Origin of the sequence: Pantoea vagans (genome assembly GCF_001506165.1) — a bacterium.
GTDB lineage: Bacteria > Pseudomonadota > Gammaproteobacteria > Enterobacterales > Enterobacteriaceae > Pantoea > Pantoea vagans_C.
Map to the genome: position 1 here is coordinate 4,025,125 of NZ_CP011427.1, position 57,271 is coordinate 4,082,395.

General features: G+C 54.6%; 56 protein-coding genes and 1 tRNA gene (1 of these 57 cut by a window edge). 35 read left to right on the forward strand and 22 right to left on the reverse strand.

What is annotated here, in order from left to right:
• The 8 genes from LK04_RS18585 to LK04_RS18620 all read left to right on the forward strand — a co-directional run.
• On the forward strand, positions 1-39 hold the final stretch of the coding sequence (locus LK04_RS18585) for a transporter substrate-binding domain-containing protein (protein ID WP_039328467.1). 858 nt of this gene lie to the left of the window's left edge; 39 of the gene's 897 nt are visible here — the last part of the coding sequence; its start codon lies off the left edge, out of view; it ends in the stop codon at positions 37-39.
• 76 nt (positions 40-115) lie between these two features.
• Complete coding sequence (locus LK04_RS18590) at positions 116-1,642, forward strand: amino acid ABC transporter permease/ATP-binding protein (protein ID WP_039328466.1); 1,527 nt, start codon at positions 116-118, stop codon at positions 1,640-1,642.
• Positions 1,629-2,669, forward strand: a complete 1,041-nt coding sequence (locus tag LK04_RS18595) for an alpha-hydroxy acid oxidase (RefSeq protein ID WP_039328465.1) — start codon at positions 1,629-1,631, stop codon at positions 2,667-2,669. Before LK04_RS18590 ends, LK04_RS18595 begins: the two co-directional genes overlap by 14 nt.
• Positions 2,669-3,592, forward strand: a complete 924-nt coding sequence (locus LK04_RS18600) for an ABC transporter substrate-binding protein (RefSeq protein ID WP_039328464.1) — start codon at positions 2,669-2,671, stop codon at positions 3,590-3,592. The genes LK04_RS18595 and LK04_RS18600 overlap by 1 nt, the downstream gene beginning before the upstream one ends.
• Positions 3,592-4,980 carry a dihydroorotase gene (locus LK04_RS18605; RefSeq protein WP_039328463.1) on the forward strand — a complete coding sequence of 463 codons (1,389 nt, stop codon included), beginning with the start codon at positions 3,592-3,594 and terminating at the stop codon, positions 4,978-4,980. The genes LK04_RS18600 and LK04_RS18605 overlap by 1 nt, the downstream gene beginning before the upstream one ends.
• Before the next feature lie 2 nt (positions 4,981-4,982).
• Positions 4,983-5,744, forward strand: coding sequence for a GntR family transcriptional regulator (locus LK04_RS18610; RefSeq protein WP_039328462.1), 762 nt, complete (start codon positions 4,983-4,985; stop codon positions 5,742-5,744).
• Positions 5,745-5,780: 36 nt separating this feature from the next.
• Positions 5,781-6,896, forward strand: coding sequence for a mandelate racemase/muconate lactonizing enzyme family protein (locus LK04_RS18615; protein WP_039328461.1), 1,116 nt, complete (start codon positions 5,781-5,783; stop codon positions 6,894-6,896).
• A 156-nt stretch (positions 6,897-7,052) separates the two neighbouring features.
• Positions 7,053-8,048 (forward strand): acyltransferase, encoded by a 996-nt coding sequence (locus LK04_RS18620; RefSeq protein WP_039328460.1) that lies wholly within the window; start codon positions 7,053-7,055, stop codon positions 8,046-8,048.
• Here the strand turns inward: LK04_RS18620 and LK04_RS18625 are convergent.
• From LK04_RS18625 to xylA, 3 genes are all read right to left on the reverse strand, one after another.
• Positions 8,033-8,965, reverse strand: a complete 933-nt coding sequence (locus LK04_RS18625; protein ID WP_039328459.1) for a GlxA family transcriptional regulator — start codon at positions 8,963-8,965, stop codon at positions 8,033-8,035. The two genes, LK04_RS18620 and LK04_RS18625, sit on opposite strands and share 16 nt — an antisense overlap.
• Before the next feature lie 212 nt (positions 8,966-9,177).
• Complete coding sequence (xylB, locus tag LK04_RS18630; RefSeq protein WP_039328458.1) at positions 9,178-10,620, reverse strand: xylulokinase; 1,443 nt, start codon at positions 10,618-10,620, stop codon at positions 9,178-9,180.
• A gap of 18 nt (positions 10,621-10,638) precedes the next feature.
• Entirely contained in the window at positions 10,639-11,961 is a 1,323-nt protein-coding gene (gene xylA / locus LK04_RS18635; RefSeq protein ID WP_039328457.1) for a xylose isomerase, read from the reverse strand.
• A 296-nt stretch (positions 11,962-12,257) separates the two neighbouring features.
• On the opposite strand from xylA, the gene xylF reads away from it, so the two are divergent.
• The 6 genes from xylF to LK04_RS18665 all read left to right on the forward strand — a co-directional run bounded on the left by xylF (position 12,258) and on the right by LK04_RS18665 (position 18,400).
• A complete protein-coding gene (xylF, locus tag LK04_RS18640; protein WP_039328456.1) occupies positions 12,258-13,250 on the forward strand; it encodes a D-xylose ABC transporter substrate-binding protein in 993 nt (330 codons plus the stop codon).
• Between the two features lie 24 nt (positions 13,251-13,274).
• On the forward strand, positions 13,275-14,795 hold the full coding sequence (locus LK04_RS18645) for a xylose ABC transporter ATP-binding protein (RefSeq protein ID WP_039328455.1): 1,521 nt from the start codon (positions 13,275-13,277) through the stop codon (positions 14,793-14,795).
• A complete protein-coding gene (gene xylH / locus LK04_RS18650; protein WP_039328454.1) occupies positions 14,788-15,960 on the forward strand; it encodes a xylose ABC transporter permease XylH in 1,173 nt (390 codons plus the stop codon). The genes LK04_RS18645 and xylH overlap by 8 nt, the downstream gene beginning before the upstream one ends.
• Before the next feature lie 93 nt (positions 15,961-16,053).
• On the forward strand, positions 16,054-17,232 hold the full coding sequence (gene xylR, locus LK04_RS18655) for a D-xylose utilization transcriptional activator XylR (protein ID WP_039328453.1): 1,179 nt from the start codon (positions 16,054-16,056) through the stop codon (positions 17,230-17,232).
• A gap of 61 nt (positions 17,233-17,293) precedes the next feature.
• A tRNA-Sec gene (locus tag LK04_RS18660) sits at positions 17,294-17,388 on the forward strand.
• Between the two features lie 160 nt (positions 17,389-17,548).
• Positions 17,549-18,400 carry an AraC family transcriptional regulator gene (locus LK04_RS18665; RefSeq protein WP_052205911.1) on the forward strand — a complete coding sequence of 284 codons (852 nt, stop codon included), beginning with the start codon at positions 17,549-17,551 and terminating at the stop codon, positions 18,398-18,400.
• Here LK04_RS18665 and LK04_RS18670 read toward each other — a convergent pair.
• A complete protein-coding gene (locus LK04_RS18670; protein ID WP_039328451.1) occupies positions 18,354-18,752 on the reverse strand; it encodes a helix-turn-helix domain-containing protein in 399 nt (132 codons plus the stop codon). The genes LK04_RS18665 and LK04_RS18670 overlap by 47 nt on opposite strands.
• A 192-nt stretch (positions 18,753-18,944) precedes the next feature.
• On the opposite strand from LK04_RS18670, the gene LK04_RS18675 reads away from it, so the two are divergent.
• On the forward strand, positions 18,945-19,322 hold the full coding sequence (locus tag LK04_RS18675) for a hypothetical protein (RefSeq protein ID WP_039328450.1): 378 nt from the start codon (positions 18,945-18,947) through the stop codon (positions 19,320-19,322).
• Here the strand turns inward: LK04_RS18675 and LK04_RS18680 are convergent.
• Positions 19,319-19,789 carry an Rrf2 family transcriptional regulator gene (locus LK04_RS18680; RefSeq protein ID WP_039328449.1) on the reverse strand — a complete coding sequence of 157 codons (471 nt, stop codon included), beginning with the start codon at positions 19,787-19,789 and terminating at the stop codon, positions 19,319-19,321. The two genes, LK04_RS18675 and LK04_RS18680, sit on opposite strands and share 4 nt — an antisense overlap.
• Before the next feature lie 55 nt (positions 19,790-19,844).
• A complete protein-coding gene (locus LK04_RS18685) occupies positions 19,845-20,768 on the reverse strand; it encodes an alpha/beta hydrolase (protein ID WP_052205909.1) in 924 nt (307 codons plus the stop codon).
• 249 nt (positions 20,769-21,017) lie between these two features.
• On the opposite strand from LK04_RS18685, the gene LK04_RS18690 reads away from it, so the two are divergent.
• Both LK04_RS18690 and LK04_RS18695 read left to right on the forward strand, forming a co-directional pair.
• Positions 21,018-22,145: an EpsG family protein gene (locus LK04_RS18690; RefSeq protein ID WP_039328448.1), complete on the forward strand. Its 1,128-nt coding sequence runs from the start codon at positions 21,018-21,020 to the stop codon at positions 22,143-22,145.
• Positions 22,146-22,439: 294 nt separating this feature from the next.
• The gene (locus LK04_RS18695) at positions 22,440-23,426 is read left to right on the forward strand and encodes an acyltransferase family protein (RefSeq protein ID WP_231568830.1); all 987 of its coding nucleotides are present in this window, start codon (positions 22,440-22,442) and stop codon (positions 23,424-23,426) included.
• A gap of 196 nt (positions 23,427-23,622) precedes the next feature.
• Here LK04_RS18695 and LK04_RS18700 read toward each other — a convergent pair whose 3' ends face one another.
• Together LK04_RS18700 and yieH are read right to left on the reverse strand one after the other, a co-directional pair.
• Positions 23,623-24,774 (reverse strand): DDE-type integrase/transposase/recombinase, encoded by a 1,152-nt coding sequence (locus tag LK04_RS18700; RefSeq protein WP_059109794.1) that lies wholly within the window; start codon positions 24,772-24,774, stop codon positions 23,623-23,625.
• A 117-nt stretch (positions 24,775-24,891) separates the two neighbouring features.
• Entirely contained in the window at positions 24,892-25,551 is a 660-nt protein-coding gene (gene yieH, locus LK04_RS18705; RefSeq protein WP_039331990.1) for a 6-phosphogluconate phosphatase, read from the reverse strand.
• Positions 25,552-25,702: 151 nt separating this feature from the next.
• Here yieH and LK04_RS18710 point away from each other — a divergent pair, with 151 nt between their 5' ends.
• Positions 25,703-27,016, forward strand: a complete 1,314-nt coding sequence (locus LK04_RS18710) for an NCS2 family permease (protein ID WP_039331991.1) — start codon at positions 25,703-25,705, stop codon at positions 27,014-27,016.
• Between the two features lie 31 nt (positions 27,017-27,047).
• On the opposite strand, the gene LK04_RS18715 is transcribed toward LK04_RS18710, so the two are convergent.
• Positions 27,048-27,797: a 4'-phosphopantetheinyl transferase family protein gene (locus LK04_RS18715; protein ID WP_039331992.1), complete on the reverse strand. Its 750-nt coding sequence runs from the start codon at positions 27,795-27,797 to the stop codon at positions 27,048-27,050.
• Between the two features lie 291 nt (positions 27,798-28,088).
• Between LK04_RS18715 and LK04_RS18720 the strand changes: the two genes are divergently transcribed.
• Positions 28,089-28,601 (forward strand): flavin reductase family protein, encoded by a 513-nt coding sequence (locus LK04_RS18720; RefSeq protein ID WP_039331993.1) that lies wholly within the window; start codon positions 28,089-28,091, stop codon positions 28,599-28,601.
• Here LK04_RS18720 and LK04_RS18725 read toward each other — a convergent pair.
• The 10 genes from LK04_RS18725 to LK04_RS20810 all read right to left on the reverse strand — a co-directional run bounded on the left by LK04_RS18725 (position 28,583) and on the right by LK04_RS20810 (position 36,713).
• Positions 28,583-29,632 carry a methyl-accepting chemotaxis protein gene (locus tag LK04_RS18725; protein ID WP_039331994.1) on the reverse strand — a complete coding sequence of 350 codons (1,050 nt, stop codon included), beginning with the start codon at positions 29,630-29,632 and terminating at the stop codon, positions 28,583-28,585. The two genes, LK04_RS18720 and LK04_RS18725, sit on opposite strands and share 19 nt — an antisense overlap.
• A gap of 413 nt (positions 29,633-30,045) precedes the next feature.
• Positions 30,046-30,636, reverse strand: a complete 591-nt coding sequence (locus LK04_RS18730) for a malonic semialdehyde reductase (RefSeq protein ID WP_039331995.1) — start codon at positions 30,634-30,636, stop codon at positions 30,046-30,048.
• Positions 30,637-30,786: 150 nt separating this feature from the next.
• On the reverse strand, positions 30,787-32,097 hold the full coding sequence (locus tag LK04_RS18735; RefSeq protein ID WP_039331996.1) for a type II toxin-antitoxin system HipA family toxin: 1,311 nt from the start codon (positions 32,095-32,097) through the stop codon (positions 30,787-30,789).
• Complete coding sequence (locus LK04_RS18740) at positions 32,097-32,345, reverse strand: helix-turn-helix domain-containing protein (protein ID WP_039331998.1); 249 nt, start codon at positions 32,343-32,345, stop codon at positions 32,097-32,099. The genes LK04_RS18735 and LK04_RS18740 overlap by 1 nt, the downstream gene beginning before the upstream one ends.
• 160 nt (positions 32,346-32,505) lie before the next feature.
• On the reverse strand, positions 32,506-33,876 hold the full coding sequence (gene mnmE / locus LK04_RS18745; RefSeq protein ID WP_039332000.1) for a tRNA uridine-5-carboxymethylaminomethyl(34) synthesis GTPase MnmE: 1,371 nt from the start codon (positions 33,874-33,876) through the stop codon (positions 32,506-32,508).
• Positions 33,877-33,959: 83 nt separating this feature from the next.
• Entirely contained in the window at positions 33,960-35,606 is a 1,647-nt protein-coding gene (yidC, locus tag LK04_RS18750; RefSeq protein ID WP_039332001.1) for a membrane protein insertase YidC, read from the reverse strand.
• 2 nt (positions 35,607-35,608) lie between these two features.
• The gene (yidD, locus tag LK04_RS20225) at positions 35,609-35,866 is read right to left on the reverse strand and encodes a membrane protein insertion efficiency factor YidD (protein ID WP_007893564.1); all 258 of its coding nucleotides are present in this window, start codon (positions 35,864-35,866) and stop codon (positions 35,609-35,611) included.
• Positions 35,830-36,189 (reverse strand): ribonuclease P protein component, encoded by a 360-nt coding sequence (rnpA, locus tag LK04_RS18755; protein WP_034830013.1) that lies wholly within the window; start codon positions 36,187-36,189, stop codon positions 35,830-35,832. Before rnpA ends, yidD begins: the two co-directional genes overlap by 37 nt.
• A gap of 14 nt (positions 36,190-36,203) precedes the next feature.
• Positions 36,204-36,344 carry a 50S ribosomal protein L34 gene (gene rpmH, locus LK04_RS20230; protein WP_000831330.1) on the reverse strand — a complete coding sequence of 47 codons (141 nt, stop codon included), beginning with the start codon at positions 36,342-36,344 and terminating at the stop codon, positions 36,204-36,206.
• A gap of 192 nt (positions 36,345-36,536) precedes the next feature.
• Positions 36,537-36,713, reverse strand: a complete 177-nt coding sequence (locus tag LK04_RS20810) for a hypothetical protein (protein ID WP_167347684.1) — start codon at positions 36,711-36,713, stop codon at positions 36,537-36,539.
• 233 nt (positions 36,714-36,946) lie between these two features.
• Here LK04_RS20810 and dnaA point away from each other — a divergent pair, with 233 nt between their 5' ends.
• The 15 genes from dnaA to LK04_RS18830 all read left to right on the forward strand — a co-directional run bounded on the left by dnaA (position 36,947) and on the right by LK04_RS18830 (position 54,776).
• A complete protein-coding gene (gene dnaA / locus LK04_RS18760) occupies positions 36,947-38,347 on the forward strand; it encodes a chromosomal replication initiator protein DnaA (RefSeq protein ID WP_039332004.1) in 1,401 nt (466 codons plus the stop codon).
• Between the two features lie 5 nt (positions 38,348-38,352).
• Positions 38,353-39,453, forward strand: coding sequence for a DNA polymerase III subunit beta (gene dnaN, locus LK04_RS18765; RefSeq protein ID WP_039332006.1), 1,101 nt, complete (start codon positions 38,353-38,355; stop codon positions 39,451-39,453).
• 180 nt (positions 39,454-39,633) lie between these two features.
• Positions 39,634-40,719, forward strand: coding sequence for a DNA replication/repair protein RecF (recF, locus tag LK04_RS18770; RefSeq protein ID WP_039332085.1), 1,086 nt, complete (start codon positions 39,634-39,636; stop codon positions 40,717-40,719).
• A gap of 17 nt (positions 40,720-40,736) precedes the next feature.
• Positions 40,737-43,145, forward strand: coding sequence for a DNA topoisomerase (ATP-hydrolyzing) subunit B (gene gyrB, locus LK04_RS18775; RefSeq protein ID WP_039332008.1), 2,409 nt, complete (start codon positions 40,737-40,739; stop codon positions 43,143-43,145).
• A 197-nt stretch (positions 43,146-43,342) separates the two neighbouring features.
• Complete coding sequence (locus LK04_RS18780) at positions 43,343-44,539, forward strand: PfkB family carbohydrate kinase (RefSeq protein WP_039332010.1); 1,197 nt, start codon at positions 43,343-43,345, stop codon at positions 44,537-44,539.
• 44 nt (positions 44,540-44,583) lie between these two features.
• Positions 44,584-45,507: a dihydrodipicolinate synthase family protein gene (locus LK04_RS18785; protein WP_081998095.1), complete on the forward strand. Its 924-nt coding sequence runs from the start codon at positions 44,584-44,586 to the stop codon at positions 45,505-45,507.
• A 73-nt stretch (positions 45,508-45,580) separates the two neighbouring features.
• A complete protein-coding gene (locus tag LK04_RS18790) occupies positions 45,581-46,075 on the forward strand; it encodes a YhcH/YjgK/YiaL family protein (RefSeq protein WP_039332015.1) in 495 nt (164 codons plus the stop codon).
• Positions 46,072-47,361: an MFS transporter gene (locus LK04_RS18795; protein ID WP_039332017.1), complete on the forward strand. Its 1,290-nt coding sequence runs from the start codon at positions 46,072-46,074 to the stop codon at positions 47,359-47,361. Before LK04_RS18790 ends, LK04_RS18795 begins: the two co-directional genes overlap by 4 nt.
• Positions 47,362-47,449: 88 nt before the next feature.
• On the forward strand, positions 47,450-48,259 hold the full coding sequence (gene yidA, locus LK04_RS18800) for a sugar-phosphatase (RefSeq protein ID WP_039332018.1): 810 nt from the start codon (positions 47,450-47,452) through the stop codon (positions 48,257-48,259).
• 259 nt (positions 48,260-48,518) lie between these two features.
• On the forward strand, positions 48,519-49,217 hold the full coding sequence (locus tag LK04_RS18805) for a FadR/GntR family transcriptional regulator (protein WP_039332021.1): 699 nt from the start codon (positions 48,519-48,521) through the stop codon (positions 49,215-49,217).
• Positions 49,214-50,089, forward strand: a complete 876-nt coding sequence (locus LK04_RS18810) for a 2-dehydro-3-deoxygalactonokinase (protein ID WP_039332026.1) — start codon at positions 49,214-49,216, stop codon at positions 50,087-50,089. Before LK04_RS18805 ends, LK04_RS18810 begins: the two co-directional genes overlap by 4 nt.
• Positions 50,073-50,690: a 2-dehydro-3-deoxy-6-phosphogalactonate aldolase gene (locus tag LK04_RS18815; protein WP_039332028.1), complete on the forward strand. Its 618-nt coding sequence runs from the start codon at positions 50,073-50,075 to the stop codon at positions 50,688-50,690. Before LK04_RS18810 ends, LK04_RS18815 begins: the two co-directional genes overlap by 17 nt.
• The gene (dgoD, locus tag LK04_RS18820; RefSeq protein WP_039332030.1) at positions 50,687-51,835 is read left to right on the forward strand and encodes a galactonate dehydratase; all 1,149 of its coding nucleotides are present in this window, start codon (positions 50,687-50,689) and stop codon (positions 51,833-51,835) included. The genes LK04_RS18815 and dgoD overlap by 4 nt, the downstream gene beginning before the upstream one ends.
• Before the next feature lie 234 nt (positions 51,836-52,069).
• Complete coding sequence (locus tag LK04_RS18825; protein WP_039332032.1) at positions 52,070-53,362, forward strand: MFS transporter; 1,293 nt, start codon at positions 52,070-52,072, stop codon at positions 53,360-53,362.
• Positions 53,363-53,513: 151 nt separating this feature from the next.
• The gene (locus tag LK04_RS18830) at positions 53,514-54,776 is read left to right on the forward strand and encodes a DUF3748 domain-containing protein (protein WP_039332034.1); all 1,263 of its coding nucleotides are present in this window, start codon (positions 53,514-53,516) and stop codon (positions 54,774-54,776) included.
• Here the strand turns inward: LK04_RS18830 and LK04_RS18835 are convergent.
• A complete protein-coding gene (locus tag LK04_RS18835) occupies positions 54,754-55,101 on the reverse strand; it encodes a YceK/YidQ family lipoprotein (protein ID WP_039332087.1) in 348 nt (115 codons plus the stop codon). The two genes, LK04_RS18830 and LK04_RS18835, sit on opposite strands and share 23 nt — an antisense overlap.
• Before the next feature lie 278 nt (positions 55,102-55,379).
• Between LK04_RS18835 and ibpA the strand changes: the two genes are divergently transcribed.
• A complete protein-coding gene (gene ibpA, locus LK04_RS18840; protein WP_039332036.1) occupies positions 55,380-55,796 on the forward strand; it encodes a small heat shock chaperone IbpA in 417 nt (138 codons plus the stop codon).
• A gap of 48 nt (positions 55,797-55,844) precedes the next feature.
• Here the strand turns inward: ibpA and LK04_RS18845 are convergent, their stop codons facing one another.
• A complete protein-coding gene (locus LK04_RS18845) occupies positions 55,845-56,750 on the reverse strand; it encodes an EamA family transporter (protein ID WP_039332039.1) in 906 nt (301 codons plus the stop codon).
• A gap of 20 nt (positions 56,751-56,770) precedes the next feature.
• Positions 56,771-57,271 (reverse strand): YbaK/EbsC family protein, encoded by a 501-nt coding sequence (locus tag LK04_RS18850; RefSeq protein ID WP_039332041.1) that lies wholly within the window; start codon positions 57,269-57,271, stop codon positions 56,771-56,773.

Below are 57,271 nucleotides of genomic sequence, written 5' to 3' on the forward strand. Positions count from 1 at the left end.
GGCAGTGCCGCTGAACGTCCGGTTGTTGCGCGTGGTTAATGCATAAACTCAGCCCGATCAATTGGGTTGCCGCAGCGCGTGCAACCCAAACGATCACGTTGGGGGAGATAACGCCTTGGATGATTTTCTTAAGTACCTGACCTTCCCTTACCTGTGGGAAGGTGCCGTCATCGCCGTACAGTTGCTGATTGGTGCGCTGGCGGGCGGCATTATAATTGGCTTTTTCCTGGCGTTGGCCAGCACCTCAAAGCACTGGTTTATCCGCGTGCCGGTGAAAACCTACATTTACCTGCTGCGCGGCACGCCGGTGCTGTTGCAGTTGATCCTGCTCTATAACGTGTTGCCAGAATTCGGACTGCGTTTGAGCCCGTTCACCAGTGCCATGCTGGCGTTGATGATCAACGAAACCGCCTTTTGCGCCGAAATCATTCGCGGCGGCATCATTGCCACCGACCGCGACCAGAGCATGGCGGCCCAGGCATTCGGCTATTCGCGTACCAAAGAGATGATCCACGTCGTCATCCCGCAAGCACTGCGCGCCATTTTGCCGACCATGGGTAACGAGACCGTTGGCCTGCTGAAATCGACCTCACTGGCGTCGGTGGTCGGCGTCAACGAACTGACCATGCGCGGCCAGGCGATTGTGTCGCAGAACTTCCTGTTTATTCCGGTATTGGTGGCCTCTGGCGGCATCTACCTGATCCTCTCGACCGCCCTGGCTGGCGGACAGTGGTGGCTGGAGAAGTTCTACAACCTCGATGAACGCGCCCGCCGCGCCCGTGCGCGCCTGGCCACCCTGCCGCCAGAAGCCGATGTCATGGCGATGCAGTTGCCGAAACGCCGCTGGGATACGCAAACCGCCGCACCGGTGCTGGAAGTGGACAAACTGTGTGTCGATTACGCGGGTAAAGCGGTGCTGAAATCGCTGTCGCTCACCGTGCGCCGTGGTGAAGTGGTTGTGCTGCTGGGTCGCTCCGGCTCCGGTAAAAGCACCCTGTTGAAATCGATTCTGGCGCTGACGCCGCGCACCAGCGGTACGATCCAGACCGAAGGCCACTTTATGGGCAGCGATGAAAACGGTCGTGCCCTGGCCGCCCGCCATTTACCGGCCAACCGTGCCAAGTCGGGTATTGGGATCGTGTTTCAGCACTTTGCGCTGTTCGATCACCTGACCGCGTTAGAGAACGTGATGAGCATTCTGCTGCGCGTACAGGGCGCCCAGCCTGAAATCGCGCGCGCTAAAGCGATGCGTGCACTGAAAATGGTGGGGTTGCAGGATTTCGCCGCCTCATTGCCGCACGAATTATCGGGCGGTCAAAAACAGCGCGTCGGCATTGCGCGTGCGCTGGCGGCAGAACCGCAAATCCTGCTGTTCGACGAACCCACTTCGGCGCTCGACCCTGAGCTGGTGCGTGAAGTGAACCAGACGATGCGCAATCTGGCCCAAACTGGCATCACCATGATTATCAGTACCCATGACATTGCCTTTGCGGCTGGCGTGGCGGATCGCGTGGTGTTCCTGCAGGACGGCGCGCTGATTGAAGAGGGTCCTCCGGCCATTCTGCAAAACCCAAAAACACCGGCCTTTGCCACGTTCCTTGAACACGAAAACGCCACGGAGGCTCAGCATGCCAACGCATGAACTTGCCGCACGTGAGCGTCTCGGTGATGCGCTGTTCCGCTATATGCAGGGCCAGCCAGCTGATGCACTGTCTGGCGAATCCGATGCCAATCAGCAGGCGCTACGCCGTTTCCGCCTGCTGCCGCGCGTCTTACAGGGCAACGAGGGGATCAGCACCGAAACCACGCTGCTGAATCAACGCTGGGCGGCACCGCTGGGCGTCGGGGCGTTTGCTGGCGACCGCATCTTTCATGAAGAAGGGTTGTTGCCGATTGCGCGCGCCTGTAAACGCCTGCAATTGCCGCTGGTGATCTCGGAAGAGACCGTCACACCGCTGGAGCAGATTGGCGCGGAGTATGATCGCTGCTGGTTGCAACTGCGTGCCGCGGGCGATGTCGGCCGCATCAAAGACTTAATCGATCAGGCTGCACAAGCCGGATTTAAAAACATTGTTCTGACCGTGCTCGCACCGGTGCATCCGGTCGCGGGTTTACAGCCTGGCGGGTTCTCGATTGGCGAGGCGCTAAAACAGCGCGGCTGGCACACCATTGGCGGAACGGAACCGGGCGTCGCCGCGTTACCGGCTTTTCCAGTGTGGCGCTGGCAGCAGATTGATGACGTCGCGGCGCACTGCGCCACGCATCAACTGCCGCTGTGGTTAAAAGGCATTTTGCATCATGACGATGCCGCTCAGGCAACTCAGCACGGCGTCAGTGGCATCATCGCCTCCAACATTGGCCTGCGCCAAAGTGCACGCTGGGCAACGCCGGTCGATCAACTGCCCGATTTGCAAGCCGTTACCCGCTTGCCGCTGCTGTTGGACGGCGGAGTGCGCTGCGGCAGCGATGCAGTGGTGGCGCGTTGCCTCGGTGCCTCCCTGTCACTCAGCGTGCGACCGATCATCAGCGCCTTAGTGGCCGGTGGCGAAGACGCGGTGTTTGATCTGCTTTCCGGCTGGATCAATGAAATCACCGCGATCAGCCACTGGTGCGGCGTCAGTGATATGGCGGCACTCAACGGCAGCTTTGTTAGCGAGGTACGCAACTGATGCAGCAACTCATTTTCAATCAGGGCGATGCCAGCGAATCACGCATCTATTACTGCGCCCACTATCTGGCCGACAGCCTCGGCTTGTTCGCCGCCGAGCAGTTGCAGGTCACCTTTACCACCAGCGCCACGGGCGGTCACACCGTGCAGGGCGGCCAGGTGCCTGCCGTTCTGAGCCGCGATGCCGATCTCACGCTGGGCGGCCCGATGGTGGTGATGAAGCATTTTCAACAGCATGGCGCAGAGCTGCAGTGCTTTTGCGCCTCGGTGGCGGCTAACCCGTGGTTTCTGGCGGCGGCGCAGGCGCAACCCGATTTTCAACTCAGCGATTTGCGCGGCAAACGCGTGCTGGATGTCGGTAATGTCGGCACCGCCACGCTGACCTTCCGCTGGCTGCTGGCGCAGCACGGATTGCAGGATCAGGTGGAGTTGATTTCCGGCAGCGGCGATCAGGCACGCGATTTCGCTGCCGTGGCCGCAGGCGAGGCCGATTACGCGCTGCACGCCATACACATGCTGGCACCGGCCATTGCTGCCGGGCAGCTGAGCAGCGTCAGCAGCCTCGCCACCCTGTGCGGCCATGTCCCCTGGAGCGCCTACATCGCGCGTGCCGATGTGTTGCTGGAGAAGGCATCAGCGTTCCACGCGTTCTCACGGGCCATCGAACAGGCACTGACGTGGATCGCGACTCATGATGCCACCGCACTGGCTGACCGCGTGCAGCACTACTATCCCGATTATCCACGCGATGCGCTGGTGACGGGGCTGGCGGCCTATCAGCACGCCCAGGTCTTCGCGCCAGGCTGCGTTATCCCGCAGCACGAATTTGAACACTTCAGCCAGCTGTTGAGCGCTATCGGCTGGCTGGATCCTTCTCAACCGGTGCCCTATTTCGCACTGGTCACGCAGGCAGGAGCAGAGTGATGAAACAGCTTATTATCAATGGTTTGGTCGTAACAGAGACCCGTGCAGAACCGGCCGACTTGCTGATTGAGAATGGCATAATCAGCGGCCTGCTGACGCCTGGCGCGATGACAGCAGGCGTGGATGAAATCATTGATGCGCAGGGATTGATCATCGTTCCCGGCGCTATTGATGTGCACACCCACTTCACTGGCTCGCATGATTTCCCACAGCAGGAGCTGCGCGAAGGTACACAGGGTGCCGCCGCACATGGCGTCACCACCATCGTTGAGATGCCGCACTCACTGCCGCCCGCCACCTCGCTGAAGAATTTCACCGCCAAACAACAATGGCTGGCAGACAACTGCTCGGTGGATTACGCCATGTGGGCCGGACTGGATGGCCGCAACGTACACGAGCTGGCGGCGCTGGATCAGGCGGGCGCACTGGCGTTTAAAGCCTTCCTGTGCAGCGGTGCGCCGAACGGCGAAGCGACCGACGAAAAAGGTCTACCACGCCTTGATGACGATGGCCTGCTGCGCGCAATGCGTGAGTTAGCCACGTTCGATGGCCTGATTGGCGTGCACGCGGAAAACCACGACATCCTGATTGGCGCAGGCAGTGAACTGCGCCGTGCCGGACGCAAAGATACCCGTGCGCATGCGCTGGCAGGCCCGGAAATTGCCGAGATTGAAGCCGTGGGCCGCGTGCTGGCGGTCGCCGAAGAGACCGGTGCGCGTTGCCATATTGTGCATGTCAGCTCCGCGCGCGCCGCTGAAACCATCGTCGCCGCCAAAATCCGGGTGCGCGCCAGCTTCGAAACCTGTCCGCACTATCTGATTCTGGATGAGGACGATCTGGTACGCATCGGCCCCAATGCCCGCTGCGGCCCGCCGATTCGCCCACGTCCGGTAGTGGATGCACTGTGGCAAGTGCTGCTGCGCGGCGATGTCGACATGATCGCCTCCGACCACTGCCCCTATACCCCTGCACAAAAACAGGCCGGTGAAACCAGCATCTGGGATGCAGGCATGGGGTTAACCGGCGTGGAGACGCTGAGCCCGATGTTCTTTAGTGCCGCGCATATCGATCGTGGTCTGGCCCTGACCGAATTTGCCCGCATGACCGCCAGCGGCCCAGCAAAAGCCTTCCAGCTGTGGGGGAGAAAAGGAGCGATTGCGCCGGGCTTTGATGCCGACCTGGTGTTTTACGACGCGCAGCAGAGCTGGACGGTGGAGGGCGCGGCCTTCCAGGGGTTGGGTAAGTGGAGCGCATTTGAAGGGATGCGCTGTCAGGGTAAAGTAGTGCGCACACTTATTCGTGGCGTCACGGTTTACCAGGATGACCAGATGCAGGTTGAACCCGGCTTTGGTCAGTTCGTGACCCGACAGGCAGCAACAGGACAATAATCATGGCAGGAAAATCGTCAACTATCCGCCGCAAGAACAGCGCCCCGCTGGCGCAGGAATCCACCAGCGAAGAGAGCTGGCAAACAGCACGCCCACGCACTCTGGTCGATCACGCGGTCGATGCCATTCTCAGCGCGGCCTCACGCGGCTTAGTGCTGCCCGGCGACCGTATCGCTGAGCCGGATCTGGTGGCCAAACTCGGCATGAGCCGCGTGCCGATCCGCGAAGCGCTGCGCATTCTGGAGAGCCAGGGCATCGTCACCAGTGAGCCGTACAAAGGCATCCGCTTGATGGAGATTTCTCATCAGCGGCTGGAGCAGATTATCGACGTGCGCATCCCGCTGGAGACGCTGGCCTGCCGCCGTGCAATCGAAGCCGGTCGCAACGGTGCCGAACAGCTGACGCAGCTGTACCAAGGCGTGGCGCAGATGCAGACCATGATGCAAAACGATGACGTTTACGGTTTTGCCTCGGCGGATACCGATTTCCACCGCACGCTGTGCAGCTTTGCCCACAACCCGGTACTCAGCAATTTGTGGGAGTCCATTGCGCGCCAGCTGACGGTGATTTTCGGCCTCTCCACCATGGGCAAATCGATGAGCGACATCATTGAAGAGCACCAGCGGCTGATCAACGTGTTCGCCGATGGCGATATCGCGCAGATGACGGATGAGATTGAAAACCATATTCGCATTCAGGCACTGGATGTGGACTACGAAACTTTGATTATGCAGCGCCGACAGCAGCGTTCCGCTGTGGGCTGATGCTTTGTTGATTGCCTTTACACCAGGAAAACCACGATGAAGATCACCAACGTTGAGGCGTTTTATCTGCGCCTGCCGGTTATTGAGCAGCGCACAGATAGCTCTCAGGACGCGCTGCTTATCAAAATCACCACCGATGCGGGTATTACCGGTTGGGGTGAAGTGGATGGCAGCCCGTATGTCACCAAAGCCATTATCGAAGCACCCTATTCACACACCATGGTCACCGGCCTGAAATCGCTGTTGATCGGCGAAAACCCACTGGAAACCGGTCGCCTGTGGAAGAAGATGCACAAAGCCACCATCTATTACGGTCGCAGTGGAGCGGTATTACAGGCGATGGCGGGCATTGATATCGCGCTGTGGGATATCAAAGGCAAAGCGCTCGGCAAACCGATTGTAGAACTGCTGGGTGGGGCAATGCGCGACAAGATGCGCGTTTACTCCTCCAACATGTTCCAGTACAGCGTGGAAGAGACCGTGGCGCGCGCGCAGCACGCCATTGATACCGGTCATACCGGCGTGAAATTTGGCTGGGAGCCGTTTGGCACCGACGAAGCCATGGACCTGCGCTACCTCGAAGCGTTGCGCACCGCGATGGGCGACAGCGTCGATTTGATGCTGGATGTCGGCCATGTCTGGGATGCCAAAACCACCGTGCGCCGCAGCCAACGCTATGAACATCTCAACCTGTTCTGGATTGAAGAGCCACTGCATCCGGATAACTACGCCGGTTACGGCCAGGTGTCTGCCGCCTGCCAGCAACATATCGCTGCCGGTGAGCAAGAATGCTCGGTGGTCGGTTTCCAGCGCCTGATTGATGAAGGCGGGATCGACATCGTGCAAATCGACCTGACGCGTACCGGCTTTACCCAGGCGATGGAAATTGCCAGCTACGCGCACAGCCGTGGACGCAAGGTGTGTAACCACAACTTCACCACCGACATCAACACCGCCGCGTCACTGCACTTCCTGTGTGCGATTGAGAATGCGCTGGTGATGGAGTATTGCGTGGAGCCAGGCGAGATCAGCCGTTCACTGGCGAAAAATCCGGTACGCATCGCCGAAGGTTACGCGTGGCTACCTGGTGAGCCAGGCCTGGGCGTCGAGCCGAACGAAGCCGTGATTGAGAAGTTTTTAGTGCGCGATTAACCACCGTTGCGGCGCGTTTTTTGGACGACGAGCAATAAATTGCGCCGCTACATCAAATCGGTGCCCCTTTAGGGGCACATCTGAATTTCAGGTCCAAAGGTTGTTGACGCGCGGCTCACTGGCTACCCTTTTGCACAGTTCATGCACGAGGAAGCCATGTCGCAAAAAATACACTGGATCGACAACTTACGTGCGGTCGCCTGCCTGATGGTGATCGTCATTCATACCACCACCTGGTATATCACCGGCCCGCTGGCGGTGACGGGCATCAGTTGGGATGTCGCCAACCTGCTCAACTCGGCGTCGCGCGTCTGCGTCCCGCTGTTCTTTATGATCTCCGGCTACCTGTTCTTTGGCGAACGTAGCGCACAAGGGCGACATCTGCTGCGTATCGTGCTGTGTTTGCTGTTCTACAGCGCGGTGGCCTTGGCCTATATCACCTGGTTAACGCCAATCAGTGAAGGACGTTCGCTGCTGAAGCTGCTGCAAAAACCGGTGTTCTATCACCTGTGGTTTTTCTTCGCCATCATCGGCATTTACCTGCTGTCGCCATTGATTCAGGTGAAAAGCGTACAGCCGCGCTACGTCGCGCTGTTAGTGGTGGTACTGGCTGTGCTGGCCAATCCTAATACCGTCAGTCAGTCGCTGGGGCCATTTCACTGGTTACCGGTGAATCTCTACGTGAGCGGTGACAGCATTTACTACCTGCTGTATGCGTTACTGGGGCGAGCGATTGGCTGTATGGACACCGACAAGCGTGGCATCAGCTGGCTGGCCGGACTGGGGTTTGTCGCCTGCTGGATAGGCATCACACTCGGCACCAAACAGATGCTGAAAATCAATGGCGCGTTCAACGACACCTGGTATCTGTATTGCGGACCGCTGGTGTTTATTGCGGCCATCAGTTTGCTGGTGTTGTTTAAAAATACCCTGAACAGCCGCACGCTACCGTTACTGGGGACGATTTCACGCTATTCGCTGCCAATTTATGGCTTCCACGCGCTGTTTATTCACTATTTGCGTACTCATCATTACGACGATATGTCGCGCCCGTGGCTTGATTTGCCTTGGGTGTTTGGCGTCACGTTAATCGGCAGTTTGCTGCTGGCGATAGTGCTTAAGCGCGTGGATAAGCATCATCTGGTGAGCTGATCGTCCCAGCGCTGATGGGCGCGACGCAGCTGGCGAGCTGAGGAGAATCCGGCCGCCAGCGCGGCTTTCTCTGCTGCTTCGCCCTGCTGCTGGCGCTGGCGCGCAATCACCAGGCGCAGTTGCTCATGGTATTCACGCACACTGATGCCGAGGTGCTGACGAAACAGGCGCGTCAGGTGGCGTTCGCTGACGTGCGCGCGCTCTGCCAGTGCCGTCAGCGACCAGTCGTTTTCGGGATGGGCAATCATCACATCCTGCGCACGATGAATCGCGGGATGCAGGTGATTGCGATAGCGCAGCCAGGGTGAAAGCTGGGGATCATCGCCGGAACGGCGGAACCACACCACCATCTCCCGCGCCACTTTAAGCGCCTGCTGCGCACCGCATAATCGGTTGATCAGATGCAGCGCCAGATCGATACCGGCGGTGATGCCCGCGCTGGTCCAGATGCCACAATCTTCGACGAAAACGCGGTTATCTTTCACTAACGCAGCCGGTGCTGCCGCTTTCAGGCGCGGTAACACGTCATGATGCGTGGTGCACTGCACGCCGTTAAGTAAACCCGCCTGCGCCGAGAGCAGCGCCCCGGAACAGATGCACACCAGCGTAATGCGATGCGATTGAATATCCGCTTGTTGTAGGCGTAACCAGTCACGCGCAGCGGCGGCCGCTGGGGTATCGAACCAGACTTTCGAGTCGTGCACGCCGGGCACCACCAGCAAGCTATTGTCAGGTAAGCGATCGGGTAAAGGGGCGATATCGGCGATAGTCATGCCCGTGGAGCACAGTACGCTGGGATTGGGGCCGATGTAGTGCAGGACAAAGTGGCCATCCGCCAGCTGCAAGGTTTCGGCAGGCCCGGTAAGATCGAGCGCCATCACGCCGGGTAGAACCAGGAAATAGACAGGCTGCGACATACTGGGCTCCAGGATTGGTGATGAGTTTTGCCCTCACCCTGGCCCTCTCTAACATCGCTCAGTCTGCCCCCTCTCCCGCTTGTGGGAGAGGGTTGGGGTGAGGGAGAAGGCTAAGGTAAGGCCAATTCAAGCCATAACAACACACAAGATTCGTCCATCATAGCCTATTAAAATCAAAATCCACGACCCCATCCGGCCATCACCGAGCCAAATCAGGACATCAACGGTTTGAGCTGCTGATACAGCTGCGCAAACTTCTCGCGCTGCGGCTGATACGCCTGATAGCGTGCGCTATCCGGTGGATGACGCTGAACCAACTCCGGTTCCGGCCACTCACTCTGTGGATCAATCGCCCACTGCGCCAACCGTGCGGCCCCCAGCGCCGGACCCACTTCCCCGCCGTGGCAGTAATCGAGCGTTAATCCGCTGATATCCGCCAGCATCTGCCGCCAGTAAGCACTGCGCGCCCCGCCGCCAATCAGCATCACGGTTTGTGGTTGCACACCACAGGCATGCACCGCCTCCATCCCTTCTGCCAGCGCAAACCCCACACCTTCCAGCACCGCTCGCGCCAGCTCAGGCCGCCCATGCTGATGGGTTAAGCCAAAAAATGCGCCCTGCGCCTGCGGATTATTGTGCGGCGTACGCTCACCGGAGAGATACGGCAGGAACACCACCGGCGTGACATCACCGCGCGCTTTTTCTGCCTCAGCCAGCAGTTCTGGCACATCCGCGCAGCCGGTTAAGGCGGCGGCCCAGTCGAGACAGGAAGCGGCACTTAACATCACCGACATCAAATGCCAGCGGTTTGGCAGCGCGTGGCAAAAGCTGTGGACGGCCTGCTGCGGATTGCTGAGATACCCGTCGCTGACCAGGAAATAGACGCCCGAAGTGCCCAACGACAGCATGCCCTGCCCCGGCGCGACCATGCCGACACCCACGGCACCGGCGGCGTTGTCACCACCGCCCGCTACGATCGGCACAGGGTTCATCCCCCAACGCGCGGCAACCTCAGGCGATAAAGTGCCGGTGATCTGGTTGCCCTCATACAACGCGGGCATCTGGCTACGGTTAAGATCGCAGGCCTTGAGCATGGCATCGCTCCAGTCACGCCTGGCGACATCCAGCCACATCGTCCCAGCCGCATCTGACATATCACTGGCGAGCGCCCCGCTCATGCGCCAGCGCAGATAATCTTTCGGCAGCAGCACCATCGCTACCTTGCTGAATACATCGGGTTCGTTTTGTTGCACCCACAGTAACTTGGGGGCGGTAAAGCCCGGCATCATCAGGTTGCCAGTGATCTGACGCGAATCTGGCACGCGCTGTTCCAGCTCCCGGCACTGCTCACTGCTGCGCCCGTCGTTCCATAAAATCGCCGGGCGCAGCACCTGATGATCAGCATTCAGCAACGTCGCACCATGCATCTGGCCGCTCAGGCCAATCGCCTTCACTTGGCTAAGATCCTGCTGCTGCGCCAGCGCCTGCATCGCCGTATCCGTGGCGTTCCACCAGCTTTCGGGATCTTGCTCGCTCCACAACGGCTGCGGGCGGGAAACCTGCAACGGCGCCGTTTCCATCGCAACAACCTGCCCTTGTGCATCCAGTAACACCACTTTGACGCCAGAGGTGCCTAAATCGATCCCGATAACCATGTTCAGCTCCTGATGCAGTTAGAAATCATACAGATAGTGATTGACCAGGTTTTCCAGTTGTTCCTGGCGCCCGCTGCGGTGCTGCGGGTTCAATTGGTGTTGCTGAGCATGCGCCGCCAAGGATGCCAGTGAAAACTCACCTTTTAAAATTTGCTGGCCGAACTCACCATTCCAGCCGCTGTAACGCTGCGCCACGCGCTTATCCAGCTCACCTTCCTGCACCATGCGTGCCGCGACTTTTAGCGCCAGCGCCAGGGTATCCATAGCGCCAATGTGACCGTAAAACAGGTCATATTTATCCGTGCTTTGACGACGCACTTTGGCATCAAAGTTTAAGCCGCCAGTGGTGAATCCGCCCGCTTTGATGATCTCGTACATCACCAGGGCATTTTCTTCGACGCTGATGGGGAACTGATCGGTATCCCAGCCGCACTGCACATCACCGCGGTTGGCATCCACCGAACCAAAAATTCCCAACGCAATCGCTGTAGCAATCTCGTGATGGAACGAATGTCCCGCCAGCGTAGCGTGGTTAGCTTCAACGTTAACTTTGATCTCTTTCTCCAGACCAAACTGCTTGAGGAAGCCATACACCGTTGCCACGTCGTAGTCATATTGGTGTTTGGTCGGCTCCTGCGGTTTCGGCTCAATCAGCAGCATGCCCTGGAAACCAATTTTGTGTTTGTGCTCCACCACCATCTGCATAAAACGACCAATCTGTTCCCGCTCCTGACGCAGATCGGTATTCAGCAAGGTTTCATAACCTTCACGTCCGCCCCACAGCACGTAGTTTTCACCGCCCAGCGTCTGCGTGGCCTGCATGGCACTGCACACCTGGCTGGCGGCCCAGGCAAAGATTTCGGGGTCTGGACTGGTCGCCGCACCGGCACCGTAACGCGGATGAGTAAAGCAGTTGGCCGTGCCCCACAGTAGCTTCACGCCCGTTTCCTGCTGTTTTTCCAGCAGCTTGTCAGTCATCGCCGCGAAATTCTCGCGGTAGCTGCGCAGGGAATCCCCTTCTGGTGAGACATCCACATCATGGAAGCAGTAATAGGGCACGTTGAGTTTGTGGAAGAACTCAAACGCCACATCCGCTTTCTGTTTCGCCAGCTGCAATGCATCGCCACTTTTCTGCCATGGGCGATCAAAGGCACCCACACCAAACATATCCGCACCGTTCCAGCAGAAGGTGTGCCAGTAACACGCAGCAAAGCGCAGATGTTGCGCCATGGTTTTGCCGAGGATCACTTCATCAGGATTGTAGTGGCGAAACGCCAGCGGATTGGTGGATTTGGCCCCTTCATAACGAACGCGATCGAGCTGGTCGAAATAAGCGTGCATGTTTTGCTCCTTAGCATCAGACCCGAATGGTCAGCAGTGAGTCATTATTTTGCTAAGGGGTTGTCTCCAGACTCAATTACGATATTTCACACTCAAATTAAGATAATTATTAATTGTGCGCCAGCTCGCAAATACTCGCAAATTCAGATCGCGCTCAAAGAATCACAAATAAACAAAAAAACGTAATAGCCGGATAAAAATCAGTAATTGATGTTATCTGAAACTCAAGGCAACAATTCATCCGCTTGGTTCATAGCCTTACAACGACAATAGCCTCAACCTACAGGATGACCATGATGAAAATGAAATATACGCTGTTAGCTGCCTGCGCTGCGCTGGCCCTGTTTAGCCAAACCGGTATAGCGAAAGAAGTGAAAATTGGTATGGCGATCGATGACTTACGTCTGGAACGCTGGCAAAAAGACCGCGACATTTTTGTTAAACAAGCCGAATCTTTAGGGGCCAGTGTTTTTGTCCAGTCGGCCAACGGCAATGAAGAAACGCAGATGTCGCAAATTGAAAATATGATCAACCGTGGTGTCGATGTGCTGGTGATCATTCCTTATAACGGCCAGGTATTAAGTAACGTGGTAGCCGAAGCTAAACGCGAAGGCATTAAAGTGCTGGCTTATGACCGTATGATTAATAATGCTGACATTGATTTCTATATTTCCTTTGATAATGAAAAAGTCGGCGAACTGCAGGCCGAAAGCATTGTGAAGCAGGTGCCAAAAGGTAACTATTTTATGATGGGCGGCTCGCCAGTCGATAATAATGCTCGCCTGTTCCGAGCGGGACAGATGAAGGTGTTAAAACCGTACATCGACAACGGCAGCATCAAAGTGGTGGGCGATCAGTGGGTCGATGCCTGGTTACCTGAGAACGCGCTAAAAATCATGGAAAACGCCCTGACCGCTAACGGCAACCATATTGATGCGGTCGTCGCCTCCAATGATGCCACCGCAGGCGGTGCGATTCAGGCGCTGAGTGCGCAAGGTCTGGCAGGCAAAGTCGCGATTTCCGGTCAGGATGCCGACCTGGCCGCTATCAAACGCATCATGAATGGCACACAAACCATGACGGTGTATAAACCCATCACCGAACTCGCTACCGAAGCCGCGAAAATTGCCGTAGAACTCGGCGATAACCAAACGCCTGCCAGCAACGGCAAACTCAATAATGGCCTGAAGGAAGTGCCCTCACGCCTGCTGACGCCCATTCCCGTCAACAAAGACAATATCGAAAGTACCGTGGTGAAAGACGGCTTCCACAAACAAAGTGAACTCTAAGCACCGCTGCGAGGAGGACTCCCTATGCTGCTGGAAATGATGCACATCACCAAACGTTTCGGCGCGGTGAAAGCGCTGGATGATATCAGTCTGCGGCTGGATGCAGGTGAAGTGATGTCACTGTGCGGCGAGAATGGTTCTGGCAAATCGACCTTGATGAAAATCCTGTGCGGGCTCTATCCGCACGGTGATTTTGACGGTGAGATTCACTTTGCCGGCGACCTGATTCAGGCGCAGACCATTCGTGATACCGAACGCAAAGGCATTGTGATCATTCATCAGGAACTGGCGCTGGTGCGCCAGCTCACGGTGATGGAGAACATTTTCCTCGGTGCCGAATTGGGCCGTTTTGGCATGGTCGATGATGAAACCATGACGCTGCGCTGCCAGCAGCTGCTGGCACGGGTGAAGCTGGATGTGTCGCCCACCACCAAAGTCGGTGAGCTGGGGCTTGGCCAGCAGCAGTTGGTGGAGATCGCCCGAGCGCTAAATAAACAGGTTCGGCTGCTGATTCTGGATGAACCGACCTCCTCGCTCACCGAGCAGGAAACCGAGGTGCTGCTGAGCATTATCAACAACCTGCGTGAGCATGGCATCGCTTGTATCTACATCTCGCACAAACTCAATGAAGTGAAAGCCATCTCTGACACCATCTGCGTGATCCGCGATGGGCAACACATCGCCACGCGTCCAGCGGCCGGTTTGAGTGAAGATGACATCATCACCATGATGGTGGGACGCGAACTGACCGCGCTCTATCCGCATCAACCGCACGATATCGGTGACACCCTGCTGGAAGTCAAAAACCTCACGGCCTGGCATCCGGTCAATCGCCATGTGCGCCGGGTGAACGATGTTTCGTTCAGCCTCCGGCGTGGTGAAATCCTGGGGATTGCCGGGCTGGTCGGTGCCGGACGCACCGAAACGGTACAGTGTTTGTTTGGCGTCTGGCCGGGCCGCTGGCAGGGCGATATTGCTATTAACGGTAAGCCCGTAAAAATCCAGGACTGTCGCGATGCTATTGCGCACGGCATTGCCATGGTGCCGGAAGATCGTAAAAAAGATGGCATCGTGCCGCTGATGGGCGTGGGTAAAAACATCACGCTGGCGGCACTCGATCAGTTTAGTCATCGCCTTTCCACGCTGGATGAGGCCGCCGAACAGCAGGCCATCAACGATGCGATTCGTCGCCTGCGCGTCAAAACCTCCTCTCCCGATTTGGCAATTGGGCGGCTGAGTGGCGGCAATCAGCAAAAAGCCATTCTGGCGAAGTGCCTGCTGCTCAATCCCAAAATCCTGATTCTGGATGAGCCCACGCGCGGCATTGACGTCGGCGCACGCCAGGAGATCTACCTGCTGATCAACGCCTTGGTGCAACAAGGCATCGCGGTGATTGTCATTTCGTCCGAGCTGCCCGAAGTACTGGGCCTGAGCGATCGCGTTTTGGTGATGCATGAAGGGCAAATCAAAGCCGATCTGATTAACAACAATCTAACTCAGGAGCAGGTGATGGAAGCCGCTCTGCGGAGTGAACATTATGCTTAAAACCGAGAGCACACAGAGCCTGCCGGGCACGCCCACACCGGGCAAACTTCCGCGACTGAATCTGCAAGTGTTAGTGATGCTGGGCGCGATTTTACTGATTGCGCTGTTCTTCACCTGGACCACCGACGGTGCCTGGCTGAGCGCACGCAATGTCTCCAATCTGCTGCGCCAGACTGCGATTACCGGCATCCTGGCGGTGGGGATGGTGTTTGTGATCATCTCTGCGGAAATCGATCTGTCAGTGGGTTCCATGATGGGTCTGTTGGGCGGTGCCGCCGCGATTTTCGATGTCTGGCTTGGCTGGCCGCTGCCGCTCACCATCGTCGTAACCCTGGTACTGGGTCTGCTGCTGGGGACCTGGAATGGTTGGTGGGTGGCGTATCGCAAAGTGCCTTCGTTCATCGTGACGCTGGCAGGCATGCTGGCATTTCGTGGCATCTTAGTCGGCATCACTGATGGCACCACCGTCGCCCCTACCAGCCCGGCAATGTCGCAGATTGGGCAAAGTTATCTGCCTGGCGGCGTAGGGTTCGGCTTTGGTTTTGTCGGCCTGGCGCTGTTTATTCTCTGGCAATGGCGCTTACGCCTGCGACGTCAACAGTTAGGGCTGAGCCAACCCGCCGCAACCAGTACCGTGGCCCGTCAGGCGATCACGGCTGTGCTGGTGCTGGGAGCTATCTGGCTACTGAATGATTATCGCGGGGTGCCGACGCCGGTCTTGCTGCTGGCACTGCTGTTGCTGGCGGGCATGTTTATGGCGACGCGCACCGCCTTTGGTCGCCGGATTTATGCCATTGGTGGCAATCTTGATGCCGCGCGTCTTTCCGGGATTAATGTGGCGCGCACCAAGCTGGCGGTGTTTGCGATCAATGGCGTGATGGTGGCGATTGCCGGACTAATCCTCAGCTCTCGCCTGGGTGCGGGTTCCCCCTCTGCCGGTAACATTGCAGAGCTGGATGCGATTGCCGCCTGCGTGATTGGTGGCACCAGCCTCGCGGGCGGCGTGGGTTCGGTCGCCGGAGCGGTGATGGGCGCGTTTATCATGGCCTCACTGGATAACGGCATGAGCATGATGGATGTCCCGACGTTCTGGCAGTACATCGTGAAAGGCGCGATCTTGCTGCTGGCGGTGTGGATGGATACCGCCACGCGTCGCCGGGTGTAATCGCGTGGGCGATCACATTGTGGCGCAAACCATTTCTGCTGTCCTTGCAGCCGTGCTATGCAATGCGCTGAGGGTTTAAGGGAACGCGCCACCATGCATGAGAAACGTTACCGCATTACCTTGTTATTCAACGCCAACAAGGTGTATGACCGCCAGGTTGTGGAAGGGGTCGGCGAGTATTTACAGGCGTCGCAAACCGACTGGGATATCTTCATTGAAGAGGATTTTCGCTGCCGTATTGAGAATATCCGCGAGTGGCTGGGCGATGGGGTGATTGCCGATTACGACGACAGTTCGATCGAAACTCTGCTGGCCAATGTCCAGGTGCCGATTGTTGGTGTCGGCGGCTCGTATCATCAGCCGGAAGATTATCCGCCAGTGCACTACATCGCCACCGATAACGCGGCATTGGTGGAGAGTGCCTTCCTGCATCTGAAAGAGAAAGGCATCAACCGTTTTGCCTTCTACGGTTTGCCTGCTTCCAGCGGCAAGCGTTGGTCGCAAGAGCGTGAGCAGGCGTTTCGTCAGCTGGTGATGCGCGAACGCTATCAGGGCGTGGTGTATCAGGGCATGGAAACCGCACCGGAAAACTGGCAGCACGCCCAGAACCGCCTCGCGGACTGGCTGCAAACGCTGCCACCGCAAACCGGTATTATTGCCGTCACCGATGCGCGAGCGCGCCATCTGTTACAGGCGTGCGAGCATCTTAAAATCCCGGTGCCAGAGAAGCTTACGGTGATTGGTATTGATAACGAAGAGCTGACCCGCTATCTGTCCCGCGTTGCCCTCTCCTCCGTCGCCCAAGGCACGCGGCAGATGGGCTATCAAGCCGCGAAATTGCTGCACCGCTTACTGGATAAACAATCCCTGCCGCTGCAGCGCATTCTGGTGCCGCCGGTCAAAGTGATTGCCCGCCGCTCCACGGATTTCCGTTCGCTGCACGACCCTGCTGTGATTCAGGCAATGCACTACATCCGCTTTAATGCCTGCAAAGGGATCAAAGTCGAACAGGTGTTGGATGCGATTGGCATGTCCCGTTCAAACCTGGAAAAGCGTTTTCGTGATGAGACTGGCGACACTATTCATGCCATGATTCATCGCGAAAAGTTGGAGAAAGCACGCGAGCTGTTAGCCTCTTCTTCATTGAATATTAACGAGATATCTCAAATGTGCGGCTATCCGTCACTGCAATATTTCTATTCAGTATTTAAGAAGAGCTACGCCAGCACGCCCAAGGAGTATCGGCAACTTCACGGCGAGAACGTGCTGTAGCGCACGGCTAAGATCAAGATTTCGTGGCGCATTCTCGCTATACTTCCGCTGCTTCTTTAAAGGAAGATCGTCGTCTCCGGTGAGGCGGCCGGATTTCAAATCCGGTTGGGGCCGCCAGCGGTCCCGGGCAGGTTCGACTCCTGTGATCTTCCGCCACTTCCTTATCTCGTTTGATTCCCAAAAGATGAACTTGAGCAACCTGTAAGTCTTCATTACAAGTTGGACTTATCAGCTTGCCGATGTACAGCAAGTTTGGCTCTTTACTTCTGCAATTGCCTCCGCCATGTTGCAACCTTAATAACATTGCGGAGCCCCCATGCTCATCCATCCCAACGACAAGCTCACCTTCTGCGGCGATCCGCGTGCGGAAGAGTTGCGCCAACGGCTGCAACAGCCGGATGCGCCCAAAGTGATTGCGGCGTCGTTATCCAAGCAGTTGGATCGGGAAAGCCGCACCCATCACCACGCGGCGGGCCAGCTTTACTGCCTGAAACAGGGGATGATGACGGTGAACACGCCGTCGGGGATTTTTGCCAATCCACCGCGCTTGGTGGGTTGGATTCCGCCGCACTTTGAACACGCGATTATCGGGCCAGGCCGGGTGCTGGGCTGGACGGTGTTGGTGGATGAAGCGCTGACCGCACCGCTTCCCAAGCGTCCGGTGCTACTCTCCTGCCCTTCGGTGCTGGAACCCTTGGCCGAGCGGCTGGCAAGCTTGTCGCCTGATAGCTGGGGCAGCGAGCGCTATAACCGCTTGTGCGATGTGTTTCTGGATGAACTGTACGAATCCACCGAACATGCCTTAACGCTGCCGCTGCCTGAAGAGCCGCGACTGCGGCAGATTGCACGTCTGCTGATGGACGATCCCGGGGATGCGCGCACCGGGCCGGAACTGGCACAGTGGGCTGGGCTCAGCCCGCGCAGTTTGAGTCGCCACTGGGCCAGCGCGGTGGGCATGAGCTTGTCGCGTTACCGCCAGGTCTCGCGGCTACTGAAATCACTGGAAGGGCTGGCTGCGGGTAAAAGCGTGCAGCAGGTGGCCTGGCAGGTTGGCTTTGATAGCGTCAGCAGTTATATCAGCGCTTTTCGCAGCGCATTTGGTTCGACGCCGGGCAAATACCTTACGCCGCCTGCCGCGTCTGCGCTTGCAGCATCAGAAGACTCGTAGGCCCATCAATCTCTGGCAGGCTGTGCTGATATTTACGGCGAAACGCACCGGGCGGCAGATGGTACATGCGGCGGAAGGTGCGACACCACGTCTGCTGCGACTCAAAACCATATTTGATCGCTATCTCCATCAGCGGCATGTTGCTATTCACTAAGGCAATCGCCGAGGCCGTGAGTTTGCGCTCTCGAATATAAGTCCCTAACGCAATGCCAGTGTGGCTGCGGAACAAACGCTGCAAGTGCCACTGCGAATAGCCGACGCGTCGCGCCACGGTTTCCAGAATCAATCGCTGTTCAATGTTGTCTTCGATCCACTGCATCAGTTGATGCATACAGGCTGCGTGAATATCCATCTTTCCTCCTGCGGGCGGTTAAACACGTCAGCAGCATTATAAAAAAGCCTTCTCTGGCTATGTTTAGTATTAAAGCCAATAAATAACGAAATCTCGCCAATGTGGCGCACAGGTTGCTGAAGTTGGGTGCTTGCGACTTAACCTATCATGTAATAATGTAAGTTACATGATAAACACGGAGCAGGAGAGAAAATGAACAGCATGATCACCCCGGACGTATGGACATGTGTAGCGATTGCACTGGCGGCGGCCAGCATCGCGATGACCATCACCCAAACCGAATTGTTTGCCGGACTACGTGCCTGGACGGCCAAAAAGCACGCGCTACTTGGCCACTTGTTTCACTGCTTTTACTGCATGAGTCACTGGACAGTGCTAGTCGGCATGCTGATTTATCGCCCTTACCTGCTGCACAGCGATATGGCGGTGATTGATTGGGTGATGACGGCGTTTATTACCTTAACCCTGACCACCTTTATCAACGGTCTGATGTTCAAAGTATTCCAGGCAGCAGTGACCACGCACGTGATGAAACATAACGCGCAGATCACCTTACAGAAGCAGGATTAAGACTCATCACTGCACAGCGGATGGGGCTCGGCTTCCAGCCCCAGTTTTGCCATTTTGCTGAGGTAATCATCGGCAATATCGGCCACGGTGATTTGGCTAAAGCGATTAAGCAGCACCACTTCCGCTTCGTTGAGTGCCTGGTCGAGACGCTCATCAACCGCATGCTCCACCAGACACGGCGAGGGATCGGCAGCAGGCCCGATGCTGAACAGCGCCGGTGAGCCAATGGCCTGATAAACATCGAGCAGCGTTATCGCGTTTAGCTCTACCCGAAGCTCCCAGCCACCGCCGTGCCCTTTCTCCGACACCACATAGCCTTTTTCGCGCAGCCCGGACATCATGCGGCGTACCACCACCGGATTAGTGCCCAACATTTTGGCCATGGCTTCAGACGTGGCGCGTTTAACGTGCCGATCGAGATGAATCAGCGCGTGCAGGGAGCGGGACATTCGGTTGTCGCGGGGCATGGAGGGTTCCTCTAAAGTTCACGACACTCTAGCAAACGCGCCAGGCTGCAACAATTTATCCCGCTTTCTGCACCAGGCTCGCTTGCCAGTCACTGAACAGAGTGAGCCAGTTTTTGGCCGGAATATTCTTTTTCAGTGCGGTGCCGAAACCGTGCCCGCCCTGCTGGAAAAGATGCATCTCCACCTTCACATGGTTTTTACGCAGGGCATCAAACATCTGTAACGTGTTTCTGGGCGAAGCCGTGCCATCATCCAGCGCCTGCGCAAGGAATGTCGGCGGAGTGTTGCCGCTTACACGGTCTTCCTGTGAATACTGATCAATGTCAGCCTGGCTGATATCTTTGCCGTACATCGCCGTGCGTGTGCCCACATGTGTCACGCCATTTTTCAGTGACAGCACCGGATAGATCAGTGCGGTGAAATCGGGCCGTGCGGAAACCTGATCCTGCGCATCAACAGCCGTGTAATTATTGGCGTCGGGGCTGTTACTCACATTGGCGGCGAGGAATGCCCCGGCTGAAAACCCCATCACGCCAATCTGATTGGAGGCAATGCGATAGTCTGCCGCATGGCCCCGAATCATGCGCATCGCTCGCTGCACATCAGAAAATGCATGATTCCGGTTAACCTCAGAACCCCCGCGCGGCATACGATAAATTAATACAAACGAGGAATACCCTTTTTGGCTCAGCACCTTTGCCACATCGAGCCCTTCAGCGTCCTGCATAATATAAGAAAAACCCCCACCGGGAATGATTAGCACAGCCGAGTGATTATTTTTCCCGATCGGTGGAACATAAATCATTTCTGGAGAATCGACATTTGTGACAGCGCGATTATTGTTGGTCGGGTTTTTACTAAAATTAATAAATTTATTATTTCCTGACACTTCATTTGGCCAGACAGGAATTTCCTTATTGGCAAACGCAGCCGGAAGATACAACAAGAAAAGCACTGCCGATAAATGAGGGAACTTCATCTCTATGACTCCAAATCCTGAGTAAAATCAGTAACAAATGACAAAACCAAAAGTTTCCCTAAGGCTTCGCTGCCCAACGCCTGTCCCAGAGAGAATCAAATCAAATGAATAACCCTGATAAAGTAACAAATAATATTACTCACCTGCACCCACTATAATACTGGGCCAAGAAAAATTAGACTTTTCTCATGTTTACGTTAACAAGGCCATATGTTATAAGTAAATTTTAAACTATAAGAATCTGTGACCATGGGAATTTACTGGATCATAAGTCTTAGCCTGACTTTTGTCGCGCTTGTCGAAGTCATGTTAAGTAAAAATGAAAACACAGCACAAATCAGATCATACGTTTATTTTGTTGCCGTTGTCGTGTTATTTACTTTCGGCGGAATTCGTGGTCTGGGAACAGGTCTGGATGATTTCCAGTATCGTGATTTCTTTGTTCACTTCGTCGATAAAATTGTTATTGAAGGATTCTGGCGTACCGCAGAAGAATTCCGCTACGAACCCGCGATCTACGCCATAGCAGGTCTCACACGTGTATTTACCGCCAATCCCGATATCTTTATCTATGTCTTTACGGTGATCGCGGTCTGCGTCAATGCCTGGTATTTCCGCAAGCTGACACCGCTGCCGATTGTGGCTCTGGCCGTCTACTCTGCTCACCTGTTTATTAACAAAGACATGAACCAGATTCGATTTGGTTTATGTTCCGCGTTCTTAATGGGCTTTGTGTATCATATGTCCCGCCGCAGTAAATCCGGGATGATCACCACCTTTATTCTCTCCTTTATCAGCCACGCAACCGGGATTATTGCCCTGCTCATTCCCATGGCGATGATTGTGAGGAAAAACAAATATATTCCTATTTTGATTGTGGTGGCCAGCTTGCCCCTCGCCTTTATGGGAAGCTCTGCGTTGATTGCTGTGCTTTCCAGCCACCTCGGTGGATTGGGTGACAGGGCAATGGGTTACGCTAACCAAGAATCGACCCAGGATCAGGGTATCCTGACTCTCTCAAACCTGAAGAATATCGGCTTTGTATTTATCTTTAGCTTTATGCTGTTGAGCGACAGAATCAAAAACTTCGACCCGGTGAAGTTTAATACTTATTACATTCTGGTCATCACGTTCGCGATTGGTGCGGGTATCAGGATGGCGCTGCAGGACTACGCCTCCGGTGGCCGACTGGCAAACTACCTGTTGCAAGTTGAACCGGTGCTTATTTCCCTCTGTATTTGGGAAACCAAAAAACTCAAGAAAGTTGCGGCCGTCGCGATTACCGTTTTAATGGTACTCTATTATCTTTATTACAATACCATTTCCAGTAAACAGTCGATAACCGGTTACGAAGTTTCACAAACATTTAAGCTGTAACACCCAATACCTAAACGCTAGCCTCCGGGCTAGCGTTTTTTTATTTCTCAGATAAAGCCGATAGACGCATAAGGAAATTCTGAATGTTTTAGTGGTACTGGTCATCGCTTGCATTTTTCTTTCCATGAACCTCTAATAGACTCACATCTGCGCCAGCAGAGTTAGGAATATTCTTAGCAATTTTAAACCAGGTTATTCAAGACTCACTGGCGCCAAGTCACTCAATGAAAGAATGCAGATATGAACGAAAAAAATAATTTTGATATCGTCCGGTTCTCGCTCGCCTTTATCGTCATGCTGGTGCATGCCGCTGAAGTCACCAGAAGTGCCGATATTCGGTTCCTGTCTCAATTTTTAAATAGTGACTTTGCCGTACGAGGTTTTTTCGCAATAAGTGGATTCCTTATTGCGAAAAGTTACTTAAGAAGTAAATCACTCACGTCCTATTTTATTAAGCGTGCTCAACGTATTCTTCCCGCTTATATCTTCGTCATTGTTCTCTGCTTCGTAATTGGCATGTGTCTGACGACGCTGCCGCTGATGGATTTCCTGAAAAATAAAGAGACCATCAAATATCTGATCGCTAACTTCTCATTCCTGAACTTCATTCAGCCTTCACTGCCGGGTGTGTTTACCAGCAACCCTAACCAGCCGATGGATGGTTCACTGTGGACGATCAAAGCTGAGCTGACACTCTATGTGCTGCTGCCGTTTATCGTACCGCTGATGAAGAAAAGCCCGCTTAAAGTCTGGAGTATCATTTTCGTTATCTCCTGCGCGTGGTTCTTCTACTTCACCTCGCTGTATACCGGGCCGAAGGCTGACACGCTGGCAAAACAGTTTGTTTCACTCTCTTCTTTCTTCTTCTTTGGCAGTCTGTTGGCGATACATCAGCCGACCTTCGATCGCCTGAAGGAGATTACGATTGTGTCTCTGGTGGTGTTCCTGCTGTTCAAGAATACCCAGTATTCCTTCATTATTGAGCCGATCGCCTTCTCGTCCGTGGTGATTCTGTTCTGCACCAACCTGTGCAAAGAGGTCAAGATCAGCCAATACGGTGACCTGTCTTACGGCATGTACCTGTACCACTGGCCGATTATTCAGGTGCTGCAGCATTTTGGTTTGTTTGCCACCAACGCCTTTATCGGCCTGGGATTGACCATCGTGATCACGCTGGCACTGGCTTACACCTCGTGGAATGTGCTGGAGAGCCGTTTCCTGAAGCGCGCACATCACAAACAGCCTTCGATCGCGCCACCGACCAATATCGCACGGGATTGAGTCCCGACGCATCAGGTCGCCATTAATGGCGACCCTACGGCAATCGTGAGGGGTTAGTGGCGACAATCGTGCGCGATATTTGTAGGGTGCATATTGATAACGACAATCGTGCGCGACATTCGTAGGGTGCGCATGAAGGTACAACCGGGCACATGGGTAACAGATCAGACCGGGCACATAGGTAACACTTTTGTGCTCAGTCGATTCGAATAATACTTTTTTCTGCCCGGTCATAATACGCCAGTATCACCCTGTCGAAGAGGATGACGTCAACTCCGTCATCCACTTCCAGGAACCTCACGTACTCACCCCGTAATGCCGAACTCAGGAACGTGCGCCCGTTCAGGCTCAGGTCACCTTTTTCTCCGACTTTATATAGCTTTGCCCCCTCCGGATAGTTCACCTCAGGCACTTTTCCATCCCAACTTCGCGGTGAGGGCACCCATATTTTTGCGGGCGGTACCTGTCCATGAGCCTCATGCGGCTTCTCCCGATTGAACTCATTACGCCATCCGTTACACCACACCCGTTGTTCCGACAGCGAGCCAAACACATCATGGTGGCTCATCGCGGTCTTCATCGAGAGATGCATGCGCTCGTGACGGGCATTTTGCCCCGGACATCCCGGCGTGGTTCTTTCTGTTTTAATACCCAACTTCATCAGCCACACGCTCCACTGTGTCAGCGCCAGGATGCCCGGCGCGACGAAGGGAGAGCCGTTATCGGTGCGGATAATGTCGGGGAGTCCACCTTCGCGGAAGGCGGCTTCCATACAGCCACGCACGAATGTCGTGGTCTCTGACGTGCCGGGCTCACAGCACAGGAGGTAGCGGCTGTGGTTGTCGGTGAGGGTGAACGGGCGGCACCAGCTGCCGTCTTTCAGGCGAAAGCGGCCCTTAAAGTCAGCGCTCCAGACGTGATTATTCCTGTTCGCATCGGTGAGTTCGTTCAGATTTCCCGGCGTACGCTTGCGCCTTATCCGTGGAGAAACCAGCCCTTCTTCTTTCAAAAGGTCCCCTATCGTGCTGGCCGCGGGAACGATGAAGTCAGCGTTGTTATTGAGGAACCAGTGGCGAATTTTTTTAGGCCCCCAGTCGGGATGCTGCTGGCGAAAGAGGACGAGTTGTCCGGCGATATCCGGAGGGATTTTTTCTGGCTGCGTGAGACGGGCACGGGAGCGATTTTCAACAGAGGAGAGCTCTTCAGCATTAAATCGCTTAAGCCATTTATAGCCGGTTTTTCGACTAATGCCGTGAAGGTGGCAAAGCTCGGTCATGGATTTCTCGCCTGCCTGACAGGCGAGGATGAAATGAAGGCGTTGCATGGTAACAGTCTCAGTCCAGGGCATAGTGAGTCTCCTCTGCTATACCAATTTATAACTGTTACCCATGTGCCCGGTCTAAAGTGTTACCTATGTGCCCGGTTTGCACCTGAATGCGCACCCTACGAAAAACCGCATCGCGGTTTACACCAAATCCCACCCTCTGGCGCGCCACAGATCTGGCAATTGCGCCATATCATCGAAGCGCGTCACCAGCGGGTGGTCCAGTTCAGGATTGTGCGCATCAGCGCAGTAATAAAACACCGGAATACCCGCCGCAATGCCGGCTCGCGCACCCGCTTCTGAATCATCCACCAGAATGCATTTCTCAATCGGCACCTGCATCTGTTCCGCGGCGTGGTACATCAATTCCGGATCGGGCTTCCAGTGATTGATGTCATAACCGCTATACAGGCGGCCATCGAGATACGGCAGCATGCCGGTTAAACCCAGTGAATGCTGCATCTTTTTCACCGTGCCGTTCGACACCACGCACATCGGCACTTTTACCTGCTCAATCAGCGGTTTTGCCCCAGCAATCGGCTGTAAATCGAGGTCAAACAGTCGCGCCACTTCAGCGCGATAAGCGGTTTCAAACTCGTCGATCGGCACCGCTTTCTGATGCTGTGCGAGTACATCACGCACGATGTCGTAAAGCTTCACCCCTTTGTACTGCTCAAACATCTGCTGCAAAGAGAGTTCAATACCGTAGCGGGCAAAGGTGTTGACGTAAGACTGCGTACAGATCACTTCACTATCGACCAGCGTACCGTCGCAATCGAAAAAAACACATTCAACTGACATCGCACATCATCCTTTTAGTAAACAACCAGCTGACACTGTATCGCACTGAGCGCAGAAAGCGACCCTGAGCCAACCGGTTGCGAATAATCAGTGTTTTGCCGGGCTAAAATCTATAGGATACGCGGCGATTAATTTTTTTCGGGACAGTTGAATGAACAATCAGGGCTTGTTGCAGCGCATGTTTAAGCTGCAGGAACACGGCACAACCGCGCGCACGGAAGTGATCGCCGGTTTCACGACTTTCCTGACGATGGTGTACATCGTCTTCGTTAACCCACAGATCCTTGGCGCAGCCGGCATGGATACCCAGGCGGTATTTGTGACCACCTGCCTGATCGCCGCGTTTGGCAGCATCCTGATGGGGCTGGTGGCAAACCTGCCCGTCGCGCTGGCACCGGCGATGGGCTTAAATGCGTTTTTCGCCTTTGTGGTGGTCGGCGCCATGGGATATTCATGGCAGGTCGGCATGGGCGCGATTTTCTGGGGCGCACTGGGTCTGCTGATTCTTACGCTGCTGCGCGTGCGCTACTGGATGATTGCTAACATCCCGATGAGCCTGCGCGTGGGTATCACAGCCGGTATTGGGCTGTTTATCGCGATGATGGGGCTGAAAAACGCCGGTATCATCGTGCCGAATGCCGATACCATCGTGACGGTCGGCAACCTGACCTCACACAGCGTGCTACTCGGCGCACTCGGCTTCTTCATCATTGCGATTTTGGCTTCACGCAATATTCATGCGGCGGTGCTGGTTTCGATTGTGGTGACCACGGTGATTGGCCTGGTGATTGGCGATGTGAAATTCAGCGGTGTGTTTGCCGCGCCTCCAGCCGTGACGTCCGTGGTGGGCCAGGTCGATATCAAAGGTGCGTTTAACATCGGCATGGCGGGCGTGATCTTCTCCTTTATGTTGGTCAACCTGTTCGACTCTTCCGGTACACTGATTGGCGTGACCGATAAAGCCGGACTCACCGATGAGAAAGGCACCTTCCCGCGTATGAAGCAGGCGCTGTATGTGGATAGCATCAGCTCGGTCACCGGCTCGTTGATTGGCACCTCTTCCGTGACCGCCTACATTGAGAGTTCATCGGGCGTGGCGATTGGTGGCCGCACGGGCTTGATGGCGGTGATCACCGGGATTCTGTTCCTGCTGGTGATGTTCCTGTCGCCGCTGGCCGCGATGGTGCCGTCCTATGCTGCTGCAGGTGCGTTGATCTATGTCGGCGTGCTGATGACTGCGTCGTTGTCGCGTGTGCGCTGGGATGACCTCACCGAAGCGGTGCCGGCATTTGTTACCGCCGCCATGATGCCGTTTAGCTTCTCGATCACCGAAGGTATTGCCTTGGGTTTCATCTCTTACTGTGTGATGAAACTCGGTACCGGCCGCTGGCGTGAAATCAGCCCGTGCGTGGTGATTGTTGCCCTGTTGTTTGTGCTGAAAATCGCGTTTATCGACGCGCATTAATAGAAACAGGCCGCGATTGCGGCCTGTTTTGTTATGGATGGCTGATTTCTTGTGGCGTGCTCACCAAACTGGTGAGGCGCAGTGAGCGCGGACCGATATTCGGCTTGTTCATTTCCACGTCTCGCAGCGGCTGCCACTGGTGCTGGGCATCAATCTCCCACAGACACAGACGCTCGGTGCCGGGAGAAAGCGCGCACGACCACACCAGCATTGGTTCGGCATCACACACCGCCTGAATATCGGGGAATACGCTGGAACGCAGACGGCCCGCGGCCGGATGCAACTGCAAGGTACCGATCCCGCTCTCCGCTTCTCCGGTCAGCTTGAGAATACTTTGACGCAGGGTCCAGATTTGCGTCACCGCTTCCATAAAATCCTGCTGCGCATTAATCCAGGCTTTCTCACCTGAGGAGAGATCCTGTGTTAAGGCATCCTGCGTCTGACGGCTGTGAGCACGCACAATCTCCATATCCAACCCGGCACGCCCACCTTCTTCTGCCAGTAGCACGCCAACCATATTGCCCGCGTAGGCAATACTAAAGTCAGGGAGGTTAGGATCGGCAAAACAGGGGCGGCCACTGCTGGTGGTGGTGAGCAGCGGCAGTTCACGAATGCCATAGACGCGTAGCATCAGCTGCGCCAGCAATTCGCGTGCGGCAAGAAAGCGGCTGCGGCGCTTATCAGGGAAGCGCTCAGCGCTGCTAATCACATCCTGTGGAACTCGCAGTCGCTCTGAAGAGAGCGGCGAATTTCCCATCCAACGTACAAAATGACTAGCCATCTGTCGCTCCGTGAAAATGGTCAGATAATCATCAAATCTATTGTAAGAATTTTCTCATGGGTTTGCATCCGGCATAACATCTAATGACCAAAAATTCAGATAACACCGAAGCGGCATCTAATCCCAATCCACGACTTTGTATATAACGCTTTTGCTGATTCTGTCCGTAAAGGATGCCGTACAGCCTGATGTGGTGTAGGATTTGGACAGCAAAACAGCACATCGAAGTGCGCAAACAATCCACCTTAAGTAATCGTGCTCATCGCAGCCGCACGCACGTTGGAGTTTTTTATGTCACTAGCCTCACTTACTCGCCAGGAATCGATCTCTCTGGATGAATTTCGTCATGGTATGCGTCGCTTAACCGCGGGCGTGTCATTGGTTACCACCGAGTTTCAGGGCGAAAAGCTGGGGCTGATTGCCACGTCAGTTAGCTCACTGGCTGCCGAGCCACCAAGTTTGCTGGTGTGCGTTAATCGTAGCGCATCCAGCCACGATGCTTTCGTCAATGCGGGCCACTTTGCCGTGAACGTATTGCGTGAGCAGCACGACGATTTATGCGCCCAGTTCAGCCAGTCTGCGCGTCGTGCAGAACGCTTCCAGAGCGGCGAATGGCAAACGTTGAATACGGGCGCACCGGTATTGGCTGATGCGCTGGTGAGTTTTGACTGTCAGTTGGAAAAGGTGGTGGAGTGGAACACGCATAGCGTACTGCTGGCGCGTATCGTCGGCATCTCGCTGCCGGGCGAAGCGGCAGAGCCCATGATTTACTTTAACAGCGGTTTTCATCGCTTGGGTGATTGAGCCTCACGCTGTTCAATCACGCCGTACCAACCTAATCCCTGATAGCTCTCGTAACCGGGCGTCAGGGCAAAAGCGACCTGGCGTCCATTTTCAGGCTGCCAGCTGCCTGAGTTTTGCCCCTGTGTGTTCAAGCGAAAAGCCTCGCCAGGCTGCGCGTTTGCATCGGAACTGGCGATGACGCGATGTTTTGAATCAAGAATCATACAGCGTGAGCGTGTCCACTCCTCTTTGCTCAGGCGGACATTATTCACTACGGCGGCGGCTTGCGGCGCCCAGTCAAAGAATATCAGTAGACTGCCCAGCACGCGCCCTGTGTTGCTTCCACCCTCACGGATCGCGGTGCCATAGGTCGCCACTGCGGCATGATGCAATTGCGGTAGTGTCATGATGTCTGCGGCAGCATAATCAGCACCGCTGCGGGTGTTAATGGCCTGGCGGAAGGCGTCAAGGTGACGAACATTCTGTTGGCGCAGTGGATAACGGTCACCACGCCCGTTGGCGAGAATATTGCCTTGCACATCGGTTATCCAGATATCGAGATAAACCGTATAGCTATCCAGAATCACCGATAACCGCTCGGCCGCATGTTGGCATGCATCTACATCGCCATTCAGTGCACAATTAACTACCGCGGCATCTGTCGCCCACCAGCGCACATCGCAAGAACGTTCATAGAGATTGCGATCAATAATGTCGATCATATTGAGCGCCAAATCGATACAGCGTTGGCTTTCATGGCGCTGGATCTGCTGAATCATCACATCTCCGAGTGAGGTCAGCTCTGACAGCGAACCAGATAACTCTTTGGTTAGACTTTGCGTGATGTCCCCAATATTGGTTGATACCTGTTTAACCTGATTTGCCACTACGGCAAAGCCGCGGCCCGCCTCTCCCGCTCGTGCGGCTTCAATTAGAGCATTAAGAGCCAGTATGGTGGTTTCCCGATTAATATCATTAATGTCTTCAATTTTGGCATCCGCCATTTTTCGAATGGCATAGCTGAGTTCAACAATTTCACGCGGATCAGTCATGGGATATTCAGCCCTCAGAGTCATAAGAGGAATGCAGCCGAATCTATGGCGTGGGTAATAAGAATTACAACGCCACAGGCAGTTTGTTTGTCATTTATTGTAAGCACGGAAATTTAATGCTGTCATTATTATGAAATAAGCTGAATATGTCATTTGGCTTAAGTTTCAATGGGTTTGTTTTAATTTGTTCAGTATCAATAAATTAGATGTCATATGAAAATCATATGGTGGGAGAGGTTAAGGTGATGAGTGCGCTACAGGTTTAATAGGTAAGAATAATTAATTTTGGTGTATCGTGGGAATTTCGTGGTGAAGAGAAATACGATATGCGGCAATTTGCCCTAAGAACACGATATTAAATATCGATACTCAAACTTAATTTGCGCCGAAATTTATCCCGGCGCAGCACTTTATCAGGCAAATTTGCTGGCTTCATCAAAGCCCAAACGCGGTAAACGCGCATGTAATTTACTGGCTTCGCCGTAGCCGAGATTGATCAGTAAGTTCACCTGCCATTTGCTTTCGCTGAAGAAGGCTTCGTTCACTTTTGCGGGATCAAATCCAGACATAGGACCGGCATCCAGTCCCAGCGACCGCGCGGCCAGAATCAGATAGCCTGCCTGCAGGCTGCTATTACGGAATGCGGTCTCTTTGGCCAGATCCGGGCTGCTGGTGAACCAGCTACGCGCATCGCCGTGCGGGAAGAGCTTGGGTAACGCTTCGTAGAACTCAGGGTCCCATGCCACAATTACCGTTGCCGGTGCCGCCATGGTTTTATCCACATTGCCAGAGGAGAGTGCGGGCTTCAGCTTCTCTTTGCCTTCCTGAGACGTGACAAACACGAAACGACCCGGCGAGCAGTTGGCCGAAGTCGGGCCAAGCGCGGTCAGACTGTACAGCTGCTGCAACACATCGTGAGAGATCGGTTTGTCCTGCCAGTAGCTGTGCGTGCGGGCTTCATTGAACAGCGCGTTCAGCGCCACGCTGTCGAGCGGTGTACTCATGTTTCTCTCCTGTTCAGGTCGCATCCGCGCCTGATTTTTTAGCATGAATAGTCGATAGAACGGGTGCGCTTTAGCGCAGACCCGCGATTGTTATACTGCAAAGGAGAGGGGGAGCCAAATAACAAAGATGCATGTTTTACATCTGCCCGGCTATAGCGTTAAGCGAGCCGAACGTGCTTTGAGTCCATCCAGGATCGTCGTTTGAATTTCGATCGGAAAATTATCAGGCAGCTGATACGTCACACGTTCGATAACCTCATCAATACTGGCACTCATTTCTTGCAGGATATCTTCCATCGCTGTTTTATCGAATCCCACCGCTTTGGCTGTTGCCAGAAAGTGACGAGGAAAGATTTGCTCGATTGCATATTTTTTCCCATGAGAACCTTTCAACCCCATAGCGAGTTTTGCATCGCGGATATGCAGTCCTTTTGCCCCAATAACCGGATAGACCGAGAGAATGTCGTAAAAGGGCGTCAGTCGGAAGCGACCCTCTGCTTCGATAAAAATAGAAAAGTTTTTGGCATGTCCATCTGTCGCCGCCAGCAGCCAGAAGAGAACCTGTGCTTTCATAAAGTTATAGCGATCCTGATCAACCTCTGCGGAGCTCAACAGGAAATGCATAATTTGTTGAATGCCTGGGCCTCCGTGACTTTCATATTTGCCAGCGGAGGGAATATTGAGAACCTGGCAGAAATCCTCTTGAGGTAAACGCATGATCCAACGCGCATCTGATGCCCATCGGCGATCAAAGCGCTCTACAGCCAGCGCTTTGCATTCGCCCACATTGACCACAAAGCATTCTGGTACAGGCAAACCAAATTCCTTCGCAACCAGGGTGCAAAGCCATTCGTTTTCTACGCTGTTAGTGAGATCGATGGTATGAGAATGGCTCTGGATTTTACCAATCGGCAGCTTAAGAATATGAGTTGTAGGGGTTGTACCCTGTGGTAAGCACCACTGATCCTTCAGACGGAGCAGCGCCGTTTTTTCCTGTGCCCCAGCCAGTGAAATACGAAAATCAGCGATTTCTTCAAGCATGCCAAGTGGAGCGCCGGTCTGGTAGCCATTCAGAATCTTTTCCAGCTCGGTATCATTTAAAGTTTGATAATGAATCGATTGCACGTTACCGGGAGGTGCATCGTGAGCGAGCAGTTGGATCGCACCCACCGTATCTGCGCCTACTTTTTCAAGCATATCAAATGGCTGAGTTGAATCCGCGTGATAACGTGCGAGGATGCGATTGCGAATTTCAGGATTATCGGGCAGGAGATTATCAAAAAAATTGTAGACCTCGTCACCGATGTAGGGCTGATGACGTAGCGGCATCGATAGGGAAATTGGACGGCTTCCCGGCTGGCTTAGCCATTCATCAACATAGCGAAACCGATGAGAGCCTGTGCTATCGCGGGTGAAAATACCCACTCTATAGCCGTTCATATAAACGTCCAATTCGGCCATTACCACTCTTCCTTCCAGCCGCTGACTTCTTGCTGCTGACCGCGTGGTTTTACTTCCAACTCAAGGTTCAAAGCCGCCAATATACGAAACAGTGTTTCCAGTTTGGTTGTGCCTGGCTGCAATTCAAAGTTGGATACGGTGTCTTGTCGGATGCCGACTTTACTGGCCACTTTTTCCTGAGACAGTCGCTCTGACTGCCTGACGTCCTTAAGGTAGCTGCTCAATTGCTTAGCATTCGTGACTTTCATGGAAGCGGCTCCCGGAAATGTAATGGCATTACATTTACACGGTGTAGCGGGTAAAGCAACTTTTACCTGTTATAGCAGGTAAATTTGGTTTTACCCGCTATAACAGGTAAGATAATTTTTACCTGCTAAAGCGGGTGAGAATAGAGGTATAGATGGGGGTTTACTTACCAATACAGAAACTGGAGAAAATTCGGCCCAAAAGATCGTCGGAGGTGAATTCCCCGGTGATTTCGCTCAATGACTGCTGTGCCAGGCGTAACTCCTCCGCCAGCAGTTCGCCTGCTCGGGCACCCAACAGCTGATCCTGACCCTGCTGTAAGTGAGCGGCAGCTAACTCCAGCGCCTGCAAGTGGCGGCGGCGCGCCAGGAATCCACCTTCCATATTGCCCGAGAAGCCCATGCTCTGTTTAAGATGGTCACGCAGCGCGTCCACACCCTCGCCGGTGCGCGCGGAGAGGCGAATCAGTGAGTGGTCATTCACTTCGGTTAAGCCCAGCACTTCACCGGTCATATCGGCTTTATTACGCACGACGGTGATCGGCAGTTGCGCAGGCAAACGCGCGACGAAATCGGGCCAGATTGCGGCCGCTTCCGTGGCATCGGTGGTGGTGCCATCGACCATAAACAGCACGCGGTCAGCCTGCTCGATTTCCTGCCACGCACGCTCAATACCGATGCGTTCAACTTCATCGCTGGCTTCACGCAATCCGGCGGTATCAATGATGTGCAGCGGCATGCCGTCGATATGGATATGCTCGCGCAGGACATCGCGTGTAGTGCCGGCGATATCCGTCACGATGGCGGCTTCGCGGCCAGCCAGCGCGTTGAGCAAGCTGGATTTACCGGCATTGGGACGACCGGCAATCACCACTTTCATCCCTTCACGCAGTAGGCTGCCCTGACGCGCTTCGGCGCGCACGCCATTCAGATCGCCGATCACCGCATTCAGCTGCGCTTCAATTTTGCCGTCAGAGAGGAAGTCTATCTCCTCGTCAGGGAAATCAATGGCGGCTTCCACGTAGATGCGCAGGTGAGTAAGTGCTTCCACAAGTGCATTAACACGCAGGGAAAATGCGCCTTGCAGTGAATTGACGGCGGAACGTGCCGCCTGCTCTGAGCTGGCATCGATTAAGTCAGCGATGGCTTCTGCCTGCGCCAGGTCGAGTTTGTCGTTCAGGAACGCGCGCTCTGAGAATTCACCGGGTTGTGCGATACGCACGCCGGGTAGCGCCACGATGCGTTTTAGCAGCAGGTCGAGGATGACCGGGCCGCCGTGGCCTTGCAATTCCAGCACATCTTCGCCGGTAAAAGAGTTCGGGCCGGGGAACCACAGCGCAATACCCTGATCCAGCACACTGCCATCCGCATCATTAAACGGCAGATAGTCAGCGTAACGCGGTTTCGGCAGCTTGCCCAACACGGCTTGCGCAATGTCAGCGGCTTTCGCGCCAGAAATACGCAAAATACCCACGCCGCCACGGCCGGGAGGCGTGGCCTGGGCAACAATGGTGTCGCTGTGGCTATGGCTCATGATTGACCTTCTTTTTAAACAAAAAAACAGGGCGACATAAATGCCGCCCTTTGAGTATACGCTGATGCTGTTGCAGTCAGACGTTACGCTTTCTTCTTGTCGCGGCTGTGCAGACCACGTTTTTCCAGGCCGCGATAAATCAGCTGCTGCTGGAGGATGGTGACCAGGTTACTGACGATGTAGTACAGCACCAGACCAGCAGGGAACCACAGGAAGAACACGGTAAAGATGACCGGCATGTACGTCATGATCTTCTGCTGCATCGGATCGGTCACGGTGGTCGGTGACATCTTCTGAATGAAGAACATGGTGATACCCATGATGACCGGCAGAATGTAGTACGGGTCCTGCGCTGAGAGGTCATGAATCCACAGAATGAACGGTGCATGACGCAGCTCAATCGAACCTGACAGCATGTAGTACAGGGCCAGGAAGATAGGCATCTGGATAACCAGCGGCAGACAGCCACCCAGTGGGTTCACTTTCTCTGCTTTGTACAGCGCCATCATTTCCTGGCTCTGCTTCTGCTTGTCATCGCCCAGACGCTCACGCATTGCCTGAATCTTCGGCTGCAGCATGCGCATCTTCGCCATGGAGGTGTACTGCGCTTTAGTCAGCGGGTACATGATGCCACGAACGATGAAGGTGATAACGATAATGGAGAAGCCCCAGTTACCGATAAAGCTGTGGATGAACTTCAGCAGCTTAAACAGTGGCTGCGAGATGAACCACAACCAGCCGTAATCCACGGTCAGGTCCAGGTGTGGCGCGATAGCGGCCATCTTGTCCTGGATTTCTGGTCCTAACCACAGGGTTGCGCCGAGGTCTTGCTGTGCGCCTGCTGCAATGGTGACCGGTGCAGATTTATAACCGATGGCTGCAATGCCGTTGCCGAGGTTGCTGGTGTACAGGGTGTTGTTGCCCTGAGTACGTGGCACCCATGCGGTGGCAAAGTACTGCTGCAGCATGGCTACCCAACCATTGCTGGTGGTGGTGTTCAGGTTCTCGTTATCCGCGATGGTATCGAATTTGTATTTTTCGTATTTCGCATCACTGGTTGAGTACGCTGCGCCACGGAAGGTATGCAGTGCAAAGTTATTGCTGCCGGTATCACGGTGCTTAGGCAGATCAATGGTCTGCTTCAACTGACCAAACATCGACACTTCCAGCGGCTGCTGTGAGGCGTTGTGGATGTTGTAGTCGACATTCACCGCAAAGTCGCCGCGCTTGAAGACGAAGGTTTTGGTGTAAACCACACCTTTCTCATCGGTCCAGGTCAGCGGCACGCGCAGTTCGCTCTGGCCATCGGCCATTTCGAAGTGATCTTGTGTCGTGGTGAACAGCGGGCGTGCGCCATTGTTCGGGTTATCCGGACCGTTACGGCCGGTTAAGCCACTCTGTGCCTGATAAGTGAAGGCTGGCGTGGTTTCCAGCAGCTGGAACGGCGCGTCTGAACCCAGTTTATCCGGGTAAGTCAGCAGCTGTGCCTGCTCAATATCGCCACCGCGAGTATTGATGCTGAGTGACAGGACATCAGTCTTAACGGTGATCGTTTGGCCCTGACCGCTAGCCGGCACGCCGGAAGAGGCGGCATCACCCGCTGCGCTGCTTGTGTTCTGCGTGGTCTGAGTCTGCTGTGGCTGCGGAGCGTGGTCCGTCTGCCAGGCTTGCCAGATCATAAAAGACACGAACAGAAAAGCGATGAGAAAGAGATTGCGTTGCGAATCCATCGTTAATGTTCTCTGGTATCAAAGGTTTTTGGCGGCACAGGATCGTCACCACCCGGGTTCAAAGGGTGGCATTTTAATACGCGTTTAATCGTCAACCAACTGCCTTTTACAACACCAAAGCGCCGTAAGGCCTCAATCCCATACTGCGAACAGGTGGGATGGAACCGACAATGGGGTCCCAGCAGTGGGCTGATGGCGCGTTGATAAACGCGTATCAGGGCGATCAGGAGCCGCGAGCCAGGCGACAGTGACGACGCCATAATTTCTCCAACGCTTCCGTTAACGCACGGTTATCGAGGTCAGCAATCCCTTTTTTCGCCACGATGACAAAATCCATCGCGGGCAGTTCATGTTGACGCAGACGAAAGCTTTCGCGGGTCAATCGCTTGATCCGGTTGCGTTCATGGGCGCGTTTAACATGTTTTTTAGCGACGGTAAGACCGATGCGGGGATGCCCCAGCGAGTTAAGTCGGCCGAGGATGGTAATTTGCGGCGTACCGGCTCTTTGTGGCTGCTGGAAGACGAAAGTGAAATGAGTGGGAGTTAACAAACGTAACTCCCTGGGAAATGCGAGCTTAACCACTAGGGTTAGCTTTATTACTTAGAAACGGTCAAACGAGCACGGCCTTTAGCACGACGACGTGCCAGAACCTGACGACCATTTTTTGTTGCCATACGAGCACGGAAACCGTGTGAACGGTTGCGCTTCAGTACGGACGGTTGAAAAGTGCGTTTCATGGCGATTTCTACCTAAACTTGAAAATTTTCACTGGGTGACGCGTTTTCGGGCCAGTAAATCGACCAACGCCTCAATGTGTCTTTAATAAAGAGGCGGGATTGTAATAATTGTACAGTCCAGAGTCAATTTACTTCGCTGGTCGCGGCACCTGGAAACCCAGATACAGCCCGCTGATTCCGGGCATCAAGGCTTCACGCAATAATGCCGGGTGGGGAATTATACGGGCTATAGGGTAAAGCGCAAGGATCGCGCAGGATCTTCTTGCGATCAATTTGCAGATTTATTGCGCGGAAACGAGAGGCGACCAGAAAAATTGCAGCTTTCAGCCAGATCCCCGCTCGTTTTTTCCGCAGAAAGCGTAAACTCATTAGCGCTTCTGTAGCCTGTGGATAAATTGCATCAAAACTGTGTAGAAAGGGAAGATCTCTGTGTCGCTTTACGCTATGATCCGCCCTTCCGCTGACGATCCTCAAATGCGATCGCCAGGGATGACTACCGCGGATAGCGGTCGCAGGCGCTTTCTGATCGCCTGTGTCTAAAAAGACAGTTTCTATTATTAGCGCCTGAAATTCTTATCGATTTTGTACGAGTGGAGTCCGCCGTGTCACTTACGCTTTGGCAACAGTGTCTTGCCCGTTTGCAGGATGAGCTTCCTGCCACCGAATTCAGCATGTGGATTCGTCCGCTGCAGGCTGAATTAAACGACAATACGCTGACCTTGTATGCACCAAATCGGTTTGTACTCGACTGGGTTCGGGATAAATATCTCAATAGTATCAATGGGCTGCTGAATGAATTCTGCGGTGCGAATGTGCCGTTGCTGCGTTTTGAAGTGGGCACACGCCCGGCTGCTCAGGTGGCAGCCAGCCAGCCCGCGATGGCGACTTACAGCACCCCGACGCCGGTTGAAAGCCGTCCTGCTCCGGCGCAAATTCTGCGCCCAAGCTGGGATTCCGTGCCTGCGCCAGCGGATGTCACCTACCGTTCTAATGTGAATAACCGCCATAACTTCGACAATTTCGTTGAAGGTAAATCTAACCAACTGGCGCGCGCGGCGGCACGTCAGGTGGCGGATAACCCAGGCGGCGCTTACAACCCGCTTTTCCTTTATGGCGGCACTGGTTTAGGTAAAACCCACCTTTTGCATGCGGTTGGTAATGGCATTATTGCGCGCAAGCCCAATGCCAAAGTGGTTTACATGCACTCTGAGCGTTTTGTGCAGGACATGGTTAAAGCACTGCAAAATAACGCGATCGAAGAGTTTAAGCGTTATTACCGCTCTGTTGATGCGTTGCTGATCGATGACATCCAGTTCTTTGCCAACAAAGAGCGCTCGCAGGAAGAGTTTTTCCATACCTTCAATGCGCTGTTGGAGGGTAATCAACAGATCATTCTGACGTCGGATCGCTATCCTAAAGAGATCAACGGTGTAGAAGATCGTCTGAAATCGCGCTTTGGCTGGGGATTGACCGTCGCGATCGAGCCTCCCGAACTGGAAACACGCGTCGCGATCCTGATGAAGAAAGCGGACGAAAATGATATTCGCCTGCCAGGTGAAGTCGCCTTCTTTATTGCTAAGCGTCTGCGTTCGAATGTGCGTGAGTTAGAAGGGGCGCTGAACCGCGTCATCGCCAATGCCAATTTTACTGGCCGCGCGATTACCATCGATTTCGTCCGCGAAGCGCTGCGCGATTTATTAGCGCTGCAGGAAAAGCTGGTCACCATCGACAACATTCAGAAGACGGTGGCCGAGTACTACAAAATTAAAGTGGCGGATTTACTGTCGAAGCGCCGTTCGCGCTCGGTGGCACGTCCGCGTCAGATGGCGATGGCAATGGCGAAAGAGCTGACTAACCATAGCCTGCCGGAAATTGGTGATGCGTTTGGTGGGCGTGACCATACCACCGTGCTCCACGCCTGCCGTAAAATCGAGCAGTTGCGTGAAGAGAGCCACGACATCAAAGAAGATTTCTCTAACCTAATTCGAACACTATCTTCCTGACGCATATGAAATTTATTGTAGAACGTGAGCAGTTGCTGAAACCACTGCAACAGGTTAGCGGCCCACTGGGTGGACGCCCGACCTTACCGATCCTCGGAAATTTACTGTTGCAGGTGAGTGAAGGCGTACTGCGTCTGACCGGCACCGATTTGGAAATGGAGATGGTGGCTCGCGTTGCCCTGACGCAGCCCCACGAGCCAGGCGCCACTACGGTGCCGGCGCGTAAATTCCTCGATATTTGCCGCGGTTTGCCGGAAGGGGCTGAAATCAGCTTGACGCTGGAAGGTGACAGAATGCTGGTACGTTCTGGCCGCAGTCGTTTCTCTTTATCGACGCTGCCCGCCAGTGACTTCCCGAATCTGGATGACTGGCAGAGTGAGGTAGAATTCACCTTACCGCAGGCGACGTTGAAACGTTTGATCGAAGCCACTCAGTTCTCGATGGCGCATCAGGATGTGCGTTACTACCTCAACGGCATGCTGTTTGAAACCGAAGGTGAAGAGCTACGCACCGTCGCCACTGATGGTCACCGTCTGGCGGTATGTTCGATGCCGATTGGTCAGGCGCTGCCGAACCATTCGGTTATCGTCCCGCGTAAAGGGGTGATTGAGCTGGTGCGTTTGCTGGACGGTGGCGAAACCCCACTGCAAGTGCAGATTGGCAGCAGCAACATTCGTGCGCACGTGGGTGACTTTATCTTCACGTCCAAGCTGGTAGATGGCCGTTTCCCGGATTATCGCCGCGTATTACCGAAGAACCCGGATAAAGTGCTCGAAGCGGGCTGCGATCTGTTAAAGCAGGCATTTGCCCGTGCAGCGATTCTCTCAAATGAGAAGTTCCGCGGTGTTCGCATCTATATCACCGAAAATCAACTCAAAATTACCGCGAATAACCCTGAGCAGGAAGAAGCGGAAGAGATGCTGGATGTGTCTTACAGCGGTACCGAGCTGGAGATTGGTTTTAACGTGAGTTACGTGCTGGATGTGCTGAATGCATTGAAGTGCGAGAACGTGCGTTTGCTGCTGACGGATGGGGTTTCGAGCGTGCAGATTGAAGATGTCGCCAGCCCAGCGGCGGCATACGTCGTTATGCCTATGCGCTTGTGATCTTAAAACGGGCTAACTTACTCGCTATTTTGCCCCCGGGCAGTGCTCGTCCCTGGCCACATACTTCAGTATGCTCCCAGGGCCTGCGCGCTGGCCGTGCGCAAACTAGCTTCGCCGTTAACGCCCTCGATTGCAGGGTCAGGTGAAAAACCACTTCTCAATGTGCAGTTGGACTCGTTCATGGCTTTAACCCGCCTCCTGATTAAAGATTTCCGTAATATTGAGCAGGCCGATCTGACGTTGGCGCCGGGCTTTAATTTTCTCGTGGGCGCTAACGGCAGTGGAAAAACCAGCGTGCTGGAGGCGATCTACACCCTTGGGCACGGTCGTGCGTTTCGCAGTTTGCAGGCCGGACGCGTGATTCGTCACGATCAGGATGCGTTTGTCCTGCATGGTCGTATCGAAGGCAGTGAGCGTGAGTTGGCGGTGGGGCTGACCAAAAATCGTGCCGGCGATAGCAAGGTGCGTATCGACGGCAGTGATGGCCACAAAGTCGCTGAACTGGCGCAGTTACTGCCGATGCAGTTGATCACACCGGAAGGGTTTACTTTGCTCAACGGCGGCCCCAAATACCGTAGAGCCTACATTGACTGGGGCTGCTTCCACTCTGCACCCGGTTTTTTCAATGCGTGGAACAACTTGCGACGCTTGATGAAACAGCGCAATGCGGCGCTGCGTCAGGTCTCTCGCTACAGCCAGATTCGCCCGTGGGATCAAGAATTAGTGCCATTGGCCGAGCAAATCAGCCAATGGCGCGCCGAATACAGTGCGGCGATCGCTAAAGAGATCATCGCCACCTGTGGTCAGTTTTTACCGGAGTTTGAGCTGTCGTTTTCGTTCCAGCGCGGCTGGGATAAAGAGAGCGATTACGCCGAACTCCTGGAACGCAATTTCGAGCGCGATCGTGCGCTCACCTATACCGCCAGCGGCCCGCACAAAGCGGATTTTCGCATTCGTGCAGAGGGCACGCCGGTGGAAGATTTACTCTCACGCGGTCAATTAAAGCTGCTGATGTGTGCACTGCGCCTGGCGCAGGGGGAATATCTGACGCGCAGCAGCGGACGTCGTTGTTTGTACCTGATTGATGACTTTGCCTCGGAGCTGGATGACACCCGTCGTCGTTTGCTGGCCGAGCGCCTGAAAGCCACGCAGGCTCAGGTATTTGTCAGTGCCATTGGTGTCGAACATGTAATCGACATGAGTGACGAAAAGGGCAAGATGTTCCGCGTGGAACAGGGTAAAATAGCGGTTCAACCTGAAGATTAAATGAGCGAGAAACGTTGATGTCGAATTCTTATGACTCCTCAAGTATCAAAGTTCTTAAAGGGCTTGATGCGGTACGCAAACGCCCGGGCATGTACATCGGCGATACGGATGACGGCACCGGTCTGCATCACATGGTATTCGAGGTCGTGGATAACGCAATCGACGAAGCGCTCGCCGGTCACTGTAGTGACATCGTTGTCACCATCCATGCAGATAATTCCGTGTCTGTTCAGGATGATGGCCGCGGTATTCCGACAGGCATTCACCCGGAAGAGGGTGTGTCTGCGGCGGAAGTGATCATGACCGTCCTGCACGCCGGCGGTAAGTTCGACGACAACTCGTACAAAGTATCTGGTGGTCTGCACGGCGTCGGCGTCTCAGTGGTCAACGCCCTGTCCCAGAAGCTGGAGCTTACCATCCGTCGCGAAGGCAAAGTGCATCAGCAAATTTATCAGCACGGCGTGCCGCAGGCACCGCTGGCTGTATCCGGTGATACTGACGCAACCGGTACCCGTGTGCGCTTCTGGCCGAGCTACGAAACCTTCACCAACGTGGTGGAGTTTGAGTACGACATCCTGGCGAAACGCCTGCGCGAACTGTCGTTCCTGAACTCTGGCGTCTCAATTCGTCTGGAAGACAAGCGTGACGGCAAGGCTGACCACTTCCATTACGAAGGGGGTATCAAGGCATTCGTTGAGTATCTCAACAAGAACAAAACCCCGATTCACCCCACTGTGTTCTATTTCTCTAACGAGAAAGATGGCATTGGCGTGGAAGTGGCGTTGCAGTGGAATGATGGCTTCCAGGAGAACATCTACTGCTTTACCAACAACATTCCACAGCGTGATGGCGGTACGCACCTGGCCGGTTTCCGTGCTGCGATGACGCGTACGTTGAATGCTTACATGGATAAAGAAGGCTACAGCAAAAAAGCTAAAGTCAGCGCGACCGGTGATGACGCGCGTGAAGGCCTGATTGCTGTGGTATCGGTGAAAGTGCCAGATCCGAAGTTCTCCTCACAGACCAAAGACAAGCTGGTTTCTTCTGAAGTGAAATCTGCAGTTGAACAGCAGATGAACGAACTGTTGAGCGAATACCTGCTGGAGAACCCATCAGACGCTAAAATCGTGGTCGGCAAAATTATCGATGCCGCACGTGCGCGTGAAGCGGCACGCCGTGCGCGTGAAATGACACGTCGTAAAGGCGCGCTGGATCTGGCAGGTCTGCCAGGCAAACTGGCTGATTGCCAGGAACGCGACCCTGCACTGTCTGAAATCTACTTAGTGGAAGGGGACTCAGCGGGCGGCTCTGCGAAGCAGGGGCGTAACCGTAAGAACCAGGCCATCCTTCCGCTGAAGGGTAAAATCCTGAACGTGGAGAAAGCGCGTTTCGATAAGATGCTCTCTTCACAGGAAGTGGCGACCCTGATAACCGCACTCGGTTGTGGTATCGGTCGTGACGAATACAACCCGGACAAATTGCGTTATCACAGCATCATCATCATGACCGATGCGGACGTCGATGGCTCGCACATCCGTACGCTGCTGTTGACCTTCTTCTATCGTCAGATGCCGGAAATTGTCGAGCGAGGTCATGTCTACATTGCTCAGCCTCCACTGTATAAAGTGAAGAAAGGCAAGCAAGAACAGTACATTAAAGATGATGAAGCGATGGACCAGTACCAGATCGCTATCGCACTGGACGGTGCAACGCTGCACACCAACGCCAGCGCACCGGCACTGGGCGGCCAGCCGCTGGAAAACCTGGTGGGTGATTTCAACAGCACCCAGCGCATGATTAAACGCATGGAGCGCCGTTTCCCATCGGCGATGCTGCGCGGCCTGATCTATCATCCAACCTTGAGCGACCTCAGTGATGAAGCCGCCGTTAAAAGCTGGATTGATGGTTTAGTTGCTTACCTGACTGAACGCGAAGCACATGGCAGCAGCTATATGGCCCACGTGCGTGCTAACCGCGAGCAGAACCTGTTCGAGCCGGTACTGCGCGTGCGCACCCACGGCGTGGATACGGATTACCCCATGGACAGCGAGTTCATTGATGGGCCGGAATACCGCAAAATCTGTGGTCTGGGCGAGCAACTGCGCGGCCTGATCGAAGAAGATGCGTTTATTGAACGTGGCGATCGCCGTCAGCCAGTCACCAGCTTCGAGCAGGCGATTGAGTGGCTGGTGAAAGAGTCGCGCCGTGGTCTGTCAGTACAGCGCTATAAAGGTCTGGGCGAGATGAACCCAGAGCAGCTGTGGGAAACCACCATGGACCCTGACAGCCGCCGCATGCTGCGCGTCACCATTAAAGACGCCATCGCTGCCGACCAGCTGTTCACCACGCTGATGGGCGATGCGGTCGAACCGCGCCGCGCCTTCATCGAAGAGAATGCGCTGAAAGCGGCCAATATCGATATCTGATGTGACTCAACCCTTCCCAATCGGGAAGGGTTTTTTTATTCCCCGTATTTTGGTATCCGCCTGACAAACTTCTTTTTCCTTAAAAAACATCTGCGTTAGTTTTTGTTTGCTTCCGTTTTTACCCGATCGTTGAGATCCGTATCACTTTCATAGATAGCCGTCTCCCTTACGCTTGCGGGCGAAGCGGAGGAAAGCGCATGTTTTTGGAAGAAAGACGCAGCCAAATTTTACAATGGCTGGATGAACACGAACGCGTCACGGTGAATGGACTTGCAAGCGAACTCGGTGTGACAAGGGAAACCATTCGCACCGATCTGAGTGCATTGGCGCAACAGGGCTTAGTGCAACGCTGTTATGGCGGTGCAATTGCTTTACGCCGCAATCTGCAAGAAAAACTCATCAGCGAAAGCGGTAACTTCGAAGTTTTGCTTCAACGTCTGCAATCGCGCAAAGCATCGGGTAAATCGTCGGGTAAGCAGGGGAAAGTCTGCATCCTTGGTGCATTTAACGTTGATATCGTTGCGAAAGTGGCGTGCTTTCCACAAAGTGGCGAATCATTGATGGCGTTGGGAAGCACGCTGGGACCTGGCGGCAAAGGTGCCAACCAGGCAATGGCCGCCAGTTGTGCCGGTACACGTGTCCATTTTGTTGCCAAAGTAGGGACTGACCAGTTCAGCCAATTTGCATTCGATCACCTCTCAGCCTCCGACATTCACTCTTTCCGCCTCTATCAGACAGATAGCGAGCCCACTGGCAGCGCGATCATTTACGTCTCGCAGGAAAATGGCGAGAACATGATTGCGATCTACTCGGGTGCGAATAAAACCGTCACCGATGAAGAAATTGCCGAGCTAACGCACGAGTTAACGGATGCAGACGTGATGTTGCTGCAACTGGAAAACAACTTCGAAGCCACGCGCAGTGCCATCCGTCTCGCCCACACTTTAGGCGTTCGCGTCATCATGAATCCCGCACCGTTTTCAGCCGACGTGGTGAGTTGCTTGCCGATGATTGATGTTCTCACGCCGAACGAAACAGAGGCTTCGCGTCTTTCTGGCATTGAAATCTTCGATCTCACGAGTGCACGTGCGGCGGCGCAGGCCATTGTTGCGCTGGGCGCAAGGCGACTGATCATCACCATGGGCTCTCGCGGTGCTCTGCTATTTGATAACCAAAAATTCCACCATATCCCGGCATTTCCGGCGTTGAGCGTAGATACCACCGGTGCAGGGGATGCCTTCAATGGCGCGCTGGCTGCGGCCTTAGCTCAGGGACAAAGTCTACTGCAGGCCGCAACCTGGGCCTCTGCCTTTGCTTCACTGGCTGTTGAGCGAGAAGGAGCAAGCAATATGCCCGATCGTCAGCAGGTACTTGCCAGACTTCAACAACGATAAACCAGACAACTAATCACAGCGGCCTTCCGCTGGCAGGAGAGATGATGAAAAAGATTGAAGGTATTGTTCCGGTCATGCTGACCCCGTTTACTGCTGATAACCAGATTGATTACCCCGGACTGGAGAAATTAATCGAATGGTATTTGCAAGAAGGTGTCGATGCGCTGTTCGCCGTCTGCCAGTCAAGCGAGATGCAATATCTCAGTCTGGACGAGCGTATTGATCTGGCGCGCTTCGTGGTGGATAAGGTGCAGGGGCGTGTACCCGTGATTGCATCTGGCCACATCAGCGATGATTTGACCGCGCAAATCACCGAGCTGCAAGCCATGGCCAAAACGGGCATCGACGCGTTGGTGCTGGTGACCAACCATCTCGATCCGCAAAATCAAGGCAGTGAAACCTTCTATACCCATCTCAATGCGCTGTTGGAAGCGTTGCCTGCCGACCTGCCGTTGGGTCTTTACGAGTGCCCGGCACCCTATCGTCGCCTGTTAACAGATGAAGAATTTAGCTTCTGCGCCAACAGCGGTCGTTTCGCGGTGCTCAAAGATGTGAGCTGTGATTTGCCCACCGTTGAACGTCGCGTCAAGCTGGCAGAAGGCACTCCGTTAGCAGTGATCAATGCGAATGCAGCCATTGCCTGGCCAGCCATGCAGGCGGGTTCCAAAGGGTTCAGCGGTGTCTTCACTAATTTCCATCCTGGTCTGTATCACTGGCTCTATCACCACGGCGCACAGCAACCGGAAAAAGCTCATGAACTGTCACTGTTCCTGTCATTAAGCGCCGTAACGGAAACTCTTGGCTATCCCAAAAACGCCAAAATTTATCATCAGCGCCTCGGCACGTTTGCCTCTGAGCACTGTCGTGTGAATAAAGACAACGTGCTGGAAAAATTCTGGGGATTGGGCGTACTGCTCGATCAAATCCGAGATGGCAGCGAGCTGTGGCAGCCACGCGTAACAAAATAAATCCTCTGAAGGGAGGATGTTTATCCTCCCGCTGTACCTGAACCCACTAACGATAACGACACGGGAAAACATCATGATTGTATGCGATCGACTGGACTGGCCGCGCGAGCGCCACGCTTTTCATCCCATAGTTGACCAGGCCATTCGCTGGATTGCGGATACCGATTTTAGCCAGCTGGAGGCGGGGAAATACGATTTACTCCCCAATAATCAGATGTTCTGTCTGGTTCAGGAAATGGAGACCGAACCGGCGAGCGATCGCCGCGCAGAATCGCACTTTAACTATGTTGATATCCAATATTTACTGGAAGGACGTGAAAGCATCGGGGTGGCGCGTGCCCATCCACAACATCTCATTACTGAAGATCTGCGCAGTGAGCGCGATGTGGTGTTTTATCAGGACACCATTGATGAGTCGATGATTACGCTGACGCCGGGCCAGTTTGCGCTGTTTTTCCCGCACGATGTTCATCGTCCCTGCTGTGCCGCTCCCGAAGTACAGCGCATTCGCAAAGCGGTGATTAAAATCCATCTCGACTTGTTCGTCGCCCCGCAGGAGGCATCATGAAACCCTCCGCGCATACGTTATCCGATGCGACCCTAGCGCCAACCACGGCGGTAAGCAAACTGCGTTGGGGCATTGTGTTGCTTTTACTGTTGGCGGCGGTGGTTAACTACCTGGACCGCGCTAACCTCAGCATCGCTAACACCACAATTGCCGCTGAATTCGGCTTCTCGCAAACCGAAATGGGTTTATTACTCTCCGCGTTTCTTTGGCCTTACGCGCTGGCGAACCTGCCTGCTGGTTGGCTAGTCGATAAGTTTGGTCCAAGGAAAATGTTCTCTTGGGCGCTGGGATTATGGTCCACGTTTACCGTGCTGGCGGCATTTGTGAATAGCTACAGCTTTTTCTATGGCTTGCGTATGATGCTGGGCATCTCCGAATCGCCATTTTTCACCTCGGGTATCAAGATTACTCACCGTTGGTTTGGTGATGAAGAGCGTGGCTTACCCACCGCGATCATCAATACGGGATCACAAATTGCCAATGCGATTGCCCCACCGATTCTGACCGTGTTGCTGCTAACCTTGGGCTGGCGGGGTATGTTTGTCGCCATTGGTTTAATGGGTATTCCTTTGCTGCTGGCATGGTGGAAGTTCTATCGCGATCCGAATGCACGTGAAGATGCGCTATTGCACGCCGGCCATCGCAGTGTGGCTGGACCGGAAGAAAAAGCGCAGGCCAGTTGGGGTGCACTGTTCCGCCATAGCACCACGTGGTTTATGGTGATCGGTAACTTCTCCATCATGTTTACCATTTGGGTCTATCTTACCTGGCTGCCAGGTTATCTGGAAAAATCGCTTGGTTTCAGCCTCAAAGCGACAGGCTGGATCGCCTCAATTCCTTTCTTCGCGGGTATCCTGGGCGTACTGGTCGGCGGCATGCTGTCTGATCGCCTCGTGCGTCGTGGCGTACGAGCGATTACCGCACGAAAGGTGCCGATTGTGACCGGCGCGGCCATGGCTGCGTGCTTCGTGGCACCCATTCCGTTTGTGGATAGCACGCCACTGGCGATTGGCTTGCTGGCCATGGGTTACTTTTGCTCGCAGATGCCACAGGGCGCACTTTGGACGTTAGCCAGCGATATCGCGCCAAAATCTCAAGTGGCCTCTCTGGGTGCGATTCAAAACTTTGGCGGCTTCCTTGGCGCCGCAATGGCACCCATTGTCACCGGCATCATCCTCGATAGCACCGGCAAATTTACCAATGTGTTCTTGCTGGGGGCGGGTTTGCTGATGCTAGGGGCGTTGAGCTACGGCTTGTTTGTGCGTAAGCCACTTGCCGCGAAATAACTGAAGATGCCGTCCTCTGTCGATTAACTGGTCAATGTGAGCTGAATCGCGCTAGCATTAAACAAACTCTGACTTAACCGAGGATGTTATGGCGATAAAATTGATTGCGATCGATATGGACGGCACGCTGCTCAACCCGCAGCACGAGGTCACGGCAGCAGTGAAATCAGCGATTAGCCGCGCGCGTGATAAAGGGGTGGCCATTGTGCTGGCGACCGGTCGCCCATTTGTTGGCGTCGAGCGCTATCTGATGGAACTTGATATGCAGCAGCCCGGCCAGTATTGCATCAGCAACAACGGTGCGCTGGTGCACAGTGCGGATAACGGCGACGTGGTCGCGGAAAAGACGTTAAGTTTCGATGACTTCCTCTACCTGGAACAGCTGGCGCGTGACCTCGGCGTGCATTTCCAGGCATTCGATAAATCCTTCCTTTATACGCCGAACAAAGACATCAGCGAATACACCATCCATGAAGCCAGCCTGACCGGTATCCCGGTTCGTTACCGCGCGGTAGAAGAGATGGACCCGGCCACGCGTTTCCCGAAACTGATGATGATCGACAAGCCACATTTGCTGGATAAAGCGATTGCGGGTCTGCCGTCGCGTGCCCGTGACAGCTACACCATTCTGAAAAGCGCGCCTTACTACCTGGAAATCCTCAACCCGCTGGTTAACAAAGGCTATGGCGTGAAAATGCTGGCGGACAAACTGGGCCTGCAGCAGTCGGAAGTGATGGCGATTGGCGATCAGGAGAATGACCTGGCGATGATCGAATATGCCGGAACCGGTGTGGCGATGGGCAATGCTATTGATTCGGTTAAACATATCGCGCAGTTTATCACCAAAACCAATATGGAAGATGGCGTAGCGCACGCCATTGAAGAGTTAGTGCTGTAACCCTTTCCTTTGCGGACGGCATGCTGCTGTCCGCACTTCTGCTTGAATCTTCCCTCGCTCTTGGTCGCCATAAATGGCGCCCCAACCACTATCGCCCACGTATTTATGTGCGCTAAAATTGTCTGTTTTGTGATCCATATTGTAGTACAACTTTAGTTATTGGTACTACAATTCGCGTCACAGACCCAGGCGTTTGTTAGGTTTCACACCGCGAAAGCAGTAATCTGATGGGCTACCGCCTTTCATTGAATGGAACATCATGACGCAAGAACAATTAAGTAAAACCGAGCGCATCATCCTGACGCTGGGTGAAGAGATTGTCGCAGGGAAGTTTGTGCCGGGGGCCGCGTTGCCTGCTGAAGCGGAGTTGTGTGAGCGCTTTGGCACCTCACGCAACATTATTCGCGAGGTGTTTCGCTCGCTGATGGCCAAGCGGTTAATGGAGATGAAACGCTATCGCGGCGCCTTTGTTACCCCGCGTAATCAGTGGAATTACCTTGATAGCGATGTACTGCAATGGGCACTGGCGCACGATCAGGACCCGCGTCTGATTGCCGCCATGAGTGAAGTGCGTGTGCTGGTGGAGCCACAGATTGCGCGCTGGTCGGCGGAACGCGCCACCTCAACCGATTTGGCAGCGATTGAGCAGGCCTACAACGATATGGTTGCCCATCACCTCGATCGAGAAGCTTTTAACGAGGCGGATATCCGTTACCACGAAGCGGTGCTGGCTTCGGTGCACAATCCGGTATTGCAGCAGCTTAACGTGGCGATCAGCCAGTTACAGAAAGCGGTGTTTGCGAAAACCTACATGGCGGATGCCGGCAACATGCCGCGTACCCTGGCCGAACATAAAGCGCTATTTGATGCCATCCGACATCAGGATGGTGATGCGGCGGAGCAGGCGGCAAAAGCGATGATCGCCAGCTCCACGGCTCGACTCAAGGAGATTTTGTGAGCAGCTATATCGCGATTGACTGGGGTTCAACCAACCTGCGTGCCTGGCATTATCAGCAAGGCACCTGTGTGGATGAACGTCGCTCGGAAGCGGGTGTGACGCGCCTTGGTGGCCGCACACCGGCTGAAGTCTTTGCCCAGATTACCGACGGTTGGCCTGTCAACGATGTGCCGGTGGTGATGGCCGGGATGGTTGGCAGTAATGCCGGTTGGTTATCCGTTCCCTATCTGGCTTGCCCGGTGGCGCTGAATCAACTGAGCAGCCGCCTGACGCGCGTCGAAGATAAAGCGTGGATCGTGCCGGGATTGAGCGTCGAACGTGATGACAACTACAACGTCATGCGCGGCGAAGAGACGCAACTGTTGGGCGCAATGGCGCTGCAACCTGCGCAACGCTATGTGATGCCAGGCACGCACGCCAAATGGGTCGAGGTCGAGCAAAACGGCGTGCATGATTTTCGCACCGTCATGACGGGTGAGCTGCACCATTTGTTGTTGAAACAGTCACTGATAGGTGCCGGTTTACCTGAGCAGGAAGCATGCCCAGCCGCCTTCAATGAAGGGTTGCAGGTGGGCAGTCACGACGCATCGATTCTCGCCAGACTGTTTGAGGTGCGTGCATCTCATGTGCTGGGCGCGCGCGATCGTCGTCATATCAGCGACTTTTTATCCGGATTGCTGATTGGTCACGAAGTGGCGTTGATGACGCAGAAAGCAGCCAGCAGCCAACCGGTCATCATTATTGCCAGCAGTGGACTGGCGCAGCGATATCAACAGGCGCTGCAGTTTATCGGCGTGGATTCAGTCAACCTGGAAGGCGATCGCGCGTTCCAGCATGGAATAAGGAGTATTGCAGATGACCTGGCAAACTAAATTACCGTTGATTGCCATTCTGCGTGGCATCACCCCAGATGAAGCGGAAGCCCATGTGGGAGCGCTAATTGCAGCCGGATTCGACGCCATCGAAATCCCGCTGAATTCCCCGCAATGGGAAAAAAGTATCGGCGCGATGGTGCAGGCCTTTGGCGATAAAGCACTGATTGGTGCCGGAACGGTGCTGAATCCGGCTCAGGTCGATCTCCTGAGCACGCTGAATAGCAAGCTGGTGGTGACACCCAATACCGATGCGGCGGTGATCCGACAGGCCGTCGCGAAAGGCATGACGGTGGCCGCCGGTTGTGCCACTGCCACTGAAGCCTTTACCGCACTGCAAGCTGGTGCGCAGGCGCTGAAAATCTTCCCGTCGTCGGCCTTTGGCCCCGCTTACATCAAGGCGTTGAAAGCGGTGCTGCCGCCAGAGGTGCCGGTGTTTGCCGTGGGCGGCGTGACACCGGAAAACCTACATGAATTTATCGCCGCAGGGTGCGTTGGTGCAGGGTTAGGCAGCGATCTCTATCGCGCTGGCCAACCGTTGTCGCGCACTGTGGAACAGGCTCGCGCATTTATTGCTGCATATAAGGACGCTGTTAAATGAAAATTACCAAACTGACCACCTATCGCCTGCCGCCGCGCTGGATGTTCCTGAAAATTGAAACCGATGAAGGCATTGTCGGTTGGGGCGAGCCGGTGATTGAAGGGCGCGCACGCAGTGTGGAAGCGGCCGTACATGAACTGTCGGAATATTTAATTGGCCAAGACCCGGCGCGCATCAACGATTTATGGCAGGTGATGTATCGCGGTGGCTTCTATCGCGGCGGCCCGATTCTGATGAGTGCTATCGCCGGTATAGATCAGGCATTGTGGGACATCAAAGGCAAAGCGCTGGGTGTGCCGGTGTATCAGCTGTTGGGCGGCCTGGTACGTGACAGCATCAAGGCTTACAGCTGGGTGGGGGGCGATCGACCTGAAGAGGTGGTGGACGGCATCAAAAAGCTGCGTTCCATCGGCTTCGACACCTTCAAACTCAATGGCTGTGAAGAGATGGGCATTATCGATAACTCACGCAAAGTCGATGCCGCAGTGAACACCGTGGCGCAGATCCGCGAAGCCTTCGGTAACCAGATTGAGTTCGGCCTCGATTTCCACGGACGTGTCAGTGCGCCGATGGCGAAAGTGCTGATCAAAGAGCTGGAACCTTATCGCCCGCTGTTTATTGAAGAGCCGGTGCTGGCTGAGCAAGCGGAATACTATCCGCGTCTGGCGGCGCAAACCCATATCCCGATCGCGGCAGGCGAACGTATGTTCTCGCGCTTCGAGTTTAAACGCGTGCTGGAAGCGGGTGGCCTGGCGATCCTGCAGCCGGATCTGTCGCATGCCGGTGGTATTACCGAGTGCTACAAGATTGCCGCGATGGCCGAATCCTACGATGTCGCGCTGGCTCCGCACTGCCCATTAGGTCCGATCGCGCTGGCTGCCTGCCTGCATGTGGATTTCGTGTCTCGTAATGCAGTGTTCCAGGAGCAGAGCATGGGCATTCACTATAATCAGGGTGCTGAGTTGCTGGATTACGTCATCAATAAAGATGACTTCAAAATGGACGATGGCCACTTCTATCCTCTGAATAAACCGGGCCTCGGCGTGGAAATTAATGAAGAGCTGGTGATTGAACGCAGTAAAAATGCGCCAGACTGGCGTAACCCATTATGGCGTTTCCCAGATGGATCGGTGGCTGAATGGTAATACCCGTCATGCTTAACGCTGAAGGTTGAATTATTTAGGGTATTAAAAATATTAAATGTCTAAATAAGTGTGCCATTGAAATAAGGCATAGGGCCTCGCTCACCCTTTTTTCTGGCACCCAACATTAACCGCTAACACGGTTTTACTTACCCCTATACCTGTAGCGGCGCGGTTTATCGCGCATCTTGCAAGGATGCGCAATACATTGCACCGCTATACCAACGGAGAAACACCATGGATCTCTCTGCTGTTCAGGCTAAACCGACGCGGCGTCGCTATATTACGCTGTTGATGATTTTTATTACGGTGGTGATTTGCTACGTCGATCGTGCCAATTTAGCCGTTGCCTCGGCGCATATTCAGGAAGAGTTTGGCATTAGCAAAGCGGAAATGGGTTACGTGTTTTCTGCCTTTGCCTGGTTATATACCTTGTGCCAGATTCCCGGCGGTTGGTTCCTCGATCGCGTTGGTTCACGCTTAACCTATTTTATTGCCATTTTCGGTTGGTCTGTGGCGACCTTATTCCAGGGCTTTGCCAGCGGATTATTATCGCTGATTGGATTACGTGCCATTACCGGTGTATTTGAAGCCCCGGCTTTTCCGACTAATAACCGTCTGGTCACCAGCTGGTTCCCGGAGCAGGAGCGTGCATCGGCAGTCGGTTTTTACACCTCAGGGCAGTTTGTCGGCCTCGCGTTTTTGACGCCGTTGCTGATCTGGATTCAGGAGTTGCTGAGCTGGCACTGGGTATTCATTATCACGGGTGGTATCGGCATTATCTGGTCACTGGTGTGGATCAAGGTGTATCAGGCACCCAGTCAAAGCAAAGCCATCAATCAGGCTGAACTGGACTATATCCGTGAAGGCGGAGCGATGGTCGATGGCGATGCGCCCGCAGCGAAAAAGACACGTACCAAACTCACCGCCGCTGACTGGAAACTGGTGTTCCACCGTAAGCTGTGTGGCGTGTATCTCGGGCAGTTTGCCGTGACCTCCACGCTGTGGTTCTTCCTGACCTGGTTCCCGAACTACCTGACGCAGGAAAAACACATTTCTGCCCTGACAGCCGGCTTTATGACCACTGTGCCGTTCCTGGCTGCCTTTGTCGGTGTGATTCTGTCAGGCATCGTGGCGGACCGGCTGGTGCGCAGTGGACGTTCACTCGGCTTTGCACGCAAAACCCCGATCATCTGCGGATTGCTGATCTCCACCTGCATCATGGGTGCGAACTACACCAACGATCCGGTGTGGATTATGACGCTGATGGCGATCGCCTTCTTTGGCAACGGCTTTGCCTCAATTACCTGGTCGCTGGTGTCATCACTCGCTCCGGTAAGGCTGATTGGGTTAACCGGGGGGATGTTCAACTTTATCGGCGGACTGGGCGGCATCACGGTGCCCTTGGTGGTGGGCTATCTGGCGCAGGATTACGGCTTTGCGCCTGCACTGGTGTATATCTCAGCTGTCGCCTTGATCGGTGCGCTGTCTTACATCCTGCTGGTGGGTGACGTAAAGCGCGTGGGTTAAGGGATAACGTGCGATGAATGGGGGTAGGGGCGCGCCCTGGCGCGCCGCAATTCATTGCGCGGTCTGTTCGCAAATTATTGCGCTATGCCTGCTGCGCCTCACCGCATATTCGCGTACTTTGTTCGGCAACTGTTGGATGTAAGGTTGCCTCATGTCAGAAAAACAACTCACCTTTGCACAGCGTCATCATCAGCTCACCAATATCAACGTCTGGACCGCCGACAGCCAGTGGCTGGCCTTTGACGTACGGCCTTCCGGTGCCTCATTTACCAGCTTAACTATCGAACGTGTGAACGTAGCGAGTGGCAAGGTAGAGGTGCTTTACCAAGCCCGCGATGGGGCGCACGTCGGTGTGGTGACGGTCAGCCCAGGTCTCCCACCGCGCTATGTCTGTATCCATGGCCCTGAACATCCCGATGCGCACTGGCACTACGATTTTCATCATCGCCGTGGCGTCATCGTGCAGCAGGGCAATGCCGAAAATCTGGATGCCTGCGATATCACCGCACCCTTCACGCCAGGCGCTTTGCGCGGCGGCTCCCATGTTCATGTTTTTAGCCCGGATGGATCGCGCCTCAGCTTCACCTACAACGATCACGTGATGCATGAGAAAGATGTACGTGAAGACCTGCGCAACGTGGGCGTTGCCGTGCCGCTGCATCCGGTATGCCCCCCCAAACAGCACCCACGTGAATATGATGGCAGCCATTACTGCGTGCTGGTGAGTCAGACCACGCGCGATCCGCAGCCAGGCAGCGATCACATCGATCGTGCTTATGAAGAGTGCTGGATTGGCGATCGCGGCTACCAGAAAGCGGATGGCCGCTGGCAGCGCTGGGCGCTGGCCTTTATTGGCGATACCCGTGCCGCCAATGGCGACAAAGTGCCAGAAGTGTTTGTGGTGGATCTGCCAGAGGCATCAGGCGATTACGCCAAAGCAGGCTCGGCGCCGTTGCAGGGCACCGCAGACACGCTACCTGCGCCACCGGCGGGGGTGCAGCAGCGGCGCATCACACACAGCAAAGGGCTGGCATTACAGCCACGCCACTGGCTACGTGCGGCTCCCGATGGCAGTGCGATTGCCTTCTTGCTGGCGGACGATGCGGGCGTTGTGCAGCTGTGGAGTGTCTCACCCAATGGCGGCACACCGCGCCAAATCACGCAGTTGAGCAGCAGCATTCAGTCTGCTTTTAGCTGGCAACCCTCTGGTGAAGCTATCACCTTTATCTGTGATAACAGCGTCATGCGTTGTGAAGTGGCGACAGGCCAGTGCACACGTTTAACCGCACGCAGCGCACAGCCGCCATCGGGTGATGCGGTGGTCTGGTCACCCGATGGGAAACAGATCGCGTATATGCGAGAGGTCGAGGGCTGGCGACAACTGTTCTGCGTTAGTGCGATGTCGGCGGCATAGACGCTGCCGTCGCCAGGCTGGCCTCAGTGCCAGCCATTTTTTCGCTCTGCAGCACACGCTCATGCGCTGAATCATGGTCAGTGCGGAAGTAATCCCACGGTAAAAGGACGGTATCCAGCACAGCGGAGAAGGGCAGATCGATGGCGGCCAGTGGCTTGATCACCCAACTGGTATTGTCATCGGCAATTAAGTCTGCGCTGGCGCGCGTGCCGGGATAATAGCCCTGACTGGCGCCCGTGTGAGACATGACGCTGGAGCAACCTGAGGTAGTCAAAACACCGCAGACCAGCAAGCCTGTCAGTGGGAAGCATTTCATCATTTTCATCATCATCATCCCTACAGCCAGGTCTCTGGCTGGAGTGTGTCTCTTGTTGACAGCATGGCTCTATGGCGATGTCGTGTCAGACAAGGGAAGAACTCCTGAGTGTATGCTATTTCGACAGAATTGCTGCAAAAAAATACCGATGCCCCTTGAAAGCTCCCTCAGCGCACCCATTTTTACACTACGGTCGTGCTGCTGTCGCCGATAGGGACAGCTGCAGGCCGCACAACCTGTCCATGGTGGAAGGTTGCCAAAACTTGCTGATTTTCAGGAGTCTTTTTATGCGTAACTTTGATCTCTCTCCGCTTTATCGTTCGGCTATTGGTTTCGACCGTCTGTTTAGCCTGCTTGAGTCCAATCAAAACCAGGCCAATGGTGGCTATCCTCCGTATAATGTCGAACTGGTGGATGAAAACCACTACCGCATCACCATTGCCGTCGCGGGCTTTGCTCAGAGTGAACTGGACATCACGGCGCACGATAATGTGCTTGTGATCCGCGGGGCACATGCAGAAGAGCAACAGGAACGTAAGTACCTGTATCAGGGCATCGCTGAGCGTAACTTTGAGCGTAAATTCCAGCTGGCAGACCACATTGTAGTGCGCGATGCGCGCCTCGAATTGGGTCTGTTAAGCATCGATCTGGAACGCATCGTTCCGGAAGAGGCGAAACCGCGTCGGATTGAAATCCTGAATTAATCACCGATAACGCGAAGGGCGGCCCTCAGGCCGCCCATATGTTTTCCGTCAGGTCCGCACCCATAATCGCTGACTTACCATCCCGCCAAATACGTTCACCAGCAGGCCGAGAATGATCACTAATGCCCCGATGATCTCCTGCGGGGAGAGGGTTTCGTCGAGCACCAATGCCGCACTGAGAATGCCCACCACCGGCACCAGCAGTGAAAGCGGTGCAACACGCCAGGTTTCATAACGGCTGAGCAAGTTACCCCAAATCGCATAACCGACAATGGTAGCCACAAAAGCGAGATAAATCAGCGCCAACACCGTCTGCAATGAGATGTTGAGCAGGCTGGTGACGATCTCCGCTTCTCCATCAAACCACCAGGAGCAGGCGAAAAAGGGCACCACCGGCACCAGCGCACTCCATACCACCAGAGACATCACCGGCACATTGCGATTACGCAAAATGATCTTGTTGGTGATATTGCCCAAACCCCAGGACAGCGCCGCCGCTAAGGTCAGCATCATGGTGGTCAGCGTAATACCCGCCGTGGTTTGCCCCTCCATCCCTGCGGTTGCCAGCATAAACATGCCGAGTGTCGCCACGAAAATGCCGGCGATATGGTTCCAGCGCAGCTTTTCTGCCAGAAACAGCGCCCCAAGCAGCAGGGTAAAGAACGCCTGCGCCTGCAACACCAGTGAGGCCAGGCCCGCAGGCATGCCGAGTTTAATGGCGAGGAACAGGAAGGCGAACTGACCAAAGCTGATGGTCATGCCGTACACCACCAGCCAGCGCAGCGGGATCTGCGGCCGCTTCACAAAGAAGATCGCCGGGAAGGCCACCAGGGCAAAGCGCAGCCCCGCCAGCAAGAACGGTGGCATATCGTGCAGACCCAGCTTGATCACCACAAAATTCACCCCCCATGCCACCACCACACACAGCGCTAACATCATATCTTTTACTGACATACAGGTTCCTTACAGCCGCTTCAGGCGGTCGCCGTCACCGGAGTGGCGATGTCTGCACAACAGTCATCACCGACTACATCAAAGAAATCATTCACATTCAGCGCCACAGAGCGCTCCAGCGCCCCGGCGTTAAACCACAAGGTGCCGACATCGCGCAGGCGCGTATCAACCCGCAACGCCAGTCGGTCATCAAAACTAAACGGAGGGACAGCGCCCATCACACATTCAGTCAGTGCCTGCGCCTGCTCTGGCGCGGCGAAGGTGGATTTCTTGCCGCCAATGGCACGCGCGGCACTCTTGAAGTTGATCTTGCAGTCGCCCGGCACGATTGCCAGCAGGTAGCGTGCTTCCGCCCCCTCCGGCATGGTGACCTCCAGCACCATCGCTTTGGCCGCTTGATGGAGATCGTTACCGCGAATCGCACTGATCACGTCGGTTTGGCCGATGGCTTCATGCTCCACCACGCGGTAGTCGGCGCGGTGTTCATCCAGTAGGGCAATCACTTTCTCATAGGTATTCAT

Bases quoted from the DNA above. Each gene is read 5' to 3' on its own strand.
- LK04_RS18605 (WP_039328463.1), top strand. From the start codon at position 3,592: ATGAAACAGCTTATTATCAATGGTTTGGTCGTAACAGAGACCCGTGCA.
- LK04_RS18785 (WP_081998095.1), top strand. From the start codon at position 44,584: ATGAAAAAGATTGAAGGTATTGTTCCGGTCATGCTGACCCCGTTTACT.
- LK04_RS18600 (WP_039328464.1), top strand. From the start codon at position 2,669: ATGCAGCAACTCATTTTCAATCAGGGCGATGCCAGCGAATCACGCATC.
- LK04_RS18700 (WP_059109794.1), bottom strand. From the start codon at position 24,774: ATGCCCTGGACTGAGACTGTTACCATGCAACGCCTTCATTTCATCCTC.
- LK04_RS18790 (WP_039332015.1), top strand. From the start codon at position 45,581: ATGATTGTATGCGATCGACTGGACTGGCCGCGCGAGCGCCACGCTTTT.
- xylH (WP_039328454.1), top strand. From the start codon at position 14,788: ATGCTTAAAACCGAGAGCACACAGAGCCTGCCGGGCACGCCCACACCG.
- LK04_RS18735 (WP_039331996.1), bottom strand. From the start codon at position 32,097: ATGGCCGAATTGGACGTTTATATGAACGGCTATAGAGTGGGTATTTTC.
- yidC (WP_039332001.1), bottom strand. From the start codon at position 35,606: ATGGATTCGCAACGCAATCTCTTTCTCATCGCTTTTCTGTTCGTGTCT.
- LK04_RS18815 (WP_039332028.1), top strand. From the start codon at position 50,073: ATGACCTGGCAAACTAAATTACCGTTGATTGCCATTCTGCGTGGCATC.
- LK04_RS18620 (WP_039328460.1), top strand. From the start codon at position 7,053: ATGTCGCAAAAAATACACTGGATCGACAACTTACGTGCGGTCGCCTGC.
- LK04_RS18670 (WP_039328451.1), bottom strand. From the start codon at position 18,752: ATGGATATTCACGCAGCCTGTATGCATCAACTGATGCAGTGGATCGAA.
- rpmH (WP_000831330.1), bottom strand. From the start codon at position 36,344: ATGAAACGCACTTTTCAACCGTCCGTACTGAAGCGCAACCGTTCACAC.
- yidA (WP_039332018.1), top strand. From the start codon at position 47,450: ATGGCGATAAAATTGATTGCGATCGATATGGACGGCACGCTGCTCAAC.
- LK04_RS18835 (WP_039332087.1), bottom strand. From the start codon at position 55,101: ATGAAAATGATGAAATGCTTCCCACTGACAGGCTTGCTGGTCTGCGGT.
- yidD (WP_007893564.1), bottom strand. From the start codon at position 35,866: ATGGCGTCGTCACTGTCGCCTGGCTCGCGGCTCCTGATCGCCCTGATA.
- LK04_RS18805 (WP_039332021.1), top strand. From the start codon at position 48,519: ATGACGCAAGAACAATTAAGTAAAACCGAGCGCATCATCCTGACGCTG.
- LK04_RS18665 (WP_052205911.1), top strand. From the start codon at position 17,549: ATGCTCATCCATCCCAACGACAAGCTCACCTTCTGCGGCGATCCGCGT.
- dnaN (WP_039332006.1), top strand. From the start codon at position 38,353: ATGAAATTTATTGTAGAACGTGAGCAGTTGCTGAAACCACTGCAACAG.
- LK04_RS18685 (WP_052205909.1), bottom strand. From the start codon at position 20,768: ATGAAGTTCCCTCATTTATCGGCAGTGCTTTTCTTGTTGTATCTTCCG.
- LK04_RS18680 (WP_039328449.1), bottom strand. From the start codon at position 19,789: ATGCCCCGCGACAACCGAATGTCCCGCTCCCTGCACGCGCTGATTCAT.
- yieH (WP_039331990.1), bottom strand. From the start codon at position 25,551: ATGTCAGTTGAATGTGTTTTTTTCGATTGCGACGGTACGCTGGTCGAT.
- LK04_RS18625 (WP_039328459.1), bottom strand. From the start codon at position 8,965: ATGTCGCAGCCTGTCTATTTCCTGGTTCTACCCGGCGTGATGGCGCTC.
- LK04_RS18740 (WP_039331998.1), bottom strand. From the start codon at position 32,345: ATGAAAGTCACGAATGCTAAGCAATTGAGCAGCTACCTTAAGGACGTC.
- recF (WP_039332085.1), top strand. From the start codon at position 39,634: ATGGCTTTAACCCGCCTCCTGATTAAAGATTTCCGTAATATTGAGCAG.
- LK04_RS18845 (WP_039332039.1), bottom strand. From the start codon at position 56,750: ATGTCAGTAAAAGATATGATGTTAGCGCTGTGTGTGGTGGTGGCATGG.
- xylA (WP_039328457.1), bottom strand. From the start codon at position 11,961: ATGCACGCTTATTTCGACCAGCTCGATCGCGTTCGTTATGAAGGGGCC.
- LK04_RS18830 (WP_039332034.1), top strand. From the start codon at position 53,514: ATGTCAGAAAAACAACTCACCTTTGCACAGCGTCATCATCAGCTCACC.
- LK04_RS20810 (WP_167347684.1), bottom strand. From the start codon at position 36,713: ATGAGTTTACGCTTTCTGCGGAAAAAACGAGCGGGGATCTGGCTGAAA.
- LK04_RS18695 (WP_231568830.1), top strand. From the start codon at position 22,440: ATGCTGGTGCATGCCGCTGAAGTCACCAGAAGTGCCGATATTCGGTTC.
- dgoD (WP_039332030.1), top strand. From the start codon at position 50,687: ATGAAAATTACCAAACTGACCACCTATCGCCTGCCGCCGCGCTGGATG.
- LK04_RS18730 (WP_039331995.1), bottom strand. From the start codon at position 30,636: ATGAGTACACCGCTCGACAGCGTGGCGCTGAACGCGCTGTTCAATGAA.
- LK04_RS18690 (WP_039328448.1), top strand. From the start codon at position 21,018: ATGGGAATTTACTGGATCATAAGTCTTAGCCTGACTTTTGTCGCGCTT.
- LK04_RS18715 (WP_039331992.1), bottom strand. From the start codon at position 27,797: ATGGCTAGTCATTTTGTACGTTGGATGGGAAATTCGCCGCTCTCTTCA.
- LK04_RS18850 (WP_039332041.1), bottom strand. From the start codon at position 57,271: ATGAATACCTATGAGAAAGTGATTGCCCTACTGGATGAACACCGCGCC.
- LK04_RS18825 (WP_039332032.1), top strand. From the start codon at position 52,070: ATGGATCTCTCTGCTGTTCAGGCTAAACCGACGCGGCGTCGCTATATT.
- LK04_RS18710 (WP_039331991.1), top strand. From the start codon at position 25,703: ATGAACAATCAGGGCTTGTTGCAGCGCATGTTTAAGCTGCAGGAACAC.
- LK04_RS18780 (WP_039332010.1), top strand. From the start codon at position 43,343: ATGTTTTTGGAAGAAAGACGCAGCCAAATTTTACAATGGCTGGATGAA.
- LK04_RS18615 (WP_039328461.1), top strand. From the start codon at position 5,781: ATGAAGATCACCAACGTTGAGGCGTTTTATCTGCGCCTGCCGGTTATT.
- xylR (WP_039328453.1), top strand. From the start codon at position 16,054: ATGCATGAGAAACGTTACCGCATTACCTTGTTATTCAACGCCAACAAG.
- LK04_RS18610 (WP_039328462.1), top strand. From the start codon at position 4,983: ATGGCAGGAAAATCGTCAACTATCCGCCGCAAGAACAGCGCCCCGCTG.
- LK04_RS18720 (WP_039331993.1), top strand. From the start codon at position 28,089: ATGTCACTAGCCTCACTTACTCGCCAGGAATCGATCTCTCTGGATGAA.
- LK04_RS18725 (WP_039331994.1), bottom strand. From the start codon at position 29,632: ATGACTGATCCGCGTGAAATTGTTGAACTCAGCTATGCCATTCGAAAA.
- gyrB (WP_039332008.1), top strand. From the start codon at position 40,737: ATGTCGAATTCTTATGACTCCTCAAGTATCAAAGTTCTTAAAGGGCTT.
- xylF (WP_039328456.1), top strand. From the start codon at position 12,258: ATGAAAATGAAATATACGCTGTTAGCTGCCTGCGCTGCGCTGGCCCTG.
- LK04_RS18795 (WP_039332017.1), top strand. From the start codon at position 46,072: ATGAAACCCTCCGCGCATACGTTATCCGATGCGACCCTAGCGCCAACC.
- xylB (WP_039328458.1), bottom strand. From the start codon at position 10,620: ATGGTTATCGGGATCGATTTAGGCACCTCTGGCGTCAAAGTGGTGTTA.
- mnmE (WP_039332000.1), bottom strand. From the start codon at position 33,876: ATGAGCCATAGCCACAGCGACACCATTGTTGCCCAGGCCACGCCTCCC.
- LK04_RS18675 (WP_039328450.1), top strand. From the start codon at position 18,945: ATGAACAGCATGATCACCCCGGACGTATGGACATGTGTAGCGATTGCA.
- LK04_RS18645 (WP_039328455.1), top strand. From the start codon at position 13,275: ATGCTGCTGGAAATGATGCACATCACCAAACGTTTCGGCGCGGTGAAA.
- ibpA (WP_039332036.1), top strand. From the start codon at position 55,380: ATGCGTAACTTTGATCTCTCTCCGCTTTATCGTTCGGCTATTGGTTTC.
- LK04_RS18595 (WP_039328465.1), top strand. From the start codon at position 1,629: ATGCCAACGCATGAACTTGCCGCACGTGAGCGTCTCGGTGATGCGCTG.